37 protein-coding genes and 5 tRNA genes (1 of these 42 only partly in view) are annotated in these 42,700 nt (G+C 44.1%); 38 read left to right on the top strand and 4 right to left on the bottom strand.

Features of this window, described 5'->3' with window-relative positions; translation table 11 throughout:
- Positions 1 to 10: 10 nt before the first annotated feature.
- From HMPREF9378_RS00045 to HMPREF9378_RS11635, 13 genes are all read left to right on the top strand, one after another.
- Positions 11 to 91: transfer RNA gene (locus HMPREF9378_RS00045), tRNA-Tyr, on the top strand.
- A gap of 8 nt (positions 92 to 99) precedes the next feature.
- Positions 100 to 170 (top strand) — tRNA-Trp (locus HMPREF9378_RS00050).
- A 10-nt stretch (positions 171 to 180) separates the two neighbouring features.
- A tRNA-His gene (locus HMPREF9378_RS00055) sits at positions 181 to 253 on the top strand.
- Between the two features lie 13 nt (positions 254 to 266).
- Positions 267 to 338 (top strand) — tRNA-Gln (locus HMPREF9378_RS00060).
- A gap of 12 nt (positions 339 to 350) precedes the next feature.
- A tRNA-Leu gene (locus tag HMPREF9378_RS00065) sits at positions 351 to 434 on the top strand.
- Positions 435 to 786: 352 nt separating this feature from the next.
- Positions 787 to 1,230, top strand: coding sequence for a zinc-dependent MarR family transcriptional regulator (locus tag HMPREF9378_RS00070; protein WP_002901775.1), 444 nt, complete (start codon positions 787 to 789; stop codon positions 1,228 to 1,230).
- Positions 1,227 to 1,937, top strand: a complete 711-nt coding sequence (locus HMPREF9378_RS00075; protein ID WP_002901773.1) for a metal ABC transporter ATP-binding protein — start codon at positions 1,227 to 1,229, stop codon at positions 1,935 to 1,937. The genes HMPREF9378_RS00070 and HMPREF9378_RS00075 overlap by 4 nt, the downstream gene beginning before the upstream one ends.
- Positions 1,930 to 2,736: a metal ABC transporter permease gene (locus HMPREF9378_RS00080; RefSeq protein ID WP_002901770.1), complete on the top strand. Its 807-nt coding sequence runs from the start codon at positions 1,930 to 1,932 to the stop codon at positions 2,734 to 2,736. Before HMPREF9378_RS00075 ends, HMPREF9378_RS00080 begins: the two co-directional genes overlap by 8 nt.
- 9 nt (positions 2,737 to 2,745) lie before the next feature.
- A complete protein-coding gene (locus HMPREF9378_RS00085; RefSeq protein ID WP_002901768.1) occupies positions 2,746 to 4,248 on the top strand; it encodes a zinc ABC transporter substrate-binding protein AdcA in 1,503 nt (500 codons plus the stop codon).
- A 148-nt stretch (positions 4,249 to 4,396) separates the two neighbouring features.
- Entirely contained in the window at positions 4,397 to 4,840 is a 444-nt protein-coding gene (locus tag HMPREF9378_RS00090) for a CopY/TcrY family copper transport repressor (protein ID WP_002901767.1), read from the top strand.
- The gene (locus HMPREF9378_RS00095; RefSeq protein ID WP_002901765.1) at positions 4,840 to 7,086 is read left to right on the top strand and encodes a heavy metal translocating P-type ATPase; all 2,247 of its coding nucleotides are present in this window, start codon (positions 4,840 to 4,842) and stop codon (positions 7,084 to 7,086) included. The genes HMPREF9378_RS00090 and HMPREF9378_RS00095 overlap by 1 nt, the downstream gene beginning before the upstream one ends.
- 20 nt (positions 7,087 to 7,106) lie before the next feature.
- The gene (locus HMPREF9378_RS00100; RefSeq protein ID WP_002901759.1) at positions 7,107 to 7,325 is read left to right on the top strand and encodes a heavy-metal-associated domain-containing protein; all 219 of its coding nucleotides are present in this window, start codon (positions 7,107 to 7,109) and stop codon (positions 7,323 to 7,325) included.
- Positions 7,326 to 7,406: 81 nt separating this feature from the next.
- Positions 7,407 to 8,009, top strand: coding sequence for a DUF6287 domain-containing protein (locus HMPREF9378_RS11635; protein ID WP_002903510.1), 603 nt, complete (start codon positions 7,407 to 7,409; stop codon positions 8,007 to 8,009).
- A gap of 142 nt (positions 8,010 to 8,151) precedes the next feature.
- Here HMPREF9378_RS11635 and HMPREF9378_RS00110 read toward each other — a convergent pair whose 3' ends face one another.
- Together HMPREF9378_RS00110 and HMPREF9378_RS00115 are read right to left on the bottom strand one after the other, a co-directional pair.
- A complete protein-coding gene (locus HMPREF9378_RS00110; protein WP_002901755.1) occupies positions 8,152 to 8,724 on the bottom strand; it encodes a TetR/AcrR family transcriptional regulator in 573 nt (190 codons plus the stop codon).
- 212 nt (positions 8,725 to 8,936) lie between these two features.
- On the bottom strand, positions 8,937 to 9,539 hold the full coding sequence (locus tag HMPREF9378_RS00115; protein ID WP_002903509.1) for a TetR/AcrR family transcriptional regulator: 603 nt from the start codon (positions 9,537 to 9,539) through the stop codon (positions 8,937 to 8,939).
- 355 nt (positions 9,540 to 9,894) lie between these two features.
- On the opposite strand from HMPREF9378_RS00115, the gene HMPREF9378_RS00120 reads away from it, so the two are divergent.
- On the top strand, positions 9,895 to 12,288 hold the full coding sequence (locus tag HMPREF9378_RS00120; RefSeq protein ID WP_002903508.1) for an SIALI-17 repeat-containing surface protein: 2,394 nt from the start codon (positions 9,895 to 9,897) through the stop codon (positions 12,286 to 12,288).
- Positions 12,289 to 12,465: 177 nt separating this feature from the next.
- Positions 12,466 to 13,596, top strand: a complete 1,131-nt coding sequence (locus HMPREF9378_RS00125) for an ABC transporter ATP-binding protein (protein WP_002896829.1) — start codon at positions 12,466 to 12,468, stop codon at positions 13,594 to 13,596.
- Between the two features lie 79 nt (positions 13,597 to 13,675).
- Here the strand turns inward: HMPREF9378_RS00125 and HMPREF9378_RS00130 are convergent, their stop codons facing one another.
- Together HMPREF9378_RS00130 and tyrS are read right to left on the bottom strand one after the other, a co-directional pair.
- On the bottom strand, positions 13,676 to 14,524 hold the full coding sequence (locus HMPREF9378_RS00130) for a methyltransferase domain-containing protein (RefSeq protein ID WP_002901748.1): 849 nt from the start codon (positions 14,522 to 14,524) through the stop codon (positions 13,676 to 13,678).
- Between the two features lie 93 nt (positions 14,525 to 14,617).
- On the bottom strand, positions 14,618 to 15,874 hold the full coding sequence (tyrS, locus tag HMPREF9378_RS00135) for a tyrosine--tRNA ligase (protein WP_023916687.1): 1,257 nt from the start codon (positions 15,872 to 15,874) through the stop codon (positions 14,618 to 14,620).
- 154 nt (positions 15,875 to 16,028) lie between these two features.
- Between tyrS and pbp1b the strand changes: the two genes are divergently transcribed.
- The 23 genes from pbp1b to folE all read left to right on the top strand — a co-directional run.
- Entirely contained in the window at positions 16,029 to 18,443 is a 2,415-nt protein-coding gene (gene pbp1b / locus HMPREF9378_RS00140) for a penicillin-binding protein PBP1B (protein ID WP_002914484.1), read from the top strand.
- Between the two features lie 392 nt (positions 18,444 to 18,835).
- Positions 18,836 to 22,402 (top strand): DNA-directed RNA polymerase subunit beta, encoded by a 3,567-nt coding sequence (gene rpoB / locus HMPREF9378_RS00145; RefSeq protein WP_002914482.1) that lies wholly within the window; start codon positions 18,836 to 18,838, stop codon positions 22,400 to 22,402.
- A gap of 40 nt (positions 22,403 to 22,442) precedes the next feature.
- Positions 22,443 to 26,123, top strand: a complete 3,681-nt coding sequence (gene rpoC / locus HMPREF9378_RS00150; RefSeq protein ID WP_002914480.1) for a DNA-directed RNA polymerase subunit beta' — start codon at positions 22,443 to 22,445, stop codon at positions 26,121 to 26,123.
- 762 nt (positions 26,124 to 26,885) lie between these two features.
- Positions 26,886 to 28,043, top strand: a complete 1,158-nt coding sequence (wecB, locus tag HMPREF9378_RS00155) for a non-hydrolyzing UDP-N-acetylglucosamine 2-epimerase (protein ID WP_002901734.1) — start codon at positions 26,886 to 26,888, stop codon at positions 28,041 to 28,043.
- Positions 28,036 to 28,824, top strand: coding sequence for a hypothetical protein (locus HMPREF9378_RS00160; protein ID WP_002901732.1), 789 nt, complete (start codon positions 28,036 to 28,038; stop codon positions 28,822 to 28,824). Before wecB ends, HMPREF9378_RS00160 begins: the two co-directional genes overlap by 8 nt.
- Positions 28,825 to 28,835: 11 nt before the next feature.
- Positions 28,836 to 28,979, top strand: coding sequence for a hypothetical protein (locus HMPREF9378_RS11710; protein ID WP_002896778.1), 144 nt, complete (start codon positions 28,836 to 28,838; stop codon positions 28,977 to 28,979).
- On the top strand, positions 28,972 to 30,282 hold the full coding sequence (locus HMPREF9378_RS00165; protein ID WP_002901729.1) for a glycosyltransferase family 2 protein: 1,311 nt from the start codon (positions 28,972 to 28,974) through the stop codon (positions 30,280 to 30,282). The genes HMPREF9378_RS11710 and HMPREF9378_RS00165 overlap by 8 nt, the downstream gene beginning before the upstream one ends.
- Before the next feature lie 8 nt (positions 30,283 to 30,290).
- The gene (locus HMPREF9378_RS00170) at positions 30,291 to 31,397 is read left to right on the top strand and encodes a glycosyl hydrolase family 8 (RefSeq protein WP_002901727.1); all 1,107 of its coding nucleotides are present in this window, start codon (positions 30,291 to 30,293) and stop codon (positions 31,395 to 31,397) included.
- A gap of 318 nt (positions 31,398 to 31,715) precedes the next feature.
- Positions 31,716 to 32,096: a DUF1033 family protein gene (locus tag HMPREF9378_RS00175; protein WP_002901723.1), complete on the top strand. Its 381-nt coding sequence runs from the start codon at positions 31,716 to 31,718 to the stop codon at positions 32,094 to 32,096.
- Positions 32,097 to 32,225: 129 nt separating this feature from the next.
- Positions 32,226 to 33,167, top strand: coding sequence for a competence type IV pilus ATPase ComGA (gene comGA / locus HMPREF9378_RS00180; RefSeq protein WP_002901721.1), 942 nt, complete (start codon positions 32,226 to 32,228; stop codon positions 33,165 to 33,167).
- Positions 33,097 to 34,131 carry a competence type IV pilus assembly protein ComGB gene (gene comGB, locus HMPREF9378_RS00185; protein ID WP_263281106.1) on the top strand — a complete coding sequence of 345 codons (1,035 nt, stop codon included), beginning with the start codon at positions 33,097 to 33,099 and terminating at the stop codon, positions 34,129 to 34,131. The genes comGA and comGB overlap by 71 nt, the downstream gene beginning before the upstream one ends.
- Complete coding sequence (gene comGC, locus HMPREF9378_RS00190) at positions 34,131 to 34,448, top strand: competence type IV pilus major pilin ComGC (RefSeq protein WP_002896769.1); 318 nt, start codon at positions 34,131 to 34,133, stop codon at positions 34,446 to 34,448. The genes comGB and comGC overlap by 1 nt, the downstream gene beginning before the upstream one ends.
- Complete coding sequence (gene comGD / locus HMPREF9378_RS00195; protein ID WP_002901717.1) at positions 34,408 to 34,842, top strand: competence type IV pilus minor pilin ComGD; 435 nt, start codon at positions 34,408 to 34,410, stop codon at positions 34,840 to 34,842. The genes comGC and comGD overlap by 41 nt, the downstream gene beginning before the upstream one ends.
- Entirely contained in the window at positions 34,808 to 35,101 is a 294-nt protein-coding gene (comGE, locus tag HMPREF9378_RS00200) for a competence type IV pilus minor pilin ComGE (RefSeq protein ID WP_002914478.1), read from the top strand. The genes comGD and comGE overlap by 35 nt, the downstream gene beginning before the upstream one ends.
- Entirely contained in the window at positions 35,085 to 35,522 is a 438-nt protein-coding gene (gene comGF, locus HMPREF9378_RS00205; RefSeq protein WP_002901713.1) for a competence type IV pilus minor pilin ComGF, read from the top strand. Before comGE ends, comGF begins: the two co-directional genes overlap by 17 nt.
- Positions 35,503 to 35,892, top strand: a complete 390-nt coding sequence (comGG, locus tag HMPREF9378_RS00210; RefSeq protein WP_002901710.1) for a competence type IV pilus minor pilin ComGG — start codon at positions 35,503 to 35,505, stop codon at positions 35,890 to 35,892. Before comGF ends, comGG begins: the two co-directional genes overlap by 20 nt.
- A gap of 81 nt (positions 35,893 to 35,973) precedes the next feature.
- Complete coding sequence (locus HMPREF9378_RS00215; RefSeq protein WP_002901707.1) at positions 35,974 to 36,939, top strand: class I SAM-dependent methyltransferase; 966 nt, start codon at positions 35,974 to 35,976, stop codon at positions 36,937 to 36,939.
- Between the two features lie 36 nt (positions 36,940 to 36,975).
- A complete protein-coding gene (locus tag HMPREF9378_RS00220; protein WP_002901705.1) occupies positions 36,976 to 38,169 on the top strand; it encodes an acetate kinase in 1,194 nt (397 codons plus the stop codon).
- A 134-nt stretch (positions 38,170 to 38,303) separates the two neighbouring features.
- Complete coding sequence (locus tag HMPREF9378_RS00225) at positions 38,304 to 39,053, top strand: CPBP family intramembrane glutamic endopeptidase (RefSeq protein ID WP_032909647.1); 750 nt, start codon at positions 38,304 to 38,306, stop codon at positions 39,051 to 39,053.
- Positions 39,054 to 39,170: 117 nt separating this feature from the next.
- Entirely contained in the window at positions 39,171 to 39,809 is a 639-nt protein-coding gene (locus tag HMPREF9378_RS00230) for a hypothetical protein (RefSeq protein WP_002901701.1), read from the top strand.
- 194 nt (positions 39,810 to 40,003) lie between these two features.
- Positions 40,004 to 40,957, top strand: coding sequence for a dihydropteroate synthase (folP, locus tag HMPREF9378_RS00235; protein WP_002901699.1), 954 nt, complete (start codon positions 40,004 to 40,006; stop codon positions 40,955 to 40,957).
- Between the two features lies 1 nt (position 40,958).
- Complete coding sequence (locus HMPREF9378_RS00240; RefSeq protein WP_002901698.1) at positions 40,959 to 42,356, top strand: bifunctional folylpolyglutamate synthase/dihydrofolate synthase; 1,398 nt, start codon at positions 40,959 to 40,961, stop codon at positions 42,354 to 42,356.
- Positions 42,337 to 42,700, top strand: partial view of a GTP cyclohydrolase I FolE gene (gene folE / locus HMPREF9378_RS00245; protein ID WP_002901696.1) — the 5' portion only. It continues 191 nt past the right edge of the window; the window shows 364 of its 555 coding nt (coding positions 1-364); it begins with the start codon at positions 42,337 to 42,339; its stop codon lies off the right edge, out of view. The genes HMPREF9378_RS00240 and folE overlap by 20 nt, the downstream gene beginning before the upstream one ends.

Below are 42,700 nucleotides of genomic sequence, written 5' to 3'. Positions count from 1 at the left end.
TTTTATAATCGGAAGGGTAGCGAAGAGGCTAAACGCGGCGGACTGTAAATCCGCTCCTTCGGGTTCGGGGGTTCGAATCCCTCCCCTTCCATAACCTTTACGGGCATAGTTTAAAGGTAGAACTAAGGTCTCCAAAACCTTCAGTGTGGGTTCAATTCCTACTGCCCGTGTTTAAATATGGCGGGTGTGGTGAAGTGGTTAACACACCAGATTGTGGCTCTGGCATGCGTGGGTTCGATCCCCATCACTCGCCTATTTATTATTATTGGGGTATCGCCAAGCGGTAAGGCAAGGGACTTTGACTCCCTCATGCGTTGGTTCGAATCCAGCTACCCCAGTTAAAAACTTGAGCCGGCGTGGCGGAATTGGCAGACGCGCTGGACTCAAAATCCAGTGTCCTCACGGACGTGCCGGTTCGACCCCGGCCGCCGGTATAGCTTAAGTTTAGCGAAGCATTTTAGCTTCGTTTTTTTGTCTTTTCTGTAGTATTTATTTGCAAGCTAAGCGGAAGATCGAATCATGATTTTACTTGTAAATCCACACTCAACTAATGTAATGGATTCACCATCAAATTGTTTATAGAATCTAGAATGCTAATATGAGTCAGCTCGTTTTGTTCTTTTTTATTCTCTGATTGAGTTTTATTTAGGGCTTAAGAATCTAAATGTATGATTAAATATTTTTTGTGAAAAGCATCTTACTTTTACTGAAAATTCTTGACTCTTTTCTGTTTTGTGGTATAATTAACCAGTAAAGCTTTAACTGGTTAAGAGAAGGAGGGAAGAAATGACTCATTTAGCGCAGAAGATCGATCAATTTTTAAATGAAGTTATTTTGAAAGCAGAAAATCAGCATGAGATTCTGATTGGTTCTTGCACGAGTGATGCGCCTTTAACCAATACGCAGGAGCATATTTTGATGCTTTTGTCTGAGGAATCCTTGACAAATTCTGATTTGGCAAAAAAACTGAATGTAAGTCAGGCTGCTGTGACAAAGGCTGTGAAATCTTTGGTAAGGCAAGAGATGCTGCAAGCTTTTAAAGATAAAAGAGATGCACGGGTTACCTTTTACCGTTTGACTGACTTAGCGCAGCCGATTGCAGAGGAACATCAGCATCATCACGCAAATACTTTGGAGACCTATCAACAATTGGCAGAGCAGTTTTCTGCTAGCGAACAGGCGGTGATTGCGAAATTCTTGGAAGCCTTGGTGGGAGAGATCAGCAAATGAGATATATCACAGTCAATAATCTTTCCTTTTACTATGACAAGGAGCCTGTACTGGAGCATATTCATTATTTTCTAGACAGTGGGGAGTTTGTCACCTTGACGGGGGAGAATGGAGCTGCTAAGACGACACTTATCAAGGCTAGTTTGGGTATTTTGCAGCCTAAGCATGGGGAAGTGAAGATTTCCAAGACCAATGTGCGAGGCAAGAAACTGCGGATTGCTTATTTACCTCAGCAGATTGCTAGTTTTAATGCAGGTTTTCCTAGTACGGTATATGAGTTTGTCAAGTCAGGACGTTATCCACGTAAGGGTTGGTTTCGTCGTTTGAATGAGCATGATGAGGAGCATATCAAGGCAAGTCTGGAGTCGGTTGGAATGTGGGAACATAGGGACAAGCGGATTGGTTCTCTCTCTGGCGGGCAAAAGCAGAGGGCTGTAATTGCTCGGATGTTTGCTTCGGATCCGGATATTTTTGTCCTAGATGAGCCGACAACAGGGATGGATGCAGGCAGTAAGGATGAATTTTACAAACTCATGCACCATAGTGCTCACAAGCATGGGAAGGCTGTCTTGATGATTACACACGATCCGGAAGAAGTTCGTAAATATGCTGACCGCAACATTCATCTGGTCCGTAATCAGGACTCACCTTGGCGCTGTTTCAATGTGCATGAAAGCGACAATGGACAGGAGGTGAGCCATGTTTAATCTATTTTCCTATGATTTTATGCAGCGAGCCTTCTTGGCAGTTATTGCCATGAGCCTCTTCTCACCGATTCTAGGGACATTCCTGATTTTACGGCGGCAGAGCCTTATGAGTGACACGCTTAGTCACGTTTCATTGGCAGGTGTAGCTTTTGGTTTGGTTCTTGGACTATCGCCCACTCTCACAACGGTGCTTGTCGTCATTATCGCAGCAGTCTTCTTAGAGTACCTGCGCACAATCTATAAGAATTTCATGGAAATCGGGACAGCCATTCTTATGTCAACCGGCTTAGCTATTTCCTTGATTGTTATGAGTAAGGGTAAGAGTTCTAGCTCAATGAGTCTGGATCAGTATCTGTTTGGCTCCATTGTGACTATCAGTAGGGAGCAGGTGATTTCTCTCTTTGTTATTGCTGCTGTGGTGCTTGTCTTGACCTTCCTCTTCATTCGCCCCATGTACATCTTGACCTTTGATGAGGATACGGCCTTTGTGGATGGGCTGCCTGTGCGTACCATGTCCATTCTCTTTAATATCGTGACGGGTGTTGCGATTTCCCTCATGATTCCAGCTGCGGGAGCCTTGCTGGTTTCGACCATTATGGTCTTGCCGGCTAGTATTGCTCTGCGGATTGGGAAAAATTTCAAGTCGGTTATTTTGCTGGCAAATGCCATTGGTTTCTTTGGTATGATTGCCGGACTTTATATTTCTTACTATGCAGAGACGCCAGCTAGTGCTAGCATTACGATTATCTTCGTCAGCTTGTTCTTGCTGGTCAATCTGGTCAAAAAATTTATGAAATAGGAGCAGAAAATGAAAAAAATTAGCTTACTATTAGCAGGTTTACTGAGTATTTTCTTAGTAGCTTGTTCTAATCAAAAAAATGCAGATGGCAAGCTCAATATTGTCACAACTTTTTATCCTGTTTATGAGTTTACCAAGCAGGTGGCTGGAGATGAGGCCAATGTTGAACTTCTAATCGGGGCAGGTACAGAGCCGCATGATTATGAGCCTTCAGCTAAGGCAGTTGCGACGATTCAGGATGCAGATGCCTTTGTCTATGAAAATGAAAATATGGAGACTTGGGTTCCTGAACTGTTAAAAACTTTGAAAAACAAGGAAGAAACGGTTATCAAAGCGACAGGAGATATGCTCTTGCTGCCTGGTGGTGAAGAGGAAGAAGACCATGACCATGGTGAAGAGGGACATCATCATGCCTATGATCCCCATGTTTGGTTATCTCCGAAGCGGGCTATTAAAATGGTGGAGCACATTCGTGATAGCTTGAGCAAGTCTTATCCTGACAAGAAAGCGGCTTTTGAGAAAAATGCAGCGGCTTATATCAAGAAGCTGGAAGCCTTGGACAAGGAATATGAGGATGGGTTGGCCAATGCCAAGCAAAAGAGCTTTGTTACTCAGCACGCAGCCTTTAACTATCTAGCATTGGACTATGGCTTGAAGCAGGTGCCAATTTCTGGACTTTCACCAGACAGTGAGCCATCCGCTTCACGCTTGGCTGAATTGACCGAGTATATCAAGAAAAATAAAATCAAGTATATTTACTTTGAAGAGAATGCTTCTCAGGCTTTGGCTTCTACATTAGCTAAGGAAACAGGGGTAGAACTTGATGTCTTGAATCCGCTGGAAAGCTTGACTGAAGAGCAGACCAAGGATGGGGCAGACTATGTTTCTATCATGCAGGCCAATCTAAAGGCTCTCAAGAAGACAACTGACCAAGAGGGAGCGGAGATTGCAGCCGAGAAAGAAGAAGACGATAAGACAGTGCAAAACGGCTACTTTGAAGACAGTGCCGTCAAGGATCGGACCTTGTCTGACTATGCTGGCGAGTGGCAGTCTGTTTACCCTTATCTGAAAGACGGGACCTTGGACCAAGTCTTTGACTACAAGGCTAAGCTGACTGGGAAAATGACGGCAGCTGAATACAAGGACTACTATGACAAGGGCTACAAGACAGATGTTTCCAATATCAATATCACAGACAAGACTATGGAATTTGTGGTAGATGGAAAATCCAAGAAGTATACTTATAAATACGTTGGTAAGCACACTCTGACTTACTCTAAGGGAAATCGTGGAGTTCGCTTTATGTTTGAAGCGACAGACGAGGATGCTGGGGAGTACAAGTATGTTCAGTTTAGCGACCACAACATTGCACCGACCAAGGCAGCTCACTTCCATATCTTCTATGGTGGCGAAAGCCAGGAGGCACTCTTTGACGAGCTGGAAAACTGGCCAACCTACTATCCAAGTAAACTGACTGGTCAAGAAATTGCCCAAGAGATGTTGGCACATTAATATGGACAAACTTGAGAAGACGGGATTATCCCGCCTTCTTTTTTGTATATCAGGAAATGACGATAAAAATACTTGACAAATTACGATTACAAATGTAAACTAATAAAGAGTTAGATTACAAATGTAAATGATAAGGGAGTGTTAAACAATGGAACAGCAAAATATTAGCCAAGCAGAATGGCAAGTGATGCGTGTGCTGTGGGCTTATCCACACAGTCGTAGTACAGAGATTATAGCGCGGTTGGAAGCTGATTTTTCCTGGAAGCCGGCAACCATCAAGACCCTTTTGAATCGTCTGAAGACAAAAGAATTTATTGCCATGGAAAAAATCGAGGGCAAGTTTTACTATGATGCTCGGATTTTAGAAGCGGACCATCTGGAAAGTACATGGCAGGCTTTTTTGGACAATATCTGTAACACTAAACACGGAGATCTTTTGATTTCGATGATTGAGAGAAGTCAGTTTAGTCAAGGGGCCTTGGAGCGGCTCAGCCAAGTCATCGATAAGAAAAGAGCTTCGGCTCCGCTGGAAATTAAATGCCACTGTCCGCAAGGTCAGTGTCGTTGCGGGCACGGAAAGGAGGTGCATTGATGAGCGAGAAGAAAGAATACAAGCTCTCAGGCATGACCTGCGCTGCCTGTGCCATGACGGTGGAGATGGCGGTCAAGGACTTAGAAACGGTCGAGGACGTCAGTGTCAATCTGGCGACAGAACGCCTCAGTTTGCTTCCTAAGGCGGGATTTGACAGCCAGCAAGTATTGGATGCTGTAGCCGAGGCAGGTTATCATGCAGAAGAAAAAGGAAAAAACAGGCCGTCTGACGTAAGCGAAGAGGCTGCAATGAAAGCGCAGGAATTGCAAAAAAAGAAACAGCAATTGCTGATTCTTTTGGTTACGACACTACCCTTGCTTTATATCTCTATGGGCAGTATGGTTGGCCTTCCTCTACCTAGTTTCTTAGACCATATGGTGCATCCCTTGGTCTTCGTTCTGTCACAATTGCTTTTGACTCTGCCTGCTGTGTGGATCGGTCGTGGCTTTTATCAGAGAGGATTTCGCAATCTTATCAAGCGACATCCCAATATGGATAGTTTGATTGCGGTGGGGACCAGCGCAGCATTTTTCTACAGCCTCTACTCAGTCAGTCAGGTTTTTCTAGGTCATCATCCCTTTGTTCATCAGCTTTATTTTGAGTCTGTTGCAGTGATTATTGCCTTGGTTCTTCTGGGCAAATATCTGGAAAGTTCTGCCAAGGGGAGAACGTCTCAGGCAATTCAGTCTCTGCTTGAGTTAGTGCCTAGTCAGGCGACAGTGATTCGCTATGGAGAGGCTGTGACCATTGATACGGAGGATATCCGAGTTGGAGATATTATCCGTATCAAGCCAGGGGAGCGTATGCCGGTAGATGGACTTGTAATAGAGGGGCAGACCTTTGTGGATGAGTCCATGATGACTGGTGAAAGTGTCCCGATTGAAAAGAAGGTCGGCGACACCATTACCAGTGCCACAATCAATCAAAATGGTAGTATTGATTACCAAGCAACTAGGGTGGGTTCGGATACGACCTTAGCTCAGATTGTCAGATTGGTGGAGGAAGCGCAGGGGTCTAAGGCTCCGATTGCGGCTTTGGCCGATAAGATTTCGCTCTATTTTGTCCCAATCGTGCTGGGCTTGGCTACTTTGTCCGCTCTTGGCTGGTATTTTCTAGCTGGTGAGAGTCTTAGCTTTTCCCTGTCAATCTTTGTCGCAGTTCTGGTCATTGCCTGCCCTTGTGCGCTAGGTTTAGCAACTCCGACAGCCATCATGGTTGGGACTGGCAAAGGGGCTGAAAATGGGATTTTGATTAAGTCTGGACAAGCTTTGGAAGCAGCTTATCAACTGGATACTATTGTTCTTGATAAGACTGGGACGATTACGGTTGGCAAGCCCAGCCTGACGGATTTGGTGCCTTTAGGTGCTTTTAATCGCTCTGACTTATTGCAGCTAATAGCCAGTGCTGAGCAGCATTCTGAGCATCCTTTGGCTCAGGCTATCTTAGAAGCAGCTGAAGAGGAGGGGCTTGACTTACTGCCTGTCAGTCATTTTGAGGCTATGGTTGGACGAGGTTTGTCAGCTCAGGTTGAGGGCAAACAGCTTCTGGTGGGAAATGAGTCTCTGATGAAAGAAAAGAACATTGACAGCAGTGTCTTTCAAGAACAGTTGTTGGAGCTGTCCCAAGAAGGGAAGACGGCCATGTTTGTCGCAGTAGATGGCTGGCTGGCTGGTATTCTAGCGGTAGCAGATGAGATGAAATCCAGCAGCTTGTCGGCGGTGCAGAAGCTCCAGTCTATGGGACTGGAAGTCATCATGCTGACAGGAGATCGTGAAGAAACAGCGACAGCTATTGCCCAGAAAGCTGGAATTCAAAAAGTCATCGCAGGTGTATTGCCAGATGGGAAGGCCACTGCTATCAAGAACTTACAGGAAGCTGGGAAAAGACTGGCTATGGTAGGAGACGGTATCAATGATGCGCCGGCTTTGGTTCAGGCAGCTGTGGGAATTGCCATCGGATCAGGCGCTGATGTAGCTATTGAGTCGGCAGATGTAGTGCTCATGCATAGTGATTTGCAGGATGTAGTCAAGGCTATCAAGCTCAGCCAGGCGACTATCCGCAATATCAAGGAAAATCTCTTCTGGGCCTTTGCTTATAATACACTAGGCATCCCGATTGCTATGGGGCTATTGCATCTTTTCGGCGGTCCCTTGCTCAATCCTATGCTGGCTGGTCTGGCCATGAGCTTAAGCTCGGTGTCAGTTGTGGCCAATGCTCTGCGTCTAGGACGCTTTAAAATGAACTAAATATACGGAGGAATAAATCTATGAAACAAACAGTCCAATTAGAAAACTTATCTTGTCAAAATTGTGTCAAACACGTCACCCAGCACTTCCTGTCTATGGAGGGAGTGTCAGATGTGGCGGTAGACCTAGAAAAGCAGACAGCCCAAGTCACGACTGATAAACTTTATGATGCATCTGATTATGAAGCAGTTCTGGCAAAAACAATCTACAGGGTTCTGGATGTGACAGAAGCTGAGTAAAGTCAGTAGTTTTACGCCTGCCCAGCTGTTAGACTTCTTCTTGTAAAAAGCGATAAAATAATCTATAATGTTACTAATCACATGATTTATCTTACCGCGAGAAAGAGGAGAAAAATGAAGAAAAAAGCTTTACCTTTTTTACTAGCAGGAGCTGCTTTATTAGCTATGACAGCTTGCTCAAACGGCAGTGCTACGAATCAATCAGAAACGCCTACTAGCAGTACTGGCTCAGTAACAAGTTCTGTGGAGCAGGCATCCAGTCAATCAACTGCAGCAGCATCTTCAGCAGCTGGCAGCGCTAGCTCAGAGAGTGCGAGCACAGAAAAAACCAAGGAAAAGAAAGAAGCGATGGACATTTCAGCACTTGCAAATGGTAATTATGCCAGCGTTAAAGGAACCTGGCAGGATGCTTCTGGCAACCAGCTTGTTTTTGATGAAAAGGGCTTGGTTTCAAGTGGTTATGAATTGTATGGAGCTTCTCTGACAGACTATGGTACTGCTGCTGGCGGTGTCTACGGCGGAGAAAGCGGAGGTTTTCTGATTGAGTTTCTTCCTAAGGGAGTTAAGGTCGCAGACAAGGAAAACTTTACAGATAATTCAGATGCTGGCCAAGACAGAATCTGGACAGGAGTTGGCCTGAATAGCTTTGATGAGCAAGGTAGCTTCTATTATCGAGTAGATTAAACGAAGCTTGGTGTTTAATTTTATAGCTTATATATTGATGAGAGCAGAAGACTATCTGCTCTCTTTTCTTTTGTAAAGTAAGAAATTTCACCGACAAAAAAAGCCTGCCTAAACTAGGCGGGCTTCATAATTTTGAGTTGAATTAGGCTTCACTATGAGGTGTTATAAACTGATCCATAGGGGTTGAAATCACATTCAAGAAGAGCTTGGCGAAATCCTCTGCCGGCATAGGTTCTTCTTTGATAATCCAAATTTCAATGAGGGAGTTAATCCATCTAACAACAATTTCCGTAGCCATTTCTTTTGGGATTCCCAATTTTTTAGAGTCAATTTCTAAATTTTGCACGACCCATTGAGTGAAGAAGGTAGATAGATAGTCACTCCAGAAAGGATCGATAGCTGTAGTATAGAGCACCTTCATCCATTTCCTATGTTCATAAAGGGTAGGAATCATATGTTGGGCAAAGAAACAGAAGGGATTTTCTCCACTTCCTTCTTCGTAGCTTTCATACAGGGGCAAAAACGGAGTCATAATTGTCTGGCGGATGTATTGGATAATGTCTTCAACATTGCTAAAATGCTTTTTATAGATAGCCTGGCGCGATAGACCAGCTTGTTTTGCAATCTCTGAAAAAGTAAAATAAGACTTTTCAGGATTTTGCTCTGCCAGCTCAATTAAGGCATTGACAACTTTGTCTCGAGTATCTTGGGGCATAAGTACCTTCCTTCTTTTTTATTAAGTTCTTGCTGGTTTGTCTAATAATAGAGCAAATTCCAACAAAATAGTTTACCGCTTGTCAACTAAAATGATAACACTTTATAGAGGAAATGTCCAATTATTTTTAAAATTTAATATAAAAATATTAAAAAACCAGTCTTCCCTTACAAGGACCGGTTCTGTCATTTCTCTATTTTTCTTCTAGGTGGTTATACGATAACAATTTTGTTTGAAGGACCAGCAGAACTATCATAGGCAGCAAAGCTGGTTAGGGGTGAAGATACAAGGTTGAGAAATGTCTTAGAGAACTGCTTGCAAGGAACGGGGTCATCCTGAGTGATCCAATTCTCGATAAGAGAACTAATCCAGCCGGCCAGCAGTTGATTGGCCAGGTCTTCAGGAATACCTAATTTTTGGTGGTCAAGATTTAGATTCTGCTCGATCCAGTCCTTGTAACTGGCAGTAATAAAATCGCTCCACAGGGGATCGACAGAACTAGTATATAATATTTTAATGCGTTGGCGTTGCTCATAAATAGCGGGAAGAATCGTTTGAGCCAAAAAGGTGAAAGGATCTAAGTCTGCTTCAGCATTGTTGCTATTCCAGTTGGGAGCAAAGGCTTGCTTCACCATATCTTGGCGAATATATTCGATAATTTCAGTAGTGTTATTAAAGTGTCGTTTGTAAATGGCTTGTCTTGACAAACCGGCTTCTTTAGCGATTTCTGTAAAGGTAAAACGCGACCTGTCTGGCTGTTTATCTGCTAATTCAAAAAATGCATCCAAAATCCTATCTCGTGTATTAAGAGCCATAATTTTATCCCTCCTATACCATTTTACTTTTTCTGTCTTAAATAAGCTAGAAAATAGCCCAGAATTTTTACTAAAAAAGTTTACACATTGTTAAATGGAAAAATTTTTAGTTTAATTTCTGGACATCATGTCTGTTTAAAAACTGGACGATTTCACAAAAATGTACATAAATCAAGCCGATAATTCTTTTATTTTAACAAGTTAATATGATAAAATAATAAAAAATCTTATCAGAAGTCAAATAGAAAGTGTAGTTTAAAGATTACCTAATCTGAAAGATTTATGGGAGGTTTGACTGGACTTTTTATTCAGGATTAATGATCAGGATAATAAAATATGTTCAGAGGAGAAAAAGATGAAAAGAACAGAAAAAGTTTTGCGATATTCTATTCGGAAGTCAGTTTTAGGTGTTGGTTCAGTCCTTATTTGTGCTCTGTTTTTGGGTCACAGTATGGTGGCGGCAGATGAGGAGCAGCCTGTTGCAAATGCAGTAGAGACTCCGGCCGCTGCATCACCAGTAAATCAGGATTTGACAACGGTCAGGGAGGCTGCTAATACGGAAGTAGGTACGTTTCTGGCTGAGAAAGTGACAGATCTTGGGAATAATCCAAATTTGTCAGATGAGGAGCTTGCAGCAGCTAAGGAGGAAGTCAATCAAACAGCTGCGAAGGCTCAGAATGAAATTGCTGCAGCTGAGGATAAAGAAAGGATTGATCAAGCTAAGGAAGATGGATTGGCAGACATCAACTCTGTCAATCCAGTCGGCAAAGATTTGCTTCTAGATGAAATCCAAAATGGAAAAGCAGAGTTTGATAAACTTGTAGATAGTAGCGATTTACTGCCTGAGGAGCAAAAGAAAAGCTTCCAAGAGTCTGTAAGGAAGAAGGCTGCAGAAGCAGAGGATGCAATTCAGAAATTAGATGTTAATGCAGCAACAGCAGAGCAGGCGGAAGTGATTCAAGAGCAGGCAGTAACCGAGGAAGATAAGTTTTTCAAATTTATAGCAAGTTCAACCGTAGATTTCACTCTGGCTGCCAAATTAGCTGACGTGGAAGCAAATCCTAATCTTTCAGAAGCAGAAAAGAAAGCAGTTAGAGGCGAGATAGAGCAGGTGGTGGAAGCAGCCAAGAAGGCTATTGAAGGAGCAGATTCTCAGGAAGTCTATGACCGGGAAAAAGAAACAGCTATAGCCCGCTTAGCCAAGATTCACCCTATTGGCAAAGAGCAGTTCTTAAAAGAAATTCAGGAAGAAAAAACAGCTACTATCGAGGCTGTTGAGAAGAGTCAAAGTCTTTCTGTTGAGGAAAAAACTGCAGCTAAAAAGAAAATTGAAGATGCAGCAGCCATAGCTCAAAAAGCAATTGCAGCTTATAATGCTTGGGTTGAAAGTCCTGATGATGCCGAAAAAATTCAAGAACAGGTAGCGGCAGAGAAGCAAGGTTTGCTGAAAGCTACGACTGGACTGAAACTAGATCTTGCTCTGTCTGATAAGCTAGCCGACTTACGGAGCAACCCGAATCTGTCAGATGCAGAACGGGCTACGGCTAAAGCTGAAGCGGAAGCAACTCTAGCAGATGCGAAAACAGCGCTTGAAAAGGCTGATGCCGAAGAAGAACTAGAGAGAATTGAGGAAGCTGGAATTGCTAGCTTGGACACGATTCATCCAGTTGGCAAAGATTTGGTTTTAGATGAGCTTGAAGAAGAAGTCGACAAACAGATTGAAGCAATTGAACATCACCAAAGACTTTCAGAACTCGATAAAAAGCAAGCTAAAGAAAAGATTCGAGCAGTATTAAAGACGGTGACAGATGCGATTGCGCAGCTAGATGATAGTGTAGACAGTGCTGAAAAAGCAGAGAAGCTGCAGGAACAGATTGCTGCTGAGCAGACAAAAGCTCTTGAAAATCTAGAAGCGATTGTCAAGAATGCTGCTAAAGCTAAGACAGCTTCTTCTATTCCAAGTGATTCACCACAAGAAACCAGGAAAGAATTTAGTGGAGGCGTCAGCGACTCTGAGCCAGCAATAGCAACGGCGTCGGAATATGATTTGTCTAGCCATGAAGTTGGAACTCATCCCGATACAGCTCCGCAGTCCTCAGTACAACCAGAATTCAGTGGCAATGTTAATGATTCAGAAGCACCAACAGCAACGTGGCCTGAATTTACAGGAGGCGTCAATGATTCAGAGACGATAACAGCGACAGAGTCAGAGTATGATTTATCTAGCCATGGGGTTGGAACTCATCCTGATACAGCTCCGCAGTCTTCAGTACAACCAGAATTCAGTGGCAATGTTAATGATTCAGAAGCATCAACAGCAACACGGCCTGAATTTAGTGGAGGCGTCAATGATTCAGAGCCAACCATGACAGAAAATAACACCTATGATGCTGGCGTTCAGCCATCAGTCAGGAGTGCACATCCAGACAGCGCTCCTCAAATGGCGGCTCTTCCGGAATTTACTGGTGGTGTCAATGCTGCTGACGCGGCAGTAGCTGATGCTTTACCTGCTTACCAAGTAACTAGCGGTATTTTGCCAGCAGTTGATGGGGCCAAATCAGTACAAGAGCAGTCTTCATCAGCTAAGGTCACCCAGCCAGCTCAGCTTAAAAACAAGGAAGGTAAGAGCGATGCGTCAGTCTTGCCGCATACGGGTCAAGCTTCTAATGCTCTTTTAACAGTTGCAGGAGTTATCAGTGCTTTAGGCACAGCTGGATTGTCACTCCGTAGTAGAAAAAAGGAAGATTAAGTTTTAAAGAGGCCACTTGGTCTCTTTTTTTATGGAAAAAATTTTCAAAAATTATGCAAACGTTTTACTAAAAGTGCTTGAAAAAGTCAAAAAAAAACGATATAATGGACAATGTGAAAGCGCTTTGCAAACGAGAGCTTAAAAGAAAATATTTTTATTCAAAAGAAGGGGCTTATTATGGTCGAATTAAATCTGAAAAATATCTATAAAAAATATCCCAACAGCGACCACTATTCAGTGGAAGACTTCAATCTAGACATCAAGGACAAGGAATTTATCGTCTTTGTCGGTCCGTCCGGTTGCGGAAAATCAACTACGCTGCGTATGATTGCTGGTCTTGAGGACATCACAGAAGGAACTGCCTCTATTGACGGTACAGTGGTCAATGATGTGGCGCCCAAAGACCGTGATATCGCTATGGTCTTCCAGAACTATGCCCTTTATCCGCATATGACTGTCTACGACAACATGGCCTTTGGTCTTAAGCTGCGCAAGTACAGCAAGGAAGATATTGACAAACGGGTTAATGAAGCAGCAGAAATCCTAGGCTTGAAGGAATTCTTGCAGCGTAAGCCAGCTGATTTATCTGGTGGTCAGCGTCAGCGGGTAGCAATGGGACGTGCAATCGTTCGGGATGCAAAGGTTTTCCTTATGGATGAGCCTCTGTCTAACTTGGATGCTAAGTTGCGTGTGTCCATGCGGGCAGAGATTGCCAAGATTCACCGCCGTATCGGGGCAACAACTATCTATGTTACCCATGACCAGACTGAAGCTATGACCTTGGCGGATCGTATCGTTATCATGTCAGCGACCAAGAATCCCGCTGGAACTGGAACGATTGGACGAGTGGAGCAGATTGGTACGCCGCAGGAAGTCTATAACAACCCAGTTAATAAGTTCGTTGCTGGCTTCATCGGTAGCCCAGCTATGAACTTCATCCCAGTTAAACTTGAAGGGAATGAGATTGTCGCAGAAGGTCTGCGCTTGACTGTACCAGAAGGAGCTCTCAAGGTTCTGCGGGAGAAAGGTTACGAGGGCAAGGAACTGATCTTTGGTATTCGTCCGGAAGATATCAATGCGGAAGCTGCTTTCTTGGAAACTTTCCCGAATTCAGTTGTGCATGCCAAAATTTCTGTTTCAGAATTGCTGGGAGCAGAGTCCCATCTCTACTGCCAAGTGGGTTCTAGTGAGTTTGTAGCGCGTGTGGATTCACGGGACTACCTAGAAACTGGTGCGGGTATTGACCTAGGCTTTGACCTCAATAAAGCGCACTTCTTTGATCCAGAGACAGAGAAGACGGTCTATTAATCAGTAGATAAATAACGCAGACAGTCCTGTCTGCGTTTTTAAAATGGCTGTTATAACATCATTTTTTACTGAAAGGTGATCAGATTTTTTCTTCTTTTAGTTTTCCGATAAGAATCTCAGCTGAAATGGTGGCATGTGTAAGCTGCTCCCAATTGATTAGATTTTTTTCAACATGAAAGAGTAAAGGAGTCATCTGCAGTAGGGCAGTTTTCTCCTCAGAATGTAGAGCATGGGTTGATTCTACGGTTTTTCTGGATAGAATCGTAAAGTGCTTCTGGAAGTGCTGGATGATATCTTGATTAGAATAATCTTTCTTGTCCAGATATTGAGTAGCTTTTTGACGAATTTCTTTCAGATGACTTTCTGTCGGGATGACTTTAATGATAAGCCCCTCTTTTTTCAATACTCGTTGAAATTCATGATAGTTAGCTGGTGAGAAGATGTCCAGTAAGACATCCATGCTTTGATCCTGAACGGGTAAGTGTGCCAAATCCCCGACGAACCATTTTACAGCAAGGCTCTGATCACTTTTGGCAGCTAGTTGGATAGAATCTTTGGATAGATCAAAAGCGTAAATTTCTTTGTTGGGGAATTTTTCCTGAATTTTTCGAGCATAGTAGCCCTCTCCGCAAGCGACGTCTAGAATGGTCTGTTCTTCAGGCAGGGTCTGCAGCAGATCCTGCAACTCATCTAGGATATGCTGATAAAAGCCGGCTTCCAAGATGACTTTTCTATTTTGAAAGCTCGTTTTGTCATAGTCTCTAGCTTGTTTGACCTGGGGAGCTAGATTGACATAACCGAATTTGGCGATGTCGTAGGAATGGCGATTAAGACACTTGAGGCTGCTTTCTTCCATAGCCAAGCTTTGCTGGCAAAGTGGGCAGGCCAGAGCCGAAGCTTGGGCAAAGCGGGCGAGTTTTGGTTTCATGAGAACTCTCTTTCTATCTGTTTTTATAAAGTTGAATGTCCTTTCCTTCGTAAGACATAGAAAAATCCGATTCAGGTAATCGGATTTTTATCTTTAGTAGGTAAGGACAAAGTATTTCTTTTTACCACGGCGGATAACTGTTAGCTCGTCTTCCAGTTTATCTGAGTCGCTGAGAACATAGTCTAAATCTTGGATGCGCTCACCATTGAGGTAGATAGCACCGTTTTGGACGTCCTCGCGAGCTTGACGTTTTGAGTTTACCACGCCAGCTGTCACAAGCAGTTCTACAATATTGAGGTTGTCTTCTGCTTGGACCTGATAGTTAGGCACACCTCGCAGACCTTGTTTGAGTTCCTTGACGGATAGGTTTTTAATATTTCCGGCAAAGAGCTGCTCAGTGATGTTGAGGGCTTCCTGGTATGCTTCTTGACCGTGAACCAGGCTGACCACTTCGCGAGCTAGGACTTTCTGAGCCAAGCGTTCGTGTGGTGCTGCTTCAAACTGCTGGCGAATCTCTTCGATCTCATCCAAGGACAGGAAGGTGAAGATTTTCAAGAAGCGGATAGCGTCTGCGTCCATGACATTCATCCAGAATTGATACATTTCGTAAGGAGAAGTCTTGTCAGGATTGAGCCAGACAGCATTGCCTTCTGACTTGCCGAATTTTTTGCCAGTAGCGTCGGTAATGAGCGGAACGGTTATCACATGGCCAGTCTTGTCAGCTTTGCGGCGTAGGAGTTCTGTACCTGCTGTCATATTGCCCCATTGGTCAGAACCACCGATTTGCAGGGTTACGTCGTGGTTTTGATTGAGGATATAGAAGTCATATCCTTGCATGATCTGGTAGGCGAATTCTGTATAGGAAATCCCTGTCTCAATCCGGCTCTTGACAGAATCTTTACTCATCATGTAGTTGACAGTGAAGTATTTGCCGACGTCACGCAGGAAGTCGATAAAGCTGATGCTGCTGAACCAGTCATAATTGTTGACCATTTCGGCCTTATTATCGCCCTTTTCAAAGTCCAGAAAACGAGAAAGCTGATCTTGGATGGATTTCACCCAGCCTTCCACAGTTTCCTTGGTCTGGAGGCTGCGTTCTGCATCCCTAAAGGATGGATCGCCAATCAATCCAGTTGCTCCTCCGACCAGCGCGTAGGGTTTGTGTCCGGCTAGTTGCAAGCGACGGCTGGTCAGAATGGCTACCAAGTGGCCAAGGTGCAGGCTGTCAGCGGTCGGATCGTATCCACTATAATAAGAGACTTGTCCTTCTTCTAAGGCCTTGCGTAAAGCTGCTTCATCAGTAGTTTGGAATACCAAGCCACGTTCTTTTAGCTCATCAAAAATGTGCATCATGTCTCTCCTATTCTAAAAGCCAAGAAATTGGCTTATCTATATTTTAAATTTATGTTACTCTATTGTATCATAAAGCTTTTAAATAGCAATGTTTCCTTGAAATAAATCATAGATATTTGGTATAATGGGAAGATAACAAGGAGAATCGAACTTGGAACAATTAATAGAGAAATTAAAAGAGTTCTGGGGAAAAGCCCAGCAGTTTATCAAAAAAATACATCTTCCAGAATGGAGCAAGAAGATCGTTAGTGGCAACAATGGCTGGTCTATCGGTGATGTTTTTGCTGTTTTCTTGCGGACTTTTAAACTTCTGATGAATATGGCTTTTGTGTTTATCTTCTTCGGTGGCGTCATCGGTGCTGGTATTGGGATAGGCTATGCAGCTAGTCTTTTCAGTAAGGTTGAAGTGCCCAAGCAGGATGAGCTGGTCAAGCAGGTGAATAATATTTCTGGAATCTCCAAGCTTACCTATGCTGATGGCAGCTTGATTGCAGAAGTGGACAATGATTTGCTCCGCATCCCGGTTAAGAGTGACGCCATCTCTGAAAATGTAAAAAAAGCCGTTATCGCTACAGAGGATGAGAATTTTGAAACGCATAACGGAGTGGTGCCTAAAGCTGTGCTTCGGGCTACGCTCGGCTCTGTTGTCGGAGTTGGCTCGTCTAGCGGGGGGTCAACCATTACCCAGCAGTTGATCAAGCAGCAGGTGGTGGGCGATGCGCCGACCTTCAAGCGGAAAGCGGCGGAGATTGTTGATGCGCTGGCTTTGGAACGCTACATGTCCAAGGATGATATTTTGACGACCTACTTGAACGTTTCGCCTTTTGGGCGCAACAATAAGGGGCAGAATATCGCCGGTGTGGAAGAAGCTGCTCAAGGAATTTTTGGTGTCTCTGCTAAGGATTTGACTGTGCCCCAGTCTGCTTTTATTGCCGGCTTGCCACAGAGTCCGATTGTTTATTCGCCTTATGCAGCGGATGGCAGTCTCAAGAGTGCAGGGGATATGGCTCTGGGCTTGGAACGTGCCAAGGATGTGCTCTATAATATGTATCGGACGGGCCATCTAAGCGAAAAAGAGTACAAGGAGTACAAGGACTACGACTTGACCAAGGATTTCAAGCCTTCTGAAAGTTCGGAAAAATCTTCGCATGGCTACCTTTATTACACAGCGGTCGAAGAAGCCCAGCAGACCATGTACGAATACTTGATTCAGCGGGACAATGTTTCTCAGCAAGAGCTGAAAAACAACGACACTGTCAAAGCCTACAAGGAATTGGCTGCTAAAGAACTGAGCGATGGCGGCTATACTGTCACCACCACAATCAACAAGAACATTCATACTGCTATGCAAAATGCAGTAGCCAACTATGGGGGCGTCTTGGATGACGGAACTGGTGCAGTTGAAGTGGGGAATGTCCTCTTGGATAATAAAACCGGTGCTGTGATTGGCTTTGTCGGAGGAAGAGATTATGCTTCCAATCAGAACAATCATGCCTTTGATACGGAACGATCACCGGGTTCGACTATTAAGCCGATTCTTGCTTATGGGATTGCTATTGACCAAGGTCTGATGGGTAGTGCCAGCGTTCTTTCCAATTATCCAACTAACTTTTCAAGCGGCGATCCAATCATGCACGTGGATAGCCGTGGTACAGCCATGATGGACCTGCAAGAAGCGCTTAATACTTCTTGGAATATTCCGGCTTATTGGACTTACCGCGGATTACGCGAAAAAGGTGTCAATGTCCGTGGCTATATGGAAAAAATGGGTTATTACATTGATGACTACAGCATTGAGAGTCTCCCAATGGGCGGGGGAATCGAAGTATCTGTAGCTCAGCATACCAATGGTTTCCAAACCTTGGCTAATAATGGAACCTACCAGAAAAAATATATGGTTGAAAAAATCACAGACCGAGATGGCAAGGTGATTTACCAGCATAAGGCCAATCCTGTTCAGATTTACAGTCCAGCAGCGGCTACGATTATGCAGGAGCTCATGCGGGGCGTTATCAATTCTGGAGCGACTACGACCTATAAATCCAGAATCAGTCAGGTCAACGGAACATTAGCTGGAGCCGACTGGATTGGTAAGACTGGAACGACCAACACAAACGGCGATATGTGGCTGATGCTTTCTACTCCTAAGATGACTTTGGGAGGCTGGATTGGTCATGATGATAATAGCTCTATGGCGGCGTTGACTGGTTATAACAATAACGCTTCCTACATGGCTTATATGGTAGATGCCATCTATCAGGCAGATCCAAATGCCTGGGGTGTTGGTGATAAGTTCACTCTTGATCCGAGTGTGATTAAGTCTGACGTACTCAAGTCTACAGGAGAAAAGCCAGGTACAGTAACGGTAAATGGTCGCTCTGTTAATCTCAGTGGTCCGACAGTGCCTAGCTATTGGGCTAAAAACGGCGCTCCGACCACGACCTACCGCTTTGGTATCGGGGCATCAGATGCGGATTATCAGAAGGCTTGGTCAGCTATACTGGGCGGTTCTACCTCCAATTCTAATTCAAGTTCCAATTCCAACAATAACCGGCAAGGGAACTAGCGTATCAAGAACAGTTTTAACTTTTCAGAAAGCGGATGAAATCCTTGCAATTTCTAGCTAAATAAGGTATAATGATAGCAATAATTTGTCGTGTGCTTTATTTGAAATATTGTCCAAATAGAAGCTTACAGCAGTTAAATCAAACTTGAATAAGTCAGATTTAGCTGCTCTTTTTGTGCCTATTTTTAGGAAAAACGAATTATGTAACTATAATTTAATTTTTCTGAAAATTAAACAAAAGGGACTGATTGTGGCTGTTTTGCAGCATTGTAAATGACAGAGGATTTTCCTCTGAAAACATTTCACAGAACTCGCCCTCAAAGCGTTGAGGAAAAGATACTTTCTTCTCGCTTTATCAAGGGCTCAGTATCTTATCATAAAGGAGTAAAAACTTGGCAGGACATGAAGTTCGATACGGTAAACACCGTACCCGTCGTAGTTTTTCAAGAATTAAGGAAGTTCTTGATTTACCAAATTTGATTGAAATCCAAACGGATTCGTTCCAAGATTTCTTGGATCATGGTCTGAAGGAAGTCTTTGAAGATGTACTTCCTATTTCAAACTTTACCGATACCATGGAATTGGAATTTGTCGGCTATGAAATCCGTGAGCCTAAATATACGCTGGAAGAAGCACGCATTCACGATGCCAGCTATTCAGCGCCAATCTTTGTGACTTTCCGTCTGATTAACAAGGAAACTGGTGAAATCAAGACTCAGGAAGTCTTCTTTGGTGATTTCCCAATCATGACTGAAATGGGAACCTTCATCATCAATGGTGGTGAGCGGATTATCGTTTCCCAGTTGGTGCGTTCTCCAGGGGTTTACTTTAACGATAAAGTTGACAAAAACGGAAAAGTTGGCTACGGTTCAACGGTTATTCCTAACCGCGGAGCTTGGTTAGAGTTGGAAACAGACTCAAAAGACATTGCCTACACTCGTATTGACCGGACACGGAAGATTCCATTTACCACTTTGGTGCGTGCGCTCGGTTTCTCAGGAGATGATGAGATCTTGGACATCTTTGGTGACAGCGACTTGGTTCGCAATACCATTGAAAAAGATATCCACAAGAACCCAATGGACTCTCGTACAGATGAAGCCCTGAAAGAAATCTATGAGCGTCTTCGTCCAGGTGAGCCTAAGACGGCTGAAAGCTCTCGCTCTCTCCTTGATGCGCGTTTCTTTGATCCGCATCGTTATGACTTGGCAGCAGTTGGTCGTTACAAGATTAATAAGAAACTCAGCGTCAAGACACGCTTGCTGAACCAAACCATTGCAGAGCCATTGGTAGATGCTGAAACAGGAGAAATCTTGGTTGAAGCTGGTACAGTTATGACCCGCAGTGTCATTGACAGCATTGCAGAGCAGCTGAACAATGGTTTGAACAAAATCACTTATATTCCAAACGACTCAGCTGTCTTGACAGCTCCTGTAGAATTGCAGAAGTTCAAGGTAGTGGCACCAACTGATCCAGACCGCGTTGTGACTATCATCGGTAACGCAAATCCTTCTGACAAGGTACGGATTGTAACACCAGCTGATATCTTAGCTGAGATGAGCTACTTCCTCAACTTGGCTGAAGGCATCGGTCGTGTAGATGATATTGACCACTTGGGGAACCGTCGTATTCGTGCAGTTGGCGAGCTTTTAGCCAACCAAGTTCGTCTCGGACTTTCTCGGATGGAGCGTAATGTTCGTGAACGGATGAGTGTTCAAGACAATGAAGTACTGACTCCACAGCAAATCATTAACATCCGTCCAGTAACTGCAGCTATTAAAGAATTCTTTGGTTCTTCTCAGTTGTCTCAGTTCATGGACCAACACAATCCGCTGTCTGAGCTTTCTCACAAGCGCCGTCTTTCTGCCTTAGGACCTGGTGGTTTGACACGTGACCGCGCTGGTTATGAAGTGCGGGACGTACACTATACTCACTATGGTCGTATGTGTCCAATCGAAACACCTGAAGGACCAAACATTGGTTTGATCAATAACTTGTCTTCTTATGGGCACCTTAACAAATACGGATTTATTCAAACGCCTTACCGTAAGGTAGACCGTGAAGCTGGCGTGGTAACCAACGAAATCGTTTGGTTGACCGCTGATGAGGAAGATGAATTTATCGTAGCGCAGGCTAACTCTAAGCTGAATGAAAAAGGTGGCTTTGCAGAGCCTATCGTTATGGGACGCCACCAAGGTAATAACCAAGAATTCCCATCAGACCAAGTAGACTACATGGATGTATCGCCTAAGCAGGTAGTTGCCGTAGCGACAGCGTGTATTCCTTTCTTGGAAAATGACGACTCCAACCGTGCCCTCATGGGTGCCAACATGCAACGTCAGGCTGTGCCTTTGATTGATCCAAAAGCGCCTTATGTTGGTACTGGTATGGAATACCAAGCTGCCCACGACTCTGGTGCAGCGGTTATTGCTCAGCATGATGGTAAGGTTACCTATGCGGATGCAGACAAGGTTGAAGTACGCCGTGAAGATGGTTCTCTTGATGTTTACCAAATTCAAAAATTCCGCCGTTCTAACTCAGGAACTGCTTACAACCAACGTACCCTTGTAAAAGTTGGCGATGTCGTTGAAAAAGGCGACTTTATCGCTGACGGACCTTCTATGGAAAATGGAGAAATGGCCTTGGGACAAAACCCAATCGTTGCCTACATGACATGGGAAGGTTACAACTTCGAGGATGCGGTTATCATGAGTGAGCGTCTGGTGAAAGACGATGTCTACACCTCAGTTCACTTGGAAGAATACGAATCAGAAACTCGCGATACCAAGCTTGGCCCTGAAGAAATTACCCGCGAAATTCCAAACGTAGGGGAAGATGCCCTACGCAATTTGGACGAAATGGGTATTATCCGCATCGGGGCGGAAGTCAAGGAAGGCGATATCCTTGTAGGTAAAGTTACCCCTAAGGGTGAAAAAGATCTTTCTGCTGAAGAGCGCCTCTTGCACGCTATCTTCGGAGACAAGTCTCGTGAAGTCCGTGATACCTCTCTGCGTGTGCCGCACGGTGCTGATGGAGTGGTTCGTGACGTGAAGATCTTTACCCGTGCTAATGGTGATGAGTTGCAATCTGGCGTTAATATGTTGGTTCGTGTCTACATCGCTCAAAAACGTAAGATCAAGGTCGGAGATAAGATGGCTGGTCGTCACGGAAACAAGGGGGTTGTATCCCGTATCGTTCCTGTGGAAGACATGCCTTATTTGCCAGACGGAACACCAGTTGATATCATGCTGAACCCACTCGGGGTACCATCACGTATGAACATTGGTCAGGTTATGGAGCTTCACCTTGGTATGGCAGCACGTAACTTGGGCATCCATATTGCGACACCGGTCTTTGATGGAGCAAGCTCAGAAGACCTCTGGGATACTGTCCGTGAAGCTGGTATGGATAGCGATGCCAAGACTATTCTTTACGATGGACGTACCGGTGAGCCGTTTGACAACCGTGTATCTGTCGGTGTCATGTACATGATTAAGCTCCACCACATGGTAGATGACAAACTCCATGCCCGCTCAGTAGGTCCTTACTCAATGGTTACCCAACAGCCGCTCGGAGGTAAAGCTCAATTTGGTGGACAACGTTTTGGTGAGATGGAAGTTTGGGCCTTGGAAGCTTACGGTGCTTCTAACGTTCTGCAAGAAATCCTGACTTACAAGTCAGATGATGTCAACGGACGTTTGAAGGCTTATGAAGCTATTACTAAAGGAAAACCAATTCCAAAACCAGGTGTGCCAGAATCCTTCCGCGTTCTTGTCAAAGAATTGCAATCTCTTGGTCTGGATATGCGCGTTCTCGATGAAGATGACAATGAAGTAGAACTGCGTGACCTAGACGAAGGTGAAGATGATGATGTGATTCACGTTGACGATCTTGAAAAAGCGCGTGAAAAAGCAGCTCAAGAAGCGAAAGCAGCTTTTGAGGCTGAAGGAAAAGAATAAGAATACACACTGATTAGAAAATGAAGAAAGGTAAGAAATAGTGGTTGATGTAAATCGTTTTAAAAGTATGCAAATCACCCTAGCTTCTCCAAATAAGGTCCGTTCATGGTCTTATGGGGAAGTGAAGAAACCTGAAACAATCAATTACCGAACCCTGAAACCAGAACGCGAAGGCCTTTTTGACGAAGTGATCTTCGGTCCAACCAAGGACTGGGAATGTGCCTGTGGTAAGTACAAACGGATTCGTTACAAAGGAATCGTCTGTGACCGCTGTGGTGTTGAAGTAACCCGCGCCAAGGTTCGCCGTGAGCGTATGGGCCACATTGAATTGAAGGCACCTGTTTCACATATTTGGTACTTTAAAGGAATTCCAAGCCGCATGGGGCTCACTTTGGATATGAGCCCGCGTGCCCTGGAAGAAGTCATTTATTTTGCCGCTTATGTGGTGATTGATCCTAAGGATACACCGCTAGAGCACAAGTCAATTATGACGGAGCGTGAGTACCGTGAGCGTTTACGCGAGTACGGTGCAGGCTCATTTGTAGCCAAAATGGGAGCAGAAGCTATTCAAGACCTCTTGAAACAAGTGGACTTGGAAGCTGAGATTGCTGTCCTCAAAGAAGAATTGAAAACTGCTTCAGGTCAAAAACGGATCAAGGCTGTCCGTCGCTTGGATGTTTTGGACGCCTTCTACAAGTCTGGCAATAAGCCAGAATGGATGGTTCTTAACATCCTGCCGGTTATTCCGCCAGATTTGCGCCCGATGGTTCAGCTGGATGGTGGTCGTTTTGCGGCATCTGACCTCAATGATCTCTGTCGCCGTGTTATCAACCGGAACAACCGTTTGGCTCGCTTGCTGGAACTCAACGCCCCTGGTATCATCGTTCAAAATGAGAAGCGGATGCTCCAGGAAGCGGTTGATGCTTTGATTGATAATGGTCGTCGGGGCCGTCCGATTACAGGACCAGGCAGCCGTCCACTTAAGTCTCTGAGCCACATGCTCAAAGGAAAACAAGGGCGTTTCCGTCAAAACTTGCTGGGTAAACGGGTTGACTTCTCAGGTCGTTCCGTTATCGCCGTTGGTCCTACGTTGAAAATGTATCAATGTGGTGTGCCGCGTGAAATGGCGATTGAGCTCTTTAAACCATTTGTGATGCGTGAGATTGTTGCGCGTGATATTGTGCAGAACGTGAAAGCTGCCAAACGCTTGGTAGAGCGTGGAGATGAGCGTATCTGGGATATTCTGGAAGAAGTGATCAAGGAACACCCTGTGCTTCTTAACCGCGCACCGACCCTTCACCGTCTGGGAATTCAGGCCTTTGAGCCAGTTCTGATTGATGGTAAAGCTCTTCGTTTGCATCCATTGGTCTGTGAAGCCTACAATGCCGACTTTGACGGTGACCAAATGGCCATCCACGTACCATTGTCGGAGGAAGCCCAAGCTGAAGCTCGTATCCTCATGCTGGCTGCTGAACATATCTTGAATCCGAAAGATGGTAAACCAGTTGTAACACCGTCTCAGGATATGGTCTTAGGGAACTACTACCTGACCATGGAAGAGGCTGGCCGCGAAGGCGAAGGCATGATTTTCAAGGATATGGATGAAGCGGTCATGGCCCTCCGCAACGGCTATGTTCACTTGCATACTCGTGTTGGTATTACAACCGATAGTCTTAATAAGCCTTGGACAGAAGATCAGAAGCATAAGATTTTGATTACAACTGTTGGTAAAATCCTCTTTAACGCGATTATGCCAGAGGAATTGCCTTATCTGCAAGAGCCAACCAATGCTAACTTGACAGAAGGTGTGCCAGCTAAGTACTTCTTGGAGTCAGGACAAGACATCAAGGAAGTCATTGAACAGCTTGAGATCAATGTTCCGTTTAAGAAGAAAAATCTTGGGAATATCATCGCAGAAATCTTCAAACGCTTCCGTACAACAGAAACGTCTGCTCTTCTTGACCGCTTGAAGAACTTGGGTTATCATCATTCTACTTTGGCTGGTCTGACAGTGGGTATCGCTGATATCCCAGTTGTCGAAGATAAGGCTGAAATTATTGAAGAATCCCATAAGCGTGTTGAACAAATTACCAAACAATTCCGTCGCGGTATGATTACTGATGACGAACGCTACAATGCAGTTACTGCTGAGTGGCGGGCAGCTCGTGAGAAATTGGAAAAACGTCTGGTTGCCAACCAGGATCCGAAGAACCCTATCGTTATGATGATGGACTCTGGAGCGCGGGGTAACATCTCTAACTTCTCCCAGTTGGCCGGTATGCGTGGTCTGATGGCTGCGCCAAATGGACGTATCATGGAATTGCCAATCTTGTCTAACTTCCGTGAAGGTCTGTCTGTTTTGGAAATGTTCTTCTCTACCCACGGTGCTCGTAAGGGTATGACAGATACGGCCCTTAAGACTGCCGACTCAGGTTACCTGACTCGTCGTCTGGTTGACGTTGCCCAAGATGTGATTATCCGTGAAGATGACTGTGGTACAGATCGCGGCTTGCTCATCACTTCTATCACAGAAGGCAAGGAAATGATCGAGTCTCTGGAAGAGCGTCTCAATGGTCGTTACACTAAGAAAACAGTTAGACATCCAAAAACTGGCGCAGTTATTATTGGCGCGAATGAATTGATCACAGAAGACAAGGCTGCTGAAATTGCAAATCTTAAGATCGAGAATGAAGAGGGTAAATTAGTAAAGGCGATCGAAGAAGTCACTATCCGTTCCGTATTTACATGTAACACCCGCCACGGTGTTTGCCGTCATTGTTACGGTATCAACTTGGCGACTGGCGATGCGGTTGAAGTCGGTGAAGCAGTCGGAACCATCGCTGCCCAGTCTATCGGGGAGCCTGGTACACAGCTGACCATGCGTACCTTCCACACGGGTGGTGTTGCCTCCAATACCGATATCACACAAGGTCTTCCTCGTGTCCAAGAAATCTTTGAAGCCCGCAATCCGAAAGGGGAAGCGGTCATCACTGAAGTCAAGGGTGAAGTTACTGCCATCGAAGAAGATGCATCTACTCGTACCAAGAAGGTCTTTGTTACAGGTGCAACTGGCGAAGGTGAATATGTGGTACCATTTACAGCTCGCATGAAGGTTGAAGTGGGCGACCAAGTTTCTCGCGGTGCTGCCTTGACTGAAGGTTCTATCCAGCCGAAGCACTTGCTGGCTGTCCGCGATGTCTTGTCTGTTGAAACTTATCTGCTTGCTGAGGTACAAAAAGTTTACCGTAGCCAAGGGGTAGAAATCGGCGACAAACACATCGAAGTAATGGTTCGCCAGATGATTCGCAAGGTGCGCGTCATGGATCCAGGTGACACAGATCTTCTCATGGGAACTCTCATGGATATTACAGACTTTACAGATGCTAACCGTGATGTGGTTATCTCAGGCGGAGTGCCTGCGACAGCTCGTCCAGTCCTCATGGGAATCACCAAGGCTTCCCTTGAGACAAACAGCTTCCTGTCTGCAGCTTCCTTCCAGGAAACAACTCGTGTCCTGACAGATGCTGCTATCCGTGGTAAGAAAGACCATCTGCTCGGACTCAAAGAAAATGTTATCATCGGTAAGATTATCCCAGCTGGTACTGGTATGGCCCGCTACCGCAATCTGGAACCTCAGGCTGTCAATGAAGTTGAAATTATCAACGAAGTGACAGAACTGCCAGATGGATTTGAAACTGAAGAAAATATTGTTCTTAAATAAAGAACTTTCCCTCCCGATTTTCGGGAGGGATTTTTTGTTGCAGCCGATAATTTCTTGCTCGCCACTAAATATTATCCTATAATATACTTAGAAAGTTGTTTTTAAGTTCTCCTTTATGGATAAACAACTATAGAAGAAACAGTCAAGATTTCCTATTTCAGTTTTTCTATGATGCGAGATGCCATATTTATTTTTAATCAGGGAAGTAGCTGGTTTTTTGTAGTATGATAGCGCTAGGTTATACTATTTTAAAAATCCTAAAATAGTAGGAGGGGGAGATTTGAAATTTTAAAAAAGAGGAGATTGGTTTTAATGGTAGTGGTCGGAGGTTATAGAGAACGATAGCTGGCATTTATCCAGCTAGCTCATTCATGAAGGGAGGATTTTGAAATATAAAGAATAGAAAACAATTAGATTACAAATAGAATAATATTTTATTACAATGAATAAAGATTAAAAAATATAGGTAAAAAGCACAAAATTCTGCATAAAATAGGACTTTAAGCCTATAAGTTCTTTCCTTTTTATTTATTTTTTTGAGAAAACCGAAAAATTTCAGCAATTTTAAGTTACAGTTAAGTTAAGAAAATTAAAATAATCTTAAATAAGTTACCAACATGTAAATTACTATTAAGAAAGTATAAAATAATAGTTCATGCTTTGATTATTGAAACGCTTGATGGTAAAATAACTAAGGTTACTTAAAACAAACATTTTTTAGTAAAAAGTTAATATAACAATGTTGATTTTTGGTGAGGAAAAATGAAGAAAATTAAGGTAATGGTTGTTTTTGGAACTCGTCCAGAAGCAATTAAGATGGCTCCACTGGTTATTGAACTGAAGAAGCAGGCAGACTTGTTTGAGACAACAACAGTTGTGACTGCTCAGCATCGTCAGATGCTGGATCAGGTACTTGAAACTTTTAAGATTAAGCCTGATTATGATTTGGATATTATGGGGAAGAATCAAACCCTGACAGATATTACTGTCAAGATCCTGCATAAGCTAGATGATATCTTAAAGGAAAACAAGCCAGATATTATGCTGGTGCACGGTGATACGACAACGACCTTTGCAGCTAGTCTTGCAGCGTTTTATAATCAAGTTCGTATCGGCCACGTGGAAGCTGGTTTGCGGACTTGGAATAAATACTCTCCATTCCCAGAAGAGATGAATCGTCAGATGACCGACTCTTTGACAGACTTGTATTTTGCCCCAACGGATCAGAGTAAGGCTAACTTGCTCAAGGAAAACCATCCAGCAGAAACAGTTTTTGTGACAGGGAATACAGCTATCGACGCTCTCAAGCTGACCGTCCAGGCTGATTATCAGCACGAGGTTCTTGACCGTATTAATCCAGCTCGCAAGATGATTTTAGTGACCATGCATCGCCGGGAAAATCAAGGTGAGCCGATGAGAAGGGTCTTTCGAACTCTACGACAGATTGTAGATGCCCATGATGATGTGGAAATTGTCTATCCCGTTCACCTGAGTCCAGCGGTTCAGGAAGCGGCTAGAGAAATTCTGAGTGACAATGAGAAAATTCATCTGATTGAGCCTTTAGATGTGTTGGATTTCCATAATATCGCAGCTAAAAGCTACTTCATTATGTCAGACTCAGGCGGAGTACAGGAAGAAGCACCTTCCTTAGGTAAGCCTGTACTGGTACTTCGTGATACAACAGAGAGACCAGAAGGAGTTGAAGCCGGCACCTTGAAGCTGGTCGGTACAGAAACTCAAGCAGTAGCAGAGGCGATGGAAGCCTTGCTGACAGATGAGTCACTCTATCAGAAAATGGCCCAAGCCAGCAATCCGTATGGTGACGGTAAGGCTTCTGAGCGGATTGCTCAAGCTATTGCCCACTATTTTAAGCAAACGGCTAGACCAGAAGAATTTAAGACAGGAGTAAAAAATGTTTAGGAAAAAAGGACTAGAAAAATCATTAGCAGTCTTTGTACTGACAATTGGACTAATTCTTTTCTACAGTTGGAATTTTGCAGCTAACATATTTTATATCGGAATCGCGCTGATTTTATTAGGTATTTTTAGTGTTTTTGTCCTATCTGATCTCTTGGTGACATGGGCTATGATTCTGGGTGTGGTTATCGCAACTCTGATCTTGCTCTTTGATGTAACCTACCTACCGGACAATCAGGTTCTCTTCTTGCTTTATGTCTTCCCTGTCAGTGCTTGGCTGACCAGCCGAGTGAATTTCTATCTTCATCAGCGCTTGGGATTAGTGCAGGATGACAGTGAAGATGCTGCTGAGGCCTATGAAGAAATGGTTCAGAAAGTAAATCAGAAACAAGCTCCAGCCTTTCAGGCCTTGTTGGTCCATTGGGCGCACAATCATCATTTTTATCAAATTCACTCTCGGGAGTACAAGCGGATGCTCAAGAGAATTTTACGACTGCTTAACTGGGACTTCCAGAATGTAGAAACAGTTTACTATGTATCCAATGGTAACTTTCTCGTTCTGGTAGAAGATCTGGATCAGGAAGTCAAGGAATATTTCCAAGAGAAAGTGCGTGACGATTTAACGATGATGCACTTTGAGAATAAGAAAACTGATCAAAAAATTCAGTTTCAGTCCGGCAGTTTAAAACTGAACGCTCAAAACATTGACAAATTCCATAATTTTGATGACGCTTTGAGCAATCTGGAGCGTCAGCTTGAAACCGACATTATCGTAGAATACTAGGAGGTAAACACATGTCTTTAACAGAAGTATTTTTTATCATCTCTATGGTGCTAAGTATCTTTTTTGCTATTAGCTTTTTGGTCCTCTTCATTTATTATCTGGTTATTTACAATCGGGTCAATAAAAATTTTAGGGCGGTGACTCGTCATGATTAGTCAACTTATTATGATTGTCACTCTGTTCTCCATCTGGATGTCTCTGGCTTGGGCTTTGGTAATTCTATGCTCTTCCGTGCATTTCTGGATGAAACGCAGTGACTTCAACGTGGATACCAGCCCATTGGAACATTATCCTATGGTTACAGTCGTTGTCCCAGCCCACAATGAAGATGTGGTTATCGCTCAGACGACCAAGGCCATTCTGGATTTGGATTATCCTCATGACCGAGTGGAAGTTCTGCTCTTTGCGGACAACTGCTCAGATGACACTTATCAAGAAATGCTGAAAGTTCAGGCTATGCCTGAGTACGCTGGACGCAATATTACAATTACAGACCGTACTGGTACGGGAGGTAAGGCAGGGGTGCTGAATGACGCCCTGAAGATGGCCAAGGGTGAATATATCTGTGTCTATGATGCGGATGCTATGCCAGAAAAGAATGCTCTTTACTTCCTAGTCAAAAAAGTTTTGGAAGATCCAGAACGCCACGTTGCTTCTTTCGGACGCAACAAGACTCGGAATGCCAACCAGAACTTCCTGACACGTTGTATCAACCAAGAAATCGTTGTAACTCAGCGTGTTTACCACGTAGGTATGTGGCACCTCTTTAAGATTGGGCGGATTCCAGGTACGAACTTCTTGATTAACACGGAGTTTGTTAAGAGTATTGGTGGTTGGAAAAATGGTGCCTTGACAGAGGATACGGAAATTTCCTTTAAGATTATGCAGAGCGGCAAGCTGATTGCTTTGGCTTATAATTCAGAGGCCTTCCAACAAGAGCCAGAAACCCTCAAGTCCTACTACATGCAGCGTAAGCGCTGGGCTAAGGGAAATTACGAGGTAGTTCTTGCCAACTTCAAGCATCTTTTTAGCGGCGGTAACTGGCGCGTGAAACTGGAAGTGTTCAATTATTCTTGTATCTTCTTCTGGTTCAATCTGGCGATTGTCTTATCTGACTTGGTTTTCTTTGCCAATGTAGCGGCAATGATTACCCAGCTCTTTATCCCGGATGTGCGGATTCCTTTCGCTTTTGATGCTCAGAATATCTATATCGTCCAGCTGATGCTCTTTAACTGGCTTCTGATGATTTTGCTTTATCTTTTGCAGATCAATATCGCCCTGGCTTCTCAGTTTGGACAGGCGACCACCAAACAGATTTGGCTGGCCCTTGTGTCCTATTTGACTTACTCTCAGCTCTTTATCGTTGTTTCTTTAGATGCAGTAGGATCTGTTATCTTGGACAAGATTTTGAAGCGGAAAGAAACCAAGTGGGTTAAAACAAAACGATTTGCAGGTTAGGAGAAAGTGTGAAAAGAACAAGATTAAGATTTATTTGGTTTGTGACAATTCTGGCTGTTTTGGCTGCTATCCTGTTGTACACCCGCATGGGCAGTACTCCTAATATCAAAAAGAAGATATACAGCCAATGGTCTAAAGAATATGTCGTAACCAAGGACAAATTGTCTTATATCAGGACGACAAACAGTAAGACTGAAGATGTTGTGCTGTCTGAGGCACAGGGTTATGGCATGGTGATTGCTGTGGCTGCAGCTAAGCAAGGCGATGCCAGTTCGGCTGATTTTGAAAAGCTCTACCAATATTATCTAGCTCATCGTCTGAAAGATACCCAGCTCATGTCTTGGAAACAGACGATTAAGGACGGAAAGAGCAATCATGAAGACGAAAACAATGCTACAGACGGCGATCTCTACATTGCCTATGCTTTGATTCAGGCTGCTAAGCAGTGGCCGGACAAGGCTAAAGAATACCAAGATCAGGCTAAGGCCATTCTGAAAGATGTCTTGGCATATAACTATAATGAAAGTAACGGCGTTTTGACGGTTGGGAACTGGGCAAATGCAGAATCGAAATTTTATAATCTCATGCGGACTTCTGATACCTTACCGCAGCAGTTCCAAGCTTTCTATGAGTTGACCAAAGATAAGCAGTGGCTGACAATCCGAGATAATATGCTCAGCAAACTTGAAGCAATCAGCGCTGATAATAAGACTGGTTTGATACCAGACTTTATCTGGGTTGAAGGCGACAAAGTTCGGGCAGCTGATGCTGATACGGTTGAATCTGCAAATGATGGCTATTATTCTTATAATGCCTGCCGACTTCCTTACAACTTGGCTCAAAGCAAGGATGAAAAAAGTCAAAAAATGCTGAAGAAGATGTTGAACTTCTTCCTCAGTCAAGAAAAGATCTATGCGGGCTACACTTTGAAAGGGAAAGCTCTAAATAGTAATCAGGCTGGCAGCTTTACTGCTCCAGTATTCTATGCGGCTAACAACAACATTGAATTCCGCAAATTGGTGCAGCAGAATAAATATCTCTTCATGCAAGGCTTGCCGTCAGATAATTACTATGACGCAGCTGTGACTACAATGATTGCTTTAGAAACTTTATAATGCAGAAACGAGTAAGATGAACATTTTGCTTAAGCTCATGCAGACAATAAGGTGGGACAAAATGATATTTGTCTCACTTTTTTTGAACAAAAAGATTAAGATTTATTTGACAAACCGTTAAAATAGAAAGCCTTTATAAGAACGCAACATTTGTTTCTAAGATTATTAAGATTACTATCCGTGAGGTTAATCTTCATATCATGAAGAGTGATGTGCTTGTCTCCGTTCCAATAAAGTTCTTGTTTTCTGATTTTGAGCAAAATAGTTTTGTTCGTCAAAGAATTCATATATAATATACGGTACAAAGAGAGGACGAGTATGTATTGTGTAATTGAGATGTACGGGGACTATGAACCGTGGTGGTTTCTGGATGGCTGGGAAGAGGATATCGTTGCAAAGAAGCAGTTCGATGATTATTATGAAGCCCTTAAGTATTATAAAAGCCGCTGGCTGCAAATGGAAGAGCAGTCACCTTTGTATAAGAGCCGCAGTGATTTAATGACAATTTTTTGGGATCCGGAGGATCAGCGCTGGTGCGAGGAGTGCGATGAGAATGTTCAGCAGTACCACTCGCTGTTTTTGCTGGAGAATGATTGCCAGATTCCTAAGAGCAAGTACCGGCCAGGCTATACTAAGCAGAACGGTCTTGAAAAGCACCAAGCTTGTTCAGTTAAACTAAAAAACGCTAAGCCTCTTTAAATCGAAAGAATATATTTTGCAAATCTGATAATATAGCAGCAGAAGAGACCTAACTTGTTAGAAGTTAAGTTTCTTCCGCTGTTTTTTCTTTTTCTGGATTTTTTGCGAATAGTAAGGTGAGGAGGATGTATGGTTCAAGAAATTGCAAAAGAAATGATTAGGCAGGCTCGGCAAGAGGGGGCGCAGGATATTTACCTCATTCCTAAGACTACTTGCTATGAGCTTTATATGAGAATCGGTGATGAACGTCGCTTTATAAAAACTTATGATTTTGAGATTCTGTCAGCTGTTATCAGCCACTTTAAGTTTGTCGCAGGTATGAATGTTGGAGAGAAGCGCCGCAGTCAGCTTGGGTCATGCGATTATGACTGTGAGGAAGCAAAGGTTTCAATCCGGCTTTCGTCAGTTGGGGATTACCGTGGTTTTGAAAGTCTGGTTATCCGGCTCCTGCATGATGAAGACAGGGAGCTGCGCTTTTGGTTTGAGCAATTGCCGGAGCTGCGCAAGAAAATTCAAGCTCGCGGTCTCTATCTTTTCTCGGGTCCAGTCGGCAGTGGCAAGACAACCTTAATGTACCATTTGGCTCAGCTCAAATTTTCTGGTCAGCAGGTTATGTCGATTGAAGATCCGGTTGAGATTAAGCAAGAGGCTATGCTGCAGCTGCAGCTGAACGAAACCATTGGCATGACTTATGACAGTCTGATTAAGCTGTCTCTGCGACATCGGCCGGATCTCTTGATTATCGGGGAAATTCGTGATCGAGAGACAGCTAGGGCAGTGGTTCGGGCAAGTTTGACCGGAGCTACGGTCTTTTCAACGATTCATGCCAAGAGTGTTCGCGGTGTCTATGAGCGGCTTTTGGAATTGGGCGTTAGCGAGGATGAGCTAAGAATGGTGCTTCAAGGTGTTTGTTACCAGCGTTTAATTGGGGGAGGAGGTGTCGTTGATTTTGTCAGTCAAAACTATCAAGAGCACAAAGCCGAAGTCTGGAATCAGCAGATTGATCAGCTTTTTGCAGAAGGACATATCAGTGCTGAGCAAAGGCAGACCGAAAAAATTGTCTACGCCTAAGCAGAAAAAGATTATTGAGCTCTTTCATAATCTCTTCAGCAGCGGTTTTCACCTAGCAGAGATTGTAGACTTTCTGAGACGAAGTGCCTTGTTGGAGGAAGTATATGTCACTGAAATGCGGGCAGGCTTGTCAGCTGGTCAGTCCTTTTCAGAGATTGTCAGTCGACTGGGATTTTCCGACAGTGTTGTAACCCAGCTTTCCTTATCTGAGCTGCATGGCAATCTGACACTTAGTTTGGGCAAGATTGAGGCCTATCTGGAAAATCTGTCCAAGGTTAAGAAAAAATTGATAGAGGTAGGGACCTATCCTCTCATGCTGCTGGGCTTTTTGGTCCTTATCATGCTGGGATTGCGCAACTATCTTCTGCCTCAATTGGACAGCCAGAATCTAGCTACTCAGCTGATTAATCACCTGCCTCAGATCTTTTTTTGGAGCATCCTTGCTTTAGCTGTCTTGGTTTCAGTGGCTCTCTTTTACTATCGAAAGTCATCCAAGATTCGTTTTTTCAGCAAACTAGCAGCTCTGCCATTTATTGGACGTTTGGTACAGGCTTACTTGACCGCTTATTATGCTCGTGAATGGGGAAATATGATTGGTCAGGGCTTGGAACTGAGTCAGATTTTTGCGATTATGCAGGAGCAGCCTTCCCAGCTCTTTCAGGAAATCGGAGAAGATATGGCTGCTGCTTTGCAAGGCGGTCAAGGCTATGCGGACAAGGTGGCAAGCTATCCTTTCTTTAAGAAAGAATTGTCCTTGATGATCGAGTATGGTGAGGTCAAGTCCAAGCTGGGGAGTGAACTGGAAGTCTATGCTGAAAAGACATGGGAGGAATTTTTCCTACGTATCAACCGAGCCATGAATTTCATTCAGCCCCTAGTATTTATTTTTGTTGCCTTAGTGATTGTTTTACTTTATGCGGCAATGCTCTTGCCCATTTATCAGAATATGGAGGTTCATTTGTAATGAAAAAACTTAATACCTTAAAAGTTCAAGCATTCACCCTTGTGGAAATGCTGATTGTCTTGCTGGTTATCAGCGTACTCTTGCTGCTCTTTGTGCCTAATCTGACCAAGCAAAAAGATGCTGTTTCAGATACAGGAACTGCAGCGGTGGTCAAGGTAGTAGAAAGCCAGGCGGAGCTGTATGAACTGAAGAATACCAATGAAAAGGCTAGCCTGAGCAAGCTAGTCAGTGCAGGAAATATCAGCCAGAAACAGGCAGATTCTTATAAGGCTTACTATGGAAAACACAGTGGCGAAACTCAAGCGGTTGCCAATTAAGGCTTTTACACTGCTGGAAAGTCTCCTCGTTCTTTTTGTTGTGAGTTTTCTCTTACTGGGCTTATCTGGCTCGGTGAGGGCTGGCTTCAATCAGGTTCAAGAGCAACTCTTCTTTTTAGAGTTTGAGAGGCTCTACCAGGAGACGCAGAGACTGAGCGTAGCCGGTCATGAGAAGCTTTCTCTGAAGATTTCGGGACGGCAGATTTCCAATGGCTATCAAGAGCTGGACTTTCCACAAACTTTGCAGGAACATGAGCAGCAGGTCATTCTGTTTGACCGGGCTGGCGGGAATTCATCACTCAGCAAAATTACTTTTCAGACGGAGGACAGGACAGTTGTTTACCAGCTTTATATGGGAAATGGCAAGTTTAAAAAGACAACGGCTTCAAGCTAGCATTCTGCTGGAAGCTCTGGTTGCCATGGCAATTTTTGCGGCTATTGCCAGTCTGCTTCTGGGACAGATTAGCCAGTCTCGTAAAGAGCAGCAGATCCTTCTGCAGCAGGAAGAGGTGCTTCGGGTAGCTCGTATGGCCCTGCAAACAGGACAAGAAGAGCTTCATATCAATGGAATTGCTGTGCGTCAGCTTAAGACAGATAAGCAGCTACTGGTCTATCACGAAGGGGAGGTGGTTATCCATGTCCAAAAACCTTAAAGTCAAAGCCTTTACTCTCTTGGAGACTTTAGTAGCCTTGCTGGTTCTCAGTGGCGGGGTGTTAGTCTTTCAGGCTATGACCCAGCTCTTATCTTCAGAACTGCATCAGCAGGAGAACAATCAACAGCAAGAGTGGCTTTTGTTTGCCGACCAACTGGAGACGGAGCTTTCGCGAAGTCAATTTGACAAGGTTGAAGACAATAAAATCTACATCAGACAGGATGGCAGGGACTTGGCCTTGGGTAAATCCAAGGGCGATGATTTCCGTAAAACAGATAAGAGCGGTCGCGGCTACCAGCCGATGATTTATGGTTTGGAAGCAGCTGATGTACGTCAGGACGGTAAGCTTGTCCATCTTCATTTTCGCTTTGAAAAAGGCTTAGAGAGGGAGTTCGTCTATCGTGTGGAAGAAGAAAGTTGAGGCTGGGATTTTACTGTATGCGCTATTGATGGCCGCTGTCTTTAGCCTGCTCCTGCAGTTTTATCTCAACCGTCAAGTCAGCAGTCAGCGTTTGCAGCTTTTCAACAGGGAAAGGACGGAAGCCTATGCAATGGCAGTTCTGACAAAAGCTACAGCCAAGGATGATAACGGTGAGATGGAGTTTGAGCAGGGCAAGGCTGTCTATCGCAGGCAAGGGAAAAATCTTGAAATCAGCAGTCAGCTCAGCGGCGGACATTCCTATTCCTTTACTTTTACCATTTCTAAGAAGGAGGAAAAAGCTAAGGAAGACAAGAAAGCAACTGCCAAAAAAGAGAAAGCGATTTCGGACGAAGCTGGGAAATCGGACTAATATAACTGTAAAATCTTTGTAATTTTATATATCTTGGAAAGGGGCCTTATTTTTGGTATGATAGGATGAACGGAGGATTCCATGAATTTTGAAAAGATAGAACAAGCTTATACTCTGATTCTCGAAAACGTCCAGAATATCCAAAACGCTCTGGCGACTAATTTTTACGATGCTCTTATTGAGCAGAACGGCATTTACCTAGATGGAGATACTGATTTACAAGAGGTTCTGACCAACGATGAAAAAATCCGCGCTCTGCATTTGAACAAGGAAGAGTGGCGGAGAGCTTATCAGTTTATCCTGATGAAGGCTGCCCAGACGGAGCCCATGCAGGTCAATCATCAATTCACACCTGACACAATTGGTTTTCTGATTACTTTCTTATTGGATCAGCTGGCTCACGGAGAGGAAGCTGATGTATTAGAAATCGGCAGCGGAACAGGAAATTTGGCGGAGACTGTTCTCAATCATACCCAAAAGAAGATTGACTACTTAGGTCTGGAGCTAGATGATTTATTAATTGATCTTTCTGCCAGCATTGCAGAGGTTATGAACTCTAAGGCTCACTTTGCTCAGGGTGATGCAGTTCGGCCTCAGGTTCTGAAAGAGAGTGACATCATTATCAGTGATTTACCGGTCGGTTTTTATCCAGACGACAGTATCGCCTCTCGCTATGAAGTGGCTAGTCCGGATGAGCACACTTATGCCCATCATCTTCTAATGGAGCAATCGCTCAAATATCTGAAACCGGGAGGCTATGCTATATTTCTGGCGCCGAATGACCTCTTGACCAGTGCTCAAGCTCCCCTGCTGAAAAAATGGCTCCTAGCCAAAGCTCAGTTTATCGCGATGATAACCTTGCCAGAGTCTATTTTCTCAAGCAGCAAGCATGCCAAAACTCTTTTTGTCTTGAGGAAGCAAGAAGCGAATAATATTCAGCCTTTTATCTATCCTCTGCGGGATTTGCAAGATCATGATGAAATGTTTAAATTCCGTCAAAGTTTTCAAAACTGGTATAAAGATAGTGAAATTCAAACAAAATTTTGATATAATAATTTTGAAAACGCTTAAAGAGGTGAAGAAATGTCGAAAACGATTTCTATTAATGCAGGAAGCTCAAGCTTAAAATGGCAACTCTACTTGATGCCGGAAGAAAAAGTATTGGCTAAGGGCTTGCTGGAACGGATTGGTCTCAAGGATTCTATTTCAACAGTGAAGTTTGACGGTCGTTCAGAAAAGCAGGTTCTTGATATTGCAGATCACACGCAGGCCGTAAAAATTTTGCTGGACGATTTGAAACGTTTTAATATCATTGAATCTTATGATGAGATTACCGGTGTGGGCCATCGTGTTGTGGCTGGCGGTGAACACTTTAAGGATTCAGCCCTCGTTGATGAAGAAGTGATTCAAAAGGTAGAGGAGTTGTCTCTTCTGGCTCCATTGCATAATCCAGCCAATGCTGCAGGCATCCGTGCTTTTAGAGAAATTCTGCCAGACATTACCAGCGTGGTAGTCTTTGACACCTCTTTCCATACAACTATGCCGGAAAAAGCTTATCGCTATCCGATTCCGACTAAATATTACACTGAAAACAAGGTCCGCAAGTACGGAGCTCACGGTACCAGCCATGAGTATGTAGCCAAGGAAGCTGCGAAAGTTTTGGGTCGTCCGATTGAAGAACTCAAGCTTATCACTTGCCATATAGGTAACGGAGCTTCTATCACAGCAGTTGACAAGGGCGTTTCTGTAGATACATCTATGGGATTCACACCACTTGGCGGTGTCATGATGGGAACGCGTACAGGGGATATCGACCCAGCTATCATTCCTTACCTGATGCAATACACAGATGACTTTAATACTCCGGAAGATATTAGCCGCGTTTTGAATCGTGAATCTGGCTTGCTGGGAGTTTCTGAGAAGTCAAGTGATATGCGTGATATCCATGAGGCGATGCGGGCAGGTGATGCCAAGGCTCAATTAGCCAACGATATTTTTGTCGATCGGATTCAAAAATACATTGGTCAGTATCTTGCTGTTTTGAATGGAGCTGATGCTATCATCTTTACTGCAGGAATCGGTGAAAATTCTGTGACCATTCGTGAACTGGTTATTAATGGTATTTCTTGGTTTGGCTGTAACGTAGACCCAGAAAAGAATGTGCGTGGTGCAGAAGGCGTGATTTCCAGTCCTGATGCCAAGGTCAAAGTCTTGGTTATCCCGACTGACGAAGAATTGGTCATCGCGCGTGATGTCGAACGTTTCAAAAATCAATAAATCCAAAAGCTCAGTTTGACTGGGCTTTTTATATGCTTTAAGAAAGGATTTTCTTGGTTGCTGGCCTTGAAAACATTGAGCGATTCGTTCTCATAGTCACTATCAGTATTGGCTCTCAATACGTAATATACAAAATGCTTGCAGTCAAGAATTGTCTATACAAAAAGAGAAAATTGAGCTATACTAGGAAGGAAAAGGAGGAAGATATGAAAGCAATTCTAAAAAAATTAGAGTACATCCTACTGACTCTGTTTGTCTTATTTCTCAGCCAGATACCATTTATATTTATCCGACAGATGACTGCTTCTGAGAAGAGTTTTTCAGCTGGACAGACTATCTTTGTGCTGGTTGTATATTTTTTGATTGTCTTTTTTGTTCTGAGAATGGCTAAGCAAGAAGAACTACTGAGCCTTGACTTTAGCTTCTTCAAATGGTCTTCGTTTGGCTGGTTAGCTGTTTCTAATGTTGTCATGATTGGCGTCAACATGCTGGGAGCAATTATCATGCTGCTGGAAGGTCAGGCTATTTCTACTGCTAATCAGGATGCCTTGAATGCATTATTTCAGCATGTACCCAAGATTTTATTAGTAGTAGGAGCTGTGATTCAGGCTCCTATCTTGGAGGAAGTAGTCTTTCGCGGTTTGATTCCTCAGAAAATTTTTACCAAGCATTATGTTTGGGGCTTGGTTGTAGGAGTCATTCTTTTCGGTCTTTTTCATGGTCCGACCAATATCGGCAGTTTTGTTATATATGCAGGTATGGGTGCTGTTTTAGCTGCTGTTGCTTACATATTTAAGCGTTTGGAAATGTCTATTTTAGCACACATGCTAAGAAATGGAGTTGCAGTACTCATTATGATACTGACAGGTTTGGTGAACAAGTAGGAAAGCAGAGAATACCTGCTTTTTTTGTCATTTGAGGCACAAATTAGGACATTTGAGGGGATTTCTACCAGCTTGCTCTTACTTCTTCTATAATGATAAGAGAAGAATGGAGAGAATATGCTGAAACTAGAGAAAATCATTCAATTGTTACTACTGGCTATGTTGTCTCAGACGGGACTGCTGCTCATGCTTCATCCAATGCCTCATCGCTTGGTCTTTAGTCAGGCTAATCTGCTTTTTATGGTGGGCTTGCTGGGGTTGCTTTTTTGTTGTGCCTTTTATTTTGCCAGAGAGCTGCAGGAAATCAAAGGTTCTCTGCGTCAGTCAAGCAATTGTCGACACTTGCTTTTCTTGTATTTTTTGATGATTTTGGTCAATGCTGCGGGGGTTCTTCTGCTGTGTGGTAAGGAGGTGCAGTCAGGTCAGGCGGTGGAGCAGATGCTGACGGAGAGTTTTCTGTCGTCTTCTCTTTTGCTTTTGGGGATTGACATCGCCGTCTTATCCCCTGCAGCACCGAAATTTGTTGACAGTGACTTCTCTCTTCGCTATCGGAAGAGCTGGGGGATTGCACTAGGTTTGCTCTGCTTTTCCCTTGCGAAAAATCCTCAGGAAACTCTGTGTTTTCTGTCCCATCTAGTTTTGGGACTAGTCTTTGCCCATCTCCTCAGGCCTTATTTTCAGCGTTTGGAGCTGTCTATGCTGGCCCATATTCTCAGAAATATGATTATTCTCAGCCTTTTACCCTTTTGCTTTTAGAAAGTGTTTTGTCAAATAGAAGAATTATGGTAAAATGGTAAATGAAACAAGGGGCTGGATAAGGTCTTCTTGTGAAGTCGAGTGCAGTTCATAGGACTGGATGCTGCATCTGCTGAGAGCTTTGCGGTACACTAGATGAGTGTGCCTTTTTTGTTGAAGAGCAGGGCAGCCGATAGAAATGAGATGAAAGTCAAATGGTGAATCTAAAAGCAATTGCTCCAGATGGCCGAACGGGCCTCTGTGGCATTATCAATGCGACGCCAGATTCCTTTTCAGATGGTGGGCGCTACAATACGGTTGAGACGGCATTGGCTCAGGCTAGAAAGCTGATTGCTGAGGGAGCTCACATGCTGGATATTGGTGGTGAGTCTACTCGGCCAGGCAGTCATTTTGTGGCTATTCAAGAAGAGATAGAGCGGGTGGTGCCAGTCATTGAAGCTATTCGTCGGGAAAGTGATATTCTGATTTCTGTAGACACTTGGAAGTCGGAAGTGGCTGCTGCGGCTTTGGCTGCGGGTGCAGATATCATCAACGATATTACCGGTCTTTTGGGTGATGAAAAGATGGCAGAGACTGCTGCGAAATATGGTGCGCCAGTCATTGTCATGTTTAATCCAGTGATGGCTCGTCCTCAACATGCCAGCTCAAAAATTTTCCCAGAATTTGGCTTTGGTTCAGTCTTCACAAAGGAAGAGTTATCTCTTTTTGCAGAGCTGCCGATTGCAGAACTGATGTGGAAGTGTTTTGAGAAATCTTTGAAGGTGGCTGAAAATGCTGGCCTTTCGCGTGATAATATCATGCTGGATCCAGGGATTGGTTTCGGTTTGACCAAGCGGGAGAATCTTCTCATTTTGCAGGAGCTGGGTAGTCTCCATCAGGCTGGTTTTCCTATTTTTCTTGGGGTTTCTCGTAAGCGGTTTCTCGTTAGTATCTTAGAAGAAAACGGCTTTGAGGTCAATCCTAATACTCAGGAAGGCTTTGAAAACCGAGATACAGCTTCAGCCCATCTGACTAGCCTTGCGGCCAGCAGAGGCGTTGAAGTTGTCAGAGTGCACGAGGTGGCTAAGCACCGGATGGCTGCTGCCGTTGGCGATGCGATTCGTCTAGCTCAGCAGACAGAAGATCTCAATCTAGGTCAATATAAGTAAGATGAAAAAACAAGAATTACCTGATTTAAGTTGGTTGGAAGCCTATCGGACAGCCAGTCCCAATTTTGGCTTGGAGCGGATGGAGCGTTTGCTGGAGCTGCGGGGGAATCCGCATTTGCGGCTGCCAGTCATCCATATTGCAGGGACTAATGGCAAGGGCTCGACCATTGCCCATCTGCGCCAACTTTTGGAGGTGCGAGCCCTGCGTGTTGGCACTTTCACCTCTCCCTACCTAGTCAGCTACAATGAGCAGATTGCCATTAATGGCAATGCGATCTCCGACCAAGACCTTCAGCGATTGTTGTCTCTTTACCAAGAGCTTTTGGCCCAGTATGCGACAGACTCTAGCTTGCAGGGGGTAACTGAGTTTGAGATTGTGACGGCTCTGGCTTATGATTATTTTGCTGAGCAGCAGGTGGATGTGGCTATTATCGAGGTCGGCATGGGTGGGCTTTTGGATAGTACCAATGTCTGCCAGCCCTTACTGACTGCTATCACGACAGTTGGTTTGGATCATGTGGCCCTGCTGGGTGACAGTCTAGAGGCTATTGCCCAGCAGAAAGCTGGCATTATCAAGCCTGGAGTTCCCATTGTGACCGGTAGGTTGGAGCCAGAGGCTCTGGCAGTAGTCAAGCAAAAGGCTGCTGAAAAAGATGCTCCGCTCTTTTCTTGGTCTCAAGACTATCAAGTGGAACATCAAGTGTCAGAGAAGGCGGAGGAGAGCTTTTCCTTTTCGAATGCCTATCGGGCCAAAGACTCGTATCAAACAGCTCTGATGGGACTGCATCAGGCAGATAATGCTGGACTAGCTCTGCACTTGTGCGACCTATACTGTCAGCTGCAGTCGCTGCCCTTATTGACAAAAGCAGAGGTTGAGAGTGCTTTGCTTGCTGCTGTATGGCCTGGGCGTTTGGAAAGAATATTGGATCAGCCGCTTATTCTTCTGGATGGAGCCCATAATCCCCATGCCCTGCGGTCGCTAGCTGCGACACTGAACCAGCATTATCCGACTTATAAGAAGCACATTTTATTTGCTTGTATCCAAACCAAAGCCTTGAATGATATGGTGGAGCTCCTGCAAAAGATTCCCAAAGCAGCTATAAGCTTGACAGCCTTTGCCGATCCGCGGAGTTTTTCTAAAGAGAGTATGCAAGCCTTGGCTGAGCAGCAAAGCCTGTCTTACAAAGAATGGCCGGATTATTTAGCAGATTATTTAGCAGTAGAGCATGAGTCAGATGAGCTTTTGCTGATTACGGGTTCTCTTTATTTTCTAGCTCAGGTTAGAAAATCAATCCTTGAGAATCGCAAGTTAGACTTTGCTGAGCGTCCTTCTCAGTCAAGTCAGTTATCAAAAAATAAAAATGAACATAGGAGCGTATATGGACACGAAGAAAATTGAAGCAGCTGTTGCCCAGATTATTGAGGCGGTTGGAGAAGACGGAAGCCGCGAAGGTTTGCAGGAGACGCCACAGCGCATTGCTAAAATGTACCAGGAAATCTTTGCTGGCCTGGGTGAGACTGCTGAGGAGCATCTGGCCAAGTCTTTTGAAATCATTGACAATAATATGGTAGTGGAGAAGGATATTTTCTTTCATTCCATGTGTGAGCATCACTTCCTGCCATTTTACGGGAAGGTTCATATCGCCTATGTGCCTAATGGTCGGGTAGCAGGCCTGTCCAAGCTGGCCCGAACAGTAGAGGTCTATGCCAAGAAACCGCAGATTCAAGAGCGATTGACCGTAG

The organism is Streptococcus sanguinis SK1 = NCTC 7863 (genome assembly GCF_000194945.1).
In the GTDB taxonomy this organism is placed as follows: Bacteria; Bacillota; Bacilli; order Lactobacillales; family Streptococcaceae; genus Streptococcus; species Streptococcus sanguinis.
Note: the sequence above shows the minus strand (reverse complement) of the source record. Positions and strands in the feature narration are given on the sequence as shown.

Excerpts from the sequence above, each read along its gene's own strand:
- HMPREF9378_RS00160 (WP_002901732.1), top strand. The coding sequence starts at position 28,036 with ATGTTTAGGAAAAAAGGACTAGAAAAATCATTAGCAGTCTTTGTACTG.
- folP (WP_002901699.1), top strand. The coding sequence starts at position 40,004 with ATGGTGAATCTAAAAGCAATTGCTCCAGATGGCCGAACGGGCCTCTGT.
- HMPREF9378_RS11635 (WP_002903510.1), top strand. The coding sequence starts at position 7,407 with ATGATTTATCTTACCGCGAGAAAGAGGAGAAAAATGAAGAAAAAAGCT.
- HMPREF9378_RS00080 (WP_002901770.1), top strand. The coding sequence starts at position 1,930 with ATGTTTAATCTATTTTCCTATGATTTTATGCAGCGAGCCTTCTTGGCA.
- comGF (WP_002901713.1), top strand. The coding sequence starts at position 35,085 with ATGTCCAAAAACCTTAAAGTCAAAGCCTTTACTCTCTTGGAGACTTTA.
- HMPREF9378_RS00100 (WP_002901759.1), top strand. The coding sequence starts at position 7,107 with ATGAAACAAACAGTCCAATTAGAAAACTTATCTTGTCAAAATTGTGTC.
- HMPREF9378_RS00090 (WP_002901767.1), top strand. The coding sequence starts at position 4,397 with ATGGAACAGCAAAATATTAGCCAAGCAGAATGGCAAGTGATGCGTGTG.
- comGD (WP_002901717.1), top strand. The coding sequence starts at position 34,408 with ATGGAAAACACAGTGGCGAAACTCAAGCGGTTGCCAATTAAGGCTTTT.
- HMPREF9378_RS00175 (WP_002901723.1), top strand. The coding sequence starts at position 31,716 with ATGTATTGTGTAATTGAGATGTACGGGGACTATGAACCGTGGTGGTTT.
- comGC (WP_002896769.1), top strand. The coding sequence starts at position 34,131 with ATGAAAAAACTTAATACCTTAAAAGTTCAAGCATTCACCCTTGTGGAA.
- HMPREF9378_RS00085 (WP_002901768.1), top strand. The coding sequence starts at position 2,746 with ATGAAAAAAATTAGCTTACTATTAGCAGGTTTACTGAGTATTTTCTTA.
- HMPREF9378_RS00230 (WP_002901701.1), top strand. The coding sequence starts at position 39,171 with ATGCTGAAACTAGAGAAAATCATTCAATTGTTACTACTGGCTATGTTG.
- tyrS (WP_023916687.1), bottom strand. The coding sequence starts at position 15,874 with ATGCACATTTTTGATGAGCTAAAAGAACGTGGCTTGGTATTCCAAACT.
- HMPREF9378_RS00215 (WP_002901707.1), top strand. The coding sequence starts at position 35,974 with ATGAATTTTGAAAAGATAGAACAAGCTTATACTCTGATTCTCGAAAAC.
- HMPREF9378_RS00165 (WP_002901729.1), top strand. The coding sequence starts at position 28,972 with ATGATTAGTCAACTTATTATGATTGTCACTCTGTTCTCCATCTGGATG.
- HMPREF9378_RS00095 (WP_002901765.1), top strand. The coding sequence starts at position 4,840 with ATGAGCGAGAAGAAAGAATACAAGCTCTCAGGCATGACCTGCGCTGCC.
- HMPREF9378_RS00225 (WP_032909647.1), top strand. The coding sequence starts at position 38,304 with ATGCTTGCAGTCAAGAATTGTCTATACAAAAAGAGAAAATTGAGCTAT.
- HMPREF9378_RS11710 (WP_002896778.1), top strand. The coding sequence starts at position 28,836 with ATGTCTTTAACAGAAGTATTTTTTATCATCTCTATGGTGCTAAGTATC.
- wecB (WP_002901734.1), top strand. The coding sequence starts at position 26,886 with ATGAAGAAAATTAAGGTAATGGTTGTTTTTGGAACTCGTCCAGAAGCA.
- comGA (WP_002901721.1), top strand. The coding sequence starts at position 32,226 with ATGGTTCAAGAAATTGCAAAAGAAATGATTAGGCAGGCTCGGCAAGAG.
- HMPREF9378_RS00125 (WP_002896829.1), top strand. The coding sequence starts at position 12,466 with ATGGTCGAATTAAATCTGAAAAATATCTATAAAAAATATCCCAACAGC.
- HMPREF9378_RS00075 (WP_002901773.1), top strand. The coding sequence starts at position 1,227 with ATGAGATATATCACAGTCAATAATCTTTCCTTTTACTATGACAAGGAG.
- HMPREF9378_RS00070 (WP_002901775.1), top strand. The coding sequence starts at position 787 with ATGACTCATTTAGCGCAGAAGATCGATCAATTTTTAAATGAAGTTATT.
- comGE (WP_002914478.1), top strand. The coding sequence starts at position 34,808 with ATGGCAAGTTTAAAAAGACAACGGCTTCAAGCTAGCATTCTGCTGGAA.
- HMPREF9378_RS00240 (WP_002901698.1), top strand. The coding sequence starts at position 40,959 with ATGAAAAAACAAGAATTACCTGATTTAAGTTGGTTGGAAGCCTATCGG.
- HMPREF9378_RS00110 (WP_002901755.1), bottom strand. The coding sequence starts at position 8,724 with ATGCCCCAAGATACTCGAGACAAAGTTGTCAATGCCTTAATTGAGCTG.
- HMPREF9378_RS00120 (WP_002903508.1), top strand. The coding sequence starts at position 9,895 with ATGAAAAGAACAGAAAAAGTTTTGCGATATTCTATTCGGAAGTCAGTT.
- HMPREF9378_RS00220 (WP_002901705.1), top strand. The coding sequence starts at position 36,976 with ATGTCGAAAACGATTTCTATTAATGCAGGAAGCTCAAGCTTAAAATGG.
- HMPREF9378_RS00130 (WP_002901748.1), bottom strand. The coding sequence starts at position 14,524 with ATGAAACCAAAACTCGCCCGCTTTGCCCAAGCTTCGGCTCTGGCCTGC.
- HMPREF9378_RS00115 (WP_002903509.1), bottom strand. The coding sequence starts at position 9,539 with ATGGCTCTTAATACACGAGATAGGATTTTGGATGCATTTTTTGAATTA.